Annotated in this window: 37 protein-coding genes; 19 read left to right on the forward strand and 18 right to left on the reverse strand. The window is 71.5% G+C overall.

Features of this window, described 5'->3' with window-relative positions; all coding sequences use genetic code 11:
- Positions 1-108: 108 nt before the first annotated feature.
- Positions 109-1,086, reverse strand: a complete 978-nt coding sequence (locus ACWGDE_RS08290) for a carbohydrate kinase family protein (RefSeq protein ID WP_453388189.1) — start codon at positions 1,084-1,086, stop codon at positions 109-111.
- A gap of 132 nt (positions 1,087-1,218) precedes the next feature.
- On the opposite strand from ACWGDE_RS08290, the gene ACWGDE_RS08295 reads away from it, so the two are divergent.
- Both ACWGDE_RS08295 and ACWGDE_RS08300 read left to right on the forward strand, forming a co-directional pair.
- A complete protein-coding gene (locus ACWGDE_RS08295) occupies positions 1,219-1,431 on the forward strand; it encodes a hypothetical protein (protein ID WP_453388190.1) in 213 nt (70 codons plus the stop codon).
- An 87-nt stretch (positions 1,432-1,518) separates the two neighbouring features.
- On the forward strand, positions 1,519-2,979 hold the full coding sequence (locus ACWGDE_RS08300; protein ID WP_453388191.1) for a hypothetical protein: 1,461 nt from the start codon (positions 1,519-1,521) through the stop codon (positions 2,977-2,979).
- Between the two features lie 104 nt (positions 2,980-3,083).
- Here ACWGDE_RS08300 and erpA read toward each other — a convergent pair whose 3' ends face one another.
- Positions 3,084-3,440 carry an iron-sulfur cluster insertion protein ErpA gene (gene erpA, locus ACWGDE_RS08305; protein ID WP_214949940.1) on the reverse strand — a complete coding sequence of 119 codons (357 nt, stop codon included), beginning with the start codon at positions 3,438-3,440 and terminating at the stop codon, positions 3,084-3,086.
- Positions 3,441-3,766: 326 nt separating this feature from the next.
- Between erpA and nadA the strand changes: the two genes are divergently transcribed.
- The gene (nadA, locus tag ACWGDE_RS08310; RefSeq protein WP_453388192.1) at positions 3,767-4,954 is read left to right on the forward strand and encodes a quinolinate synthase NadA; all 1,188 of its coding nucleotides are present in this window, start codon (positions 3,767-3,769) and stop codon (positions 4,952-4,954) included.
- Positions 4,955-5,057: 103 nt separating this feature from the next.
- Here the strand turns inward: nadA and ACWGDE_RS08315 are convergent, their stop codons facing one another.
- From ACWGDE_RS08315 to ACWGDE_RS08325, 3 genes are all read right to left on the reverse strand, one after another.
- The gene (locus ACWGDE_RS08315) at positions 5,058-8,189 is read right to left on the reverse strand and encodes an efflux RND transporter permease subunit (protein ID WP_453388193.1); all 3,132 of its coding nucleotides are present in this window, start codon (positions 8,187-8,189) and stop codon (positions 5,058-5,060) included.
- 180 nt (positions 8,190-8,369) lie between these two features.
- Positions 8,370-9,080, reverse strand: a complete 711-nt coding sequence (locus tag ACWGDE_RS08320) for a response regulator (protein WP_453388194.1) — start codon at positions 9,078-9,080, stop codon at positions 8,370-8,372.
- 48 nt (positions 9,081-9,128) lie between these two features.
- On the reverse strand, positions 9,129-9,962 hold the full coding sequence (locus tag ACWGDE_RS08325; RefSeq protein WP_453388195.1) for an adenosylcobinamide-GDP ribazoletransferase: 834 nt from the start codon (positions 9,960-9,962) through the stop codon (positions 9,129-9,131).
- Between the two features lie 85 nt (positions 9,963-10,047).
- Between ACWGDE_RS08325 and ACWGDE_RS08330 the strand changes: the two genes are divergently transcribed.
- Positions 10,048-10,815 (forward strand): hypothetical protein, encoded by a 768-nt coding sequence (locus tag ACWGDE_RS08330; protein ID WP_453388196.1) that lies wholly within the window; start codon positions 10,048-10,050, stop codon positions 10,813-10,815.
- A 95-nt stretch (positions 10,816-10,910) separates the two neighbouring features.
- On the opposite strand, the gene pspAA is transcribed toward ACWGDE_RS08330, so the two are convergent.
- Both pspAA and ACWGDE_RS08340 read right to left on the reverse strand, forming a co-directional pair.
- Complete coding sequence (pspAA, locus tag ACWGDE_RS08335; protein WP_453388197.1) at positions 10,911-11,189, reverse strand: PspA-associated protein PspAA; 279 nt, start codon at positions 11,187-11,189, stop codon at positions 10,911-10,913.
- 13 nt (positions 11,190-11,202) lie between these two features.
- Positions 11,203-11,997, reverse strand: coding sequence for a PspA/IM30 family protein (locus tag ACWGDE_RS08340; RefSeq protein WP_328298268.1), 795 nt, complete (start codon positions 11,995-11,997; stop codon positions 11,203-11,205).
- A gap of 245 nt (positions 11,998-12,242) precedes the next feature.
- Between ACWGDE_RS08340 and ACWGDE_RS08345 the strand changes: the two genes are divergently transcribed.
- Positions 12,243-12,851 carry a DUF3043 domain-containing protein gene (locus ACWGDE_RS08345; protein WP_453388198.1) on the forward strand — a complete coding sequence of 203 codons (609 nt, stop codon included), beginning with the start codon at positions 12,243-12,245 and terminating at the stop codon, positions 12,849-12,851.
- A 53-nt stretch (positions 12,852-12,904) separates the two neighbouring features.
- Positions 12,905-13,663 carry a class I SAM-dependent methyltransferase gene (locus tag ACWGDE_RS08350; protein WP_453388199.1) on the forward strand — a complete coding sequence of 253 codons (759 nt, stop codon included), beginning with the start codon at positions 12,905-12,907 and terminating at the stop codon, positions 13,661-13,663.
- 75 nt (positions 13,664-13,738) lie between these two features.
- Here ACWGDE_RS08350 and ACWGDE_RS08355 read toward each other — a convergent pair whose 3' ends face one another.
- Entirely contained in the window at positions 13,739-13,951 is a 213-nt protein-coding gene (locus tag ACWGDE_RS08355; protein WP_453388200.1) for a hypothetical protein, read from the reverse strand.
- Positions 13,952-14,055: 104 nt separating this feature from the next.
- On the opposite strand from ACWGDE_RS08355, the gene ACWGDE_RS08360 reads away from it, so the two are divergent.
- The 5 genes from ACWGDE_RS08360 (at position 14,056) to ACWGDE_RS08380 (ending at position 20,395) form a co-directional block, all read left to right on the forward strand.
- Positions 14,056-15,261: a bifunctional adenosylcobinamide kinase/adenosylcobinamide-phosphate guanylyltransferase gene (locus ACWGDE_RS08360; protein ID WP_453388201.1), complete on the forward strand. Its 1,206-nt coding sequence runs from the start codon at positions 14,056-14,058 to the stop codon at positions 15,259-15,261.
- Between the two features lie 74 nt (positions 15,262-15,335).
- Complete coding sequence (cobT, locus tag ACWGDE_RS08365; protein WP_453388202.1) at positions 15,336-16,397, forward strand: nicotinate-nucleotide--dimethylbenzimidazole phosphoribosyltransferase; 1,062 nt, start codon at positions 15,336-15,338, stop codon at positions 16,395-16,397.
- 99 nt (positions 16,398-16,496) lie between these two features.
- Entirely contained in the window at positions 16,497-18,413 is a 1,917-nt protein-coding gene (locus ACWGDE_RS08370) for a phosphatidylglycerol lysyltransferase domain-containing protein (protein ID WP_453388203.1), read from the forward strand.
- Entirely contained in the window at positions 18,410-19,129 is a 720-nt protein-coding gene (locus tag ACWGDE_RS08375) for a hypothetical protein (RefSeq protein WP_453388204.1), read from the forward strand. Before ACWGDE_RS08370 ends, ACWGDE_RS08375 begins: the two co-directional genes overlap by 4 nt.
- A gap of 33 nt (positions 19,130-19,162) precedes the next feature.
- Positions 19,163-20,395: a sensor histidine kinase gene (locus tag ACWGDE_RS08380; protein ID WP_453388205.1), complete on the forward strand. Its 1,233-nt coding sequence runs from the start codon at positions 19,163-19,165 to the stop codon at positions 20,393-20,395.
- Between the two features lie 67 nt (positions 20,396-20,462).
- Here the strand turns inward: ACWGDE_RS08380 and ACWGDE_RS08385 are convergent, their stop codons facing one another.
- The 6 genes from ACWGDE_RS08385 to ACWGDE_RS08410 all read right to left on the reverse strand — a co-directional run bounded on the left by ACWGDE_RS08385 (position 20,463) and on the right by ACWGDE_RS08410 (position 27,650).
- Entirely contained in the window at positions 20,463-21,293 is an 831-nt protein-coding gene (locus ACWGDE_RS08385; protein ID WP_453388206.1) for an endo alpha-1,4 polygalactosaminidase, read from the reverse strand.
- The gene (locus tag ACWGDE_RS08390) at positions 21,290-21,982 is read right to left on the reverse strand and encodes a spherulation-specific family 4 protein (RefSeq protein WP_453388207.1); all 693 of its coding nucleotides are present in this window, start codon (positions 21,980-21,982) and stop codon (positions 21,290-21,292) included. Before ACWGDE_RS08390 ends, ACWGDE_RS08385 begins: the two co-directional genes overlap by 4 nt.
- A 43-nt stretch (positions 21,983-22,025) precedes the next feature.
- A complete protein-coding gene (locus ACWGDE_RS08395; protein WP_453388208.1) occupies positions 22,026-23,555 on the reverse strand; it encodes a hypothetical protein in 1,530 nt (509 codons plus the stop codon).
- Positions 23,552-25,078 carry a GT4 family glycosyltransferase PelF gene (gene pelF / locus ACWGDE_RS08400; RefSeq protein WP_453388209.1) on the reverse strand — a complete coding sequence of 509 codons (1,527 nt, stop codon included), beginning with the start codon at positions 25,076-25,078 and terminating at the stop codon, positions 23,552-23,554. Before pelF ends, ACWGDE_RS08395 begins: the two co-directional genes overlap by 4 nt.
- 158 nt (positions 25,079-25,236) lie before the next feature.
- Positions 25,237-27,261: a hypothetical protein gene (locus ACWGDE_RS08405; RefSeq protein ID WP_453388210.1), complete on the reverse strand. Its 2,025-nt coding sequence runs from the start codon at positions 27,259-27,261 to the stop codon at positions 25,237-25,239.
- 182 nt (positions 27,262-27,443) lie between these two features.
- Positions 27,444-27,650 (reverse strand): hypothetical protein, encoded by a 207-nt coding sequence (locus tag ACWGDE_RS08410; RefSeq protein ID WP_453388211.1) that lies wholly within the window; start codon positions 27,648-27,650, stop codon positions 27,444-27,446.
- Between the two features lie 433 nt (positions 27,651-28,083).
- Between ACWGDE_RS08410 and ACWGDE_RS08415 the strand changes: the two genes are divergently transcribed.
- From ACWGDE_RS08415 to ACWGDE_RS08440, 6 genes are all read left to right on the forward strand, one after another.
- Positions 28,084-29,613: a leucyl aminopeptidase gene (locus tag ACWGDE_RS08415; protein ID WP_453388212.1), complete on the forward strand. Its 1,530-nt coding sequence runs from the start codon at positions 28,084-28,086 to the stop codon at positions 29,611-29,613.
- 305 nt (positions 29,614-29,918) lie between these two features.
- On the forward strand, positions 29,919-31,307 hold the full coding sequence (gene lpdA / locus ACWGDE_RS08420; RefSeq protein ID WP_453388213.1) for a dihydrolipoyl dehydrogenase: 1,389 nt from the start codon (positions 29,919-29,921) through the stop codon (positions 31,305-31,307).
- A gap of 6 nt (positions 31,308-31,313) precedes the next feature.
- Positions 31,314-32,726, forward strand: coding sequence for a 2-oxoglutarate dehydrogenase, E2 component, dihydrolipoamide succinyltransferase (sucB, locus tag ACWGDE_RS08425; protein WP_453388222.1), 1,413 nt, complete (start codon positions 31,314-31,316; stop codon positions 32,724-32,726).
- A 235-nt stretch (positions 32,727-32,961) separates the two neighbouring features.
- Positions 32,962-33,585 (forward strand): GntR family transcriptional regulator, encoded by a 624-nt coding sequence (locus tag ACWGDE_RS08430; protein WP_453388223.1) that lies wholly within the window; start codon positions 32,962-32,964, stop codon positions 33,583-33,585.
- A gap of 255 nt (positions 33,586-33,840) precedes the next feature.
- Entirely contained in the window at positions 33,841-36,525 is a 2,685-nt protein-coding gene (gene aceE, locus ACWGDE_RS08435; RefSeq protein ID WP_453388214.1) for a pyruvate dehydrogenase (acetyl-transferring), homodimeric type, read from the forward strand.
- A gap of 120 nt (positions 36,526-36,645) precedes the next feature.
- Positions 36,646-37,164 carry a DUF4240 domain-containing protein gene (locus tag ACWGDE_RS08440; RefSeq protein ID WP_453388215.1) on the forward strand — a complete coding sequence of 173 codons (519 nt, stop codon included), beginning with the start codon at positions 36,646-36,648 and terminating at the stop codon, positions 37,162-37,164.
- 35 nt (positions 37,165-37,199) lie between these two features.
- On the opposite strand, the gene ACWGDE_RS08445 is transcribed toward ACWGDE_RS08440, so the two are convergent.
- Positions 37,200-37,970 (reverse strand): SDR family NAD(P)-dependent oxidoreductase, encoded by a 771-nt coding sequence (locus ACWGDE_RS08445; protein ID WP_453388216.1) that lies wholly within the window; start codon positions 37,968-37,970, stop codon positions 37,200-37,202.
- Positions 37,971-38,058: 88 nt separating this feature from the next.
- Here ACWGDE_RS08445 and ACWGDE_RS08450 point away from each other — a divergent pair, with 88 nt between their 5' ends.
- A complete protein-coding gene (locus ACWGDE_RS08450) occupies positions 38,059-38,712 on the forward strand; it encodes a TetR/AcrR family transcriptional regulator (protein ID WP_453388217.1) in 654 nt (217 codons plus the stop codon).
- Positions 38,713-38,727: 15 nt separating this feature from the next.
- Here ACWGDE_RS08450 and ACWGDE_RS08455 read toward each other — a convergent pair whose 3' ends face one another.
- From ACWGDE_RS08455 to glnA, 3 genes are all read right to left on the reverse strand, one after another.
- Positions 38,728-39,045 carry a MazG-like family protein gene (locus ACWGDE_RS08455; protein WP_453388218.1) on the reverse strand — a complete coding sequence of 106 codons (318 nt, stop codon included), beginning with the start codon at positions 39,043-39,045 and terminating at the stop codon, positions 38,728-38,730.
- A 9-nt stretch (positions 39,046-39,054) separates the two neighbouring features.
- Entirely contained in the window at positions 39,055-39,516 is a 462-nt protein-coding gene (locus tag ACWGDE_RS08460) for a hypothetical protein (protein WP_453388219.1), read from the reverse strand.
- A 138-nt stretch (positions 39,517-39,654) separates the two neighbouring features.
- The gene (glnA, locus tag ACWGDE_RS08465) at positions 39,655-41,064 is read right to left on the reverse strand and encodes a type I glutamate--ammonia ligase (RefSeq protein ID WP_453388220.1); all 1,410 of its coding nucleotides are present in this window, start codon (positions 41,062-41,064) and stop codon (positions 39,655-39,657) included.
- Between the two features lie 185 nt (positions 41,065-41,249).
- Between glnA and ACWGDE_RS08470 the strand changes: the two genes are divergently transcribed.
- Complete coding sequence (locus tag ACWGDE_RS08470) at positions 41,250-41,717, forward strand: RDD family protein (protein WP_453388221.1); 468 nt, start codon at positions 41,250-41,252, stop codon at positions 41,715-41,717.
- Positions 41,718-41,770 lie beyond the last annotated feature (53 nt).

Below are 41,770 nucleotides of genomic sequence, written 5' to 3' on the forward strand. Positions count from 1 at the left end.
CCCCTACCCGCCCTTCCGCCGTTCCCCGGGCTCCGCCCAGACCCGCGCCTCAAACGCCGGCGGGGCTGGAATTGCCGCTGCGCGGCAACCCAGCCCCGCCGGTGCCCGCTACGCGGCCAGGTGGGCCTGGACCTCCGCCGCGGCGGTGTCGCCGTAGGCCTTCGTGAAGCGCTCCATGAAGTGGGCGCGGGCCAGGGTGTACTCCTGCGTGCCCAGGGTCTCGATGACGAGCGTCGCCAGCATGCAGCCGACCTGCGCGGCACGCTCCAGGCCGACGCCCCAGCCCAGACCCGTCAGGAAGCCCGCGCGGAACGCGTCGCCGACGCCCGTGGGGTCGACCTTCGCGGTCTCCTCCGGGCAGCCCACGACGATCGGCTCGTGGCCGACCCGCTCGATCCGGACGCCGTTCGAACCGAGCGTGGTGACGCGCGTGCCGACCTTGGCCAGGATCTCCGCGTCGGTCCAGCCGGACTTCGACTCGATGAGGCCCTTCTCGTACTCGTTCGAGAAGAGGTACGTCGCGCCCTCCATCAGGGTGCGGATGTTCTCGCCGTCCATGCGGGCGATCTGCTGCGAGAAGTCCGCGGCGAACGGGATGCCCCGCGTGCGGCACTCCTCGGTGTGGCGCAGCATCGCCTCGGGGTCGTCGGCGCCGATCAGGACGAGGTCCAGGCCGCCGACCCGGTCCGCGACCGCCTTCAGCTCGATCAGACGGGCCTCGCTCATCGCGCCCGTGTAGAAGGAGCCGATCTGGTTGTGGTCGGCGTCCGTGGTGCAGACGAAGCGCGCGGTGTGCAGCACCTCGGAGATGCGCACGGACTGGGTGTCGACGCCGTGCCGGTCCAGCCAGGCGCGGTACTCGTCGAAGTCGTAGCCGGCCGCGCCGACGAGGATCGGGCGGGTGCCGAGCTGCCCCATGCCGAAGCAGATGTTCGGGCCGACGCCGCCCCGCCGTACGTCGAGGTTGTCGACGAGGAAGGAGAGGGAGACCGTGTGCAGCTGGTCCGCGACCAGCTGGTCGGCGAAGCGGCCGGGGAAGGTCATGAGGTGGTCGGTGGCGATGGAGCCGGTGACTGCGATGCGCACGGCGTGGATGCTCCTGCGGAGGGCGGCGAGGGGACATTCAAAACTACCCGGTCGTCGGGCCTGCGGCCGACCGGCAGAAACTACCCCGTAGTAGGTCTTTCTTCGCCCGCCGTGCCGTGCTTACCGTGCCCCATGACCTACACCGATGGCTTCGGGTACGCCGATCCCGCCGACGCGCGCCCCGGTTTCTCCCGGCTGCTGGGCGACTGCGCCCGGATGGCCCCGCACTGGCAGGTCCCCGCGGAACCCCGTCAGGACCGCGTGGCTCCCTCGCAGATCCACGGAATCCGCGTCCCGGCGGCCTCGGCCCGCCTGATCGCCTCCACGGCCGCCTACGGCGACTAGGCCGTCTCCGGTTCCCGCGGAACCGGATCCGCGTCTGTTCCGTCACACCCGCATCACCCACTGCGGGACGGGCAAAGGAGCGATGCGGTGACCAGCGAACAACCCGGCACATCCGGCACACCCGACACATCACGGGCCACACCACGACGGCCGTCCTGGGTCGTCGGCTCGATCGCCGCGGCGGTCCTGCTCGCCGGCGGCGGCACGGCGTACCTGGCTTCGACCGCGCACGGTGAGAACCGTACGGGTGACAGCGCGGCCTCCGCGCCCCGCGTCGCGCCGACCCCGCCCGGGCCCGGCATCGCGCCCGGTGAGCCCGACCCCTCCGGCGGCGGGGTCACGTACACGGCCGACGTCAAACTGCCCGACGGTCCGGGGACCGCGCCCGCCTTCGCCGCGCGCGGTGAGGTGACCTCCGCCGACGTGGCCCGGCTCGCCGCCGCCCTCGGCCTCTCCGGCGCGCCCCGGCTCTCCGGCGAGCTCTGGCAGGTCGGGGAGAGCGCGGACGGCTCCGGGCCCCTGCTCACGGTCAACCGCAAGGCTCCGGGGACCTGGAACTTCTCCCGGTTCCAGGTGGGCGGCACCGGGGACGACTGTCAGCGGGGGAAGGACACCTGCGGGCCGGCCACGCTCCCCCAGGACGGCGCCGCGAACGCCTCCGGCGGGGGCGACGCCGCGGGCAAGCCGGTCTCCGAGGAGGCCGCCAAGGCCGCCGCCGCGCCCGTACTGGCCGCCGTCGGCCAGAGCACGGCCAAGCTCGACGCCCGGCTCCTCCAGGGCTCCGTACGCGTGGTGAGCGCCGACCCGGTGATCGGCGGACTGCCCACGCAGGGCTGGTCCACGCGGATCGGCGTCGGCGCGGACTCCAAGGTGGTCTCGGGCAGCGGGGAGCTGACGGCTCCGGTACGGGCCGCCGACCAGCCGGTGATCGGCGCCGTCGACGCGCTGGCCCGGCTGAACGACAAGGCCAAGGGGGCCTCCGACGACCGCCCCGACCCCAGCGGCTGCGCCACGAGCGTTCCGCTGACCCCGGACCCCCCGGTCGGCGCCACGGACACGCTGCCGTGCAACCCGGAGCCCCGGCCGATGAAGCCGCCGCGGACGGAGTCGGTACGCGGAGCCGAGCTCGGGCTGGTTCCGGGCACGGTCGAGGGGGCCAGGGGCCTGGTCCCGGCCTGGCTGTTCACGGTGGCGGGCAAGGACGGTTCCGCGGGCCGCACGGTGGCCCAGCCCGCGGCCCTGTCCGAGGAGCCCCCGGCGTCGGCGGCGCCGCCCGCGAAGGGACGGACCGTGCCGGGATTCTCGTACGCGGAGGCCGACCGGACGCTGACGGTGAACTTCTGGGGCGGGGTGTGCAGCACGTACGCCCTGGAGGTCCGGGAGCAGCCGGAGTCGGTGACGACGAAGATCACGGACACCCCGAACAAGCCGGGGCAGGCCTGCATCATGATCGCGCAGGAGATGACGGTGACGGCCAAGCTCCAGCAGCCGCTCGGCGACCGGAAGGTGATCGACGCCACGACGGGCAAGCCGCTCGCCCGGCAGTAGCAGGCGGCCCGCACGGGGCCGCGTACGCGAAGAGGGGCCCGCCACCGGACGTCCGGTGGCGGGCCCCTCTCGTGGCCCTGCAGGCTCAGCTGGAGGTGCCGGGCTTAGCTGAAGGAGTCACCGCAGGCGCAGGAGCCCGTGGCGTTCGGGTTGTCGATCGTGAAGCCCTGCTTCTCGATGGTGTCGACGAAGTCGATCGACGCACCGTGCAGGTACGGGGAGCTCATCCGGTCGGTGACGACCTTGACGCCGTCGAAGTCCTTCACGACGTCGCCGTCGAGGGAGCGCTCGTCGAAGAAGAGCTGGTAGCGCAGGCCGGAGCAACCGCCGGGCTGGACGGCCACGCGCAGGGCCAGGTCTTCACGGCCTTCCTGCTCCAGCAGGGTCCTGACCTTCTCGGCGGCGGCGTCGGACAGGAGGATGCCGTCGCTCACAGTGGTCTTTTCGTCCTGTACGGACATCTGCATTCACTCCCGAAGTGGGCGGCTCCCCGCGAGGCGCGGGGAAACGTCGGACTCTTGCCGTCGGTGGCAACGAGCGGGACCGCGGATTCATTCCGGGACCCGACGCTTGTTTCAGAAATTCCATGCTCGCACACCGCCGCGCGGAGGTGACCCCTATCGCGGGCGGGCGGCCCCTGTCCCCGGCGGGCGAATTCGTCACATCGACACTATCGGCATCGTCAAAGTGACGTGAAGCGGTTATGATAGATAACGTCAAATAGACGAGAAGTCGAAGCGCAGTCGAAGCGATGGCTTCAGAAGTCCCTTGTCGCAGAACAGAAAGGGTGCGTGTCGTGACCACCGCCCAGCCTTTGGACGTCCAGCCGACGCCCCTTGCCTTGCTGCTGCTCGGCCGCGAAGCCGACCCCAAGAGCGAGCGCGGGGTGGAGTGCCCCGGCGACCTGCCTTCGCCGTCCGACCCGAACCTGGTGGAGCGCGCCCGCGCCGCCAAGGAGAAGCTCGGGGACAAGGTCTTCATCCTCGGCCACCACTACCAGCGTGACGAGGTCATCGAGTTCGCCGACGTCACCGGCGACTCCTTCAAGCTCGCCAAGGACGCGGCCGCCAAGCCGGAGGCCGAGTACATCGTCTTCTGCGGCGTCCACTTCATGGCCGAGTCCGCGGACATCCTCACCTCGGACGACCAGAAGGTCGTCCTGCCCGACCTCGCGGCCGGCTGCTCGATGGCCGACATGGCCACCGCCGAGCAGGTCGCGGAGTGCTGGGACGTGCTGACCGAGGCCGGCATCGCCGGTACGACGGTCCCCGTCTCGTACATGAACTCCTCGGCCGACATCAAGGCCTTCACCGGCAAGCACGGCGGCACGATCTGCACGTCGTCCAACGCCAAGAAGGCCCTGGAGTGGGCCTTCGAGCAGGGCGAGAAGGTGCTCTTCCTCCCGGACCAGCACCTGGGCCGCAACACCGCGGTGCGCGACATGGGCATGTCCCTGGACGACTGCGTGCTCTACAACCCGCACAAGCCGAACGGCGGCCTGACCGTCGAGGAGCTGCGGGGCGCCAAGATGATCCTGTGGCGCGGGCACTGCTCGGTGCACGGCCGTTTCTCGGTCGACTCGGTCAACGACGTGCGCGCCCGCATCCCCGGCGTGAACGTGCTGGTCCACCCCGAGTGCAAGCACGAGGTCGTCGCGGCCGCGGACTACGTCGGATCGACGGAGTACATCATCAAGGCGCTGGAGGCGGCCCCGGCCGGCTCCAAGTGGGCCATCGGCACCGAGCTGAACCTCGTACGCCGCCTGGCGAACCGTTTCGCCGCGGAGGACAAGGAAGTCGTCTTCCTCGACAAGACGGTCTGCTTCTGCTCGACCATGAACCGCATCGACCTCCCCCACCTGGTGTGGACCCTGGAGTCCCTGGCCGAGGGCAACCTCGTCAACCAGATCCAGGTCGACAAGGAGACCGAGAGCTTCGCGAAGCTCGCCCTGGAGCGGATGCTCGCGCTTCCGTAGCCTCCCCGGCCTCACCGGCCTCCCCCGTGACGACCGAAGGGCCGCCCCTCCTGCGAGGGGCGGCCCTTCGGCTTGTGCGGGTACGTCGTGACCCGGTGCGGCGTCAGACCGTGACCGGGCTCTCGTCCTCCGAGGAGGCCGAGGGAGACGGGACCACGGTCAGGCGGGCCCTCTTCTTCGCGCGCCGGCGCTCCTTGCGGAGCTCCAGCATCGTGTAGAGCGTCGGCACCAGGAGGAGCGTCAGCAGGGTCGAGCTGATCAGGCCGCCGATGACGACCACCGCGAGCGGCTGCGAGATGAAGCCGCCCTCGCCCGTGACGCCGAGCGCCATCGGGAGCAGCGCGAAGATCGTCGCCAGTGCCGTCATCAGGATCGGCCGCAGGCGGTGGCGGCCGCCCTCGACGACCGCCTCGACCACGCCGTAGCCCTGGGCCCGGTACTGGTTGACCAGGTCGATCAGGACGATCGCGTTGGTCACCACGATGCCGATGAGCATCAGCATGCCGATCAGCGCCGGGACGCCCAGCGGGGTGCCGGTGACCAGGAGCAGGCCGAGCGCGCCGGTCGCCGCGAACGGGATGGAGACCAGCAGGATCAGCGGCTGGACCAGCGAGCGGAACGTCGCGACCAGCAGCATGAAGACGATCGCGATGGCCGCGAGCATGGCCAGGCCCAGCGAGGAGAAGGCCTCGCTCTGGTCCTGCCCGACGCCGCCGATGGTGGCCGTGGCGCCCGCGGGCAGGTCCAGGGCCTTGATCTTCGACTGGAGGGCGGAGCTGACGGCGCCGGTGTTGTCGCCGACCGGCTTCGCGGAGATGGTGGCGGCGCGGGCGCCGTCGATCCGGGTCATCGCGACCGGGCCCGGGACCTCCTTGACCTCGGCGATGTCACCGAGCCTGACCGGGCCGACGGGCAGCGCCTGCAGCTGGGCCAGGGTGGCGGTCGGCTGCGCCGACCTGATGACGATGTTCCGCTCGGTGTTGTCCAGTACGGCCTTGCCCACCGGGTTGCCGCGGACGGCCTGGCCGACGACGGCGCCGAGCGCGGCCTGGTTCAGGCCGAACTCCGCCGCCTTCGGGGTCGCGGTGACCGAGATCCGGGGCACGGACTGGGACAGGTCGCTCTGGACGTCGGTGACGTCGTCGAGCTCGGCCACCTCGGCACGGACCTGCTCCGCGGCCTGGGCCAGGACGGCTCCGTCACCGGCCTTGACGACGACGCTGAGGTTCTGGCTGCCGAAGCCGTCGCCCGCCGCGATGGTGGTGTCGCCGATGCCGTCGAGGCCCTTCAGGGCGGTCTCGATGCGCTTCTTGGTGGCGTCGGCCTCGTCGGCGCTCTTGAGCGTGACGGTGTACGAGGCCTGGTTGGAGCCGGTACCGCCGCCGAAGGCCGCCATGAAGCCGGAGGAGCCGACGGTGACCTGGTAGTCCTTGACGCCCTCGGTGTCCGCCAGGACCTTCTCCACCTTGCGGCTCGCCTCGTCGGAGGCGGCCAGCGAAGTGCCGGGCGGCAGCTGCTGCTTGATGTTCAGGACGGTCTGCTCGCCCTGGTCGAAGAAGTTGGTCTTGAGCAGCGGGGTCATGCCCAGCGTCGCGACGAAGACCACGACCGCGATCACGAGGGTGGTGACCCGGCGGCGGGTGACCAGGCCCAGCGCGCGTACGTAGAACTGCTGGAGCCTGCTGCGCGACTCCTTCTCCTCGGCCTCGCGGCGCGCCCGCTCGATGCTCTCGGCGTCTCCCGCGCTCACGCCCTTGGGCGCCCGCAGGAACCAGTACGACAGGACCGGCACGACCGTCAGGGAGACGATCAGCGAGGCCAGCAGGGCTGCGGTGACGGTGATGGAGAACGGGCCGAAGAACTCGCCGACCATGCCGCCGACGAAGGCGATCGGCAGGAAGACGGCGACGGTGGTGAGCGTGGAGGAGGTGACCGCGCCGGCCACCTCCTTGACCGCGGTGATGATCGCGCTCTCGCGCTCCTCGCCGTAGCCGAGGTGGCGTTTGATGTTCTCCAGGACCACGATCGAGTCGTCGACGACCCGGCCGATGGCGATGGTGAGCGCGCCCAGCGTCAGCATGTTGAGGGACAGGTCGCGGGTCCACAGCACGATCAGCGCGAGGACGACGGACAGCGGGATGGAGACCGCGGTGACCAGCGTCGAGCGCAGCGAGCCGAGGAAGACCAGGATCACGATCACGGCGAAGAGCAGGCCGAGCATGCCCTCGGTGGTCAGGCCCGAGATGGACTTGGCGACGGGCGGGCCCTGGTCGCTGACCACGGTCAGGTCGGCGCCGGAGCCGAGGGTGGAGCGGAGCTCGGGCAGCTTGTCCTTGACCGCGTCCGAGATGGCGACGGCGCTGCCGTCCTTGTCCATGGTCAGGACCAGGGCGAGGCTGGGCTTGCCGTTGGTGCGGGTGATGGAGTCGGCCCTGGCCGGCTCCTGCTTCACGCTCGCCACGTCGCCGAGGCGGACGGCCGGCTTGCCCGGTCCGGCGGTGAGGCGCAGGTCCTCCAGCTGGGCGAGCGAGGTGTAGCCGGAACCGACGCGCACGGTGCGGTTCTTGCCCGCCTCGTCGAAGGAGCCGGCGGGCACGGTGGCGCCGCCCGCCTGGAGGCCCTGGGCCAGGGACGCGCCGTCGAGGCCGACGGCGGCGAGCTTGGCGTTGTCCGGGGTGACGGTGACCTGGAGGTCCTGGACACCGTTGACGGTGACCTGGCCGACGCCCGCGATGTCCTCGAGGACGGGGACCACGGACTTGTTCAGCTGGTCGGCGAGCGCCTGCTGGTCCTTGTCGGAGGTGACGGCGAGGACCACGGTCGGCATGTCGTCGGTGGAACCGGCGATCACCTGCGGGTCCACCTCGGAGGGCAGCCGTACGCGGGCCCGGTTGACGGCCTGCTGCACGTCGGCGACGAGCTGCTTGGTGCCGGTGTCCCCGTAGTCGAAGGTCGCCATGATGACGGCGTTGCCCTCGCTGGCGGTGGAGGTGATGCCGGTGATGCCGTCGACGCCCTTGAGCATGGCTTCGATCGGTTCGACGACCTGCTTCTCCACCACGTCGGGCGAGGCGCCCTGGTAGGGCGCGAGCACGGACACCATCGGCAGGTCGATGGAGGGCAGCAGCTGCTGCTTGAGCTGCGGGATGGCTATGGCGCCGAAGAGGAGCGCGACGATCGACACGAGGCCGATCAGCGCCCTTTGGGCCAGGCTGAAGCGGGACAGCCGGAACATGGGTATGGGGATCTCTCTGCAGTGACGTGGGTGACGTCTACGAAGTCATGCCGTCGGGCACACGCGAGGGCACCTCAGCCTGGCGTGCGCGCGGGCACCGCTGCGTCGGCCCCAGGTCCCGTCCTTGTCCGGCGCATACCGCGTCCGCAGTAGGCGGACGTACTCCGTAACTGGGCCGCGCTACTCCGCCCGGGGCCGGACCAGTCCCGATTCGTACGCGATGACCACCAATTGGGCACGGTCGCGGGCGCCCAGCTTGGCCATGGCCCGGTTCACGTGCGTCTTGACGGTGAGCGGGCTGACCTCCAGCCGGCCGGCGATCTCGTCGTTGGACAGGCCCGCCGCGACGAGGACGAGGACCTCGCGCTCGCGGCCGGTCAGCGCGGCCAGCCGCTGCGCGTGCGCGGCTCCGGTGGCGAGCGTGCCGTCGGCGCCGCCGCCCTGGGCGAGGAAGGTGGCGATGAGCCCCTTGGTGGCGGCCGGGGAGAGCAGCGCGTCGCCGGCGGCCGCGACGCGGATGGCGTTGAGCAGCTCCTCGGGCTCGGCACCCTTGCCGAGGAAGCCGGAGGCGCCCGCCCGCAGGGCCGCCACGACGTACTCGTCGACCTCGAAGGTCGTCAGCATCACCACGCGCACGTCGGCCAGTTCGGGATCGGCGCTGATCAGGCGGGTGGCGGCGAGCCCGTCGGTGCCGGGCATCCGGATGTCCATGAGCACGACGTCGGGCCGGACCCCGCGCGCCAGCTCGAAGGCCTGCGCCCCGTCGGAGGCCTCCCCCACGACCAGCATGTCGGGCTCGGAGTCGACGAGCACCTTGAACGCGCTGCGCAGCAGCGCCTGGTCGTCGGCGAGGAGGACTCTGATGGGCGCCGGGTCCGGGGTCTGTTTCACGCCCCGACCCTACGTCGTCCCCGCTGCGGGGCCGAGGGCCGTCCCGGGTCAGCCCAGTGCGAGCACCAGCAGGGCCGTGGTCGCCGAGATCTCGGCCAGCGCGCCGAACACGTCGCCGGTGACCCCGTCGAAGCGGCGCACGCAGCGGCGCAGCAGCAGTTCGGCCGCCAGCAGGCCCGCGAGGACCGCCGCCGCGTACTGGCCGGCGTACGGCAGGCCCAGCGGGAGCCCGGCGGCGGCGGCCAGCACCACGGTGACCGCGGCGATCGCGGCGGCCGCGGGGCGCGGAACCGTGCCGGCGACGGCCGCGCCGAGCCCGCCGGGCCGGGCCGGCGGAACTCCGTCGCGGGAGGCGAGGGTCATGGCGAGCCGGGCCGTGACGGCGGCGACCACGGTGGCCAGGGCGCCGCGGATCCAGCTGTCGGCGTAGGCGTTCGACACGGCCGCGACCTGGACCAGCAGGACGATCACCAGCGCCACGACCCCGAAGGGGCCGATGTCGGACTGCTTCATGATGCGCAGGGCGGCCTCGGCCGGTTTGGCGCTGCCCAGTCCGTCGACGGTGTCGGCGAGGCCGTCCAGGTGCAGGGCGCGGGTCAGGGCCGCCGGCACGGCGACGCTGACGGCCGCGGCCAGCAGCGGGCCGCCGCCGCACAGCAGCAGGAGCACCCCGGGCACGGCCGCGAGGAGGCCCACGACGAGCCCGGCGAGCGGGGCGCAGGCCATGCCGGTCCGGGCGGCGGGGCGGTCCCACCGGGTGATGCGCGCGGGGAGCACGGTGAGGGTGCCGAAGACGAAGCGCACCCCGTCGAGCAGGGAGGCCCGGTCCGCGGGCGGTGCGGGAGGGGGCGTGGGGGACGGGCCATCGTACGAATCTGTCATCGACGCGAACGCTACCTGCTCGCCCCGGACGGTAAGTTACCCATTACGGGACAGATCGGGAGCTGCCAAACAGAGAGTCTGCGGCATGGGTCACTGGTGGTATCGGAACATCGTCGAGCCAGGGAAGCTGCCCCTGCTCCTCGCCCTGGTCTCCTTCGTCATGTCCTTCCTGATCACCCGCGTGATCACGCGGATGATCCGGGCGGGGCGCGGACCGTTCAAGAACGTCACCCCGGGCGGGCTGCACATCCACCACGTCGTACCGGGCGTGATCCTCGTGATCATCGGTGGGTTCGGGGCGATCGGCAGCAGCCGGCACAGTTTCGGGGCCGGCCTGTCGGCCGTGATCTTCGGACTGGGCGCCGGGCTGGTCCTGGACGAGTTCGCACTGATCCTGCACCTGGACGACGTGTACTGGAGCGAGCAGGGCCGCAAGAGCGTGGAGATCGTGGTCCTGACCGCGGCGATCGTCGCGCTGGTCCTGGGCGGGTTCCTGCCGTTCGGGGTCAACGACCTCACCGAGGAGGAGCGGCACAACCGCGGGCTCGTGGTCATGAACACGGCGACCAATTTCTTCCTGGCCCTGATCGCCCTGTGGAAGGGCAAGGCCCGCACCGCGTTCTTCGGGACGGTCATCCCCTTCGTCGCGCTGATCGGCGCGATCCGGCTGGCCCGGCCCGGCTCCCCGTACGCGAAGAAGTTCTACGCGAACCGCCCCAGGGCCCGGGCCAAGGCGGGGCTGCGGGCCTTCCACCACGACCGCCGGTGGGCGGCTCCGCGGCGCAAGTTCGAGAACTTCATCGGCGGCACCCCGGACCCGGAGCAGCGGGCCTCCCGGAACGAGATCCACTGATCGTCCGCCGCCCGCGGACACCGCGAGACGTACGCGAAGGGCCCGCCCCCGAACCGGGGCGGGCCCTTCATCACGTGTACGTCTCGCGGTGTCCGTCAGCCCGGGATCAGGCCGTCGTCGCTGAGCATCGACCTGACCTCGTCCAGGGTCGCGTCCGGCGCGGGCAGGATCAGCTCGGACGGCTCCAGCGCCTCGTCCGGCAGCGGCTCGCCGAGCCGGCGCACGGCGTCGAGCAGCTCGCCCAGCGTGCGCCGGAAGCCCTGCTCGTCACCGCTCTCCATCTCCGCGAGCAGTTCGTCGTCCAGCTTGTTGAGCTCGGTGAAGTGGCTGTCGGCCAGCTTCACCTGACCTTCCCCCATGATGCGGACAATCATGACGGGCCCCGTTCTACTGCTTGTCGAACCGGTGCTGGGTCTGCGACTGCTGGCCGGCGCCCGGGGCGCCGCCCTCGATGGCCTGCTGCTGGGCGGACGGGCCGCCCGCCAGCTCGGCCTTCATGCGCTGGAGCTCCAGCTCCACGTCGGTGCCGCCCGAGAGGCGGTCCAGCTCGGCCTGGATGTCGTCCTTGGAGCCGAGGCCGCTCTGGTCGTCGAGCGCGCCGGAGGCGAGCAGCTCGTCGATCGCGCCGGCGCGGGCCTGCAGCTGGGCCGTCTTGTCCTCGGCCCGCTGGATGGCGAGGCCGACGTCGCTCATCTCCTCGGAGATGCCGGAGAAGGACTCGGCGATCCGGGTCTGCGCCTGGGCCGCCGTGTACGTGGCCTTGATGGTCTCCTTCTTGGTGCGGAAGGCGTCCACCTTGGCCTGGAGCCGCTGGGCGGCCAGCGTCAGCTTCTCCTCCTCGCCCTGCAGGGTCTGGTGCTGCACCTCCAGGTCGCTGACCTGCTGCTGCAGCGAGGCCCGGCGGGACAGGGCCTCGCGGGCCAGGTCCTCGCGGCCGAGGGCCAGCGCCTTGCGGCCCTGGTCCTCCAGCTTGCTGGACTGGCCCTGGAGCTGGTTGAGCTGCAGCTCGAGGCGCTTGCGGGAGGTCGCCACGTCGGCGACGCCACGGCGCACCTTCTGGAGCAGCTCCAGCTGCTTCTGGTACGAGTAGTCGAGGGTCTCGCGCGGGTCCTCGGCCCGGTCAAGGGCCTTGTTCGCCTTCGCGCGGAAGATCATCCCCATACGCTTCATGACACCGCTCATGGGCTTCGCGCGCCCCCTTCTAGACGGACTGTGCTCCAGGTCACCAACAGGACCCACAGTACGGGCCCTGTCTCCATTACCGCACTGTTCGAGTACGGATGCGCTCCTCCTCCAGGACGACTGCTCCGGCGCCGTGTCAGGCGTAAGGAGTAGGTGATCCCGGAGAAGGCCCACACACAGAGGACGCCCGCCGTTGCCGGATCGTTCCCCGCCGGGGTGGGGCACGTGCCCTTGACCACGTACCCTTGGGTTTTGTGTTTGGTAGCCGCTCCTCCAAGGAAGAGAAGGCCGCCGCCACCGACAAGGTGAGCGCCGACCTCTCGCAGCCCCGTGACCCGCAGGCCCCGAAGGGCCGCCCTACGCCGAAGCGTGCTGTGGCCCAGTCGCAGCGCAAGGCCGTGGTGGCCTCGACCGGCAATCGCAAGGAGGATGCCAAGCGAGCCCGTGAGCGCCGTCGCGTGGAGATGGCCAAGCAGCGCGAGGCTCTCGCCAGTGGCGACGAGCGTTACCTGCCCGCCCGCGACAAGGGCCCCGTCCGCCGCTACGTGCGCGACTTCGTGGACTCCCGCTTCTCCGTCGCCGAGATGTTCCTGCCCCTGGCCGTGATCATCCTGGTGCTCAGCATGGTCCGCGTCCCGTCCATCCAGAACATCGCGCTGCTGCTGTGGCTCGGCGTGATCGCGCTGATCATCGTCGACTCCGTCGGCCTGTTCTTCCGCCTGCGCAAGGCCCTGAACCAGCGCTTCCCGGACGAGCCCAAGCGCGGCGCCGTCGCGTACGGCCTCATGCGCACCCTCCAGATGCGCCGGCTCCGTCTGCCGAAGCCGCAGGTCAAGCGCGGGGAACGGCCCTGAGCCGAGGGACGCCCGGAGCGTTCGGCGGGGGCGGATTCGCGGACGGTGCCCGTTTGTGGCTCGAGGGCCTCGGCGGACTGCGCAATGCCGTCCGCCAGGAGCTCGTAGGCCGCCAGGTCGACGAGCAGATCGCGCACCGCTTCCCCGTCGGGCAGCGGCTGCGCGTCCTCGACGTCGGCATGGGCCAGGGCACCCAGGCGCTGCGCCTGGCCCGCGCCGGGCACATCGTGACCGGTCTGGAGCAGGACCCCGGCATGCTGGCCGTCGCCCGTGAGGCGCTGTCCGCCGAGCCCGCCGGGATCCGGGACCGCGTCCGCCTCATGGAGGGCGACGGCCGGGAGACCGGCGCGCACTTCCTGCCGGGCAGCTTCGACGTCGTGCTCTGCCACGGCGTGCTCATGTACCTGCCCGAGCCGGACGCCATGCTCGCCGGGCTCGCCCGGATGCTGGCCCCCGGCGGGCTGCTGTCCCTGCTGGTGCGCAACGGCGACGCGCTCGCCATGCGGCCCGGCCTGGACGGCGACTGGCCGGCCGCGCTGGAGGCCTTCGACACCGTCGGCTACACCAACCGGCTCGGCCTGGACGTGCGCGCCGACCGGCTGTCCGCGCTGACCGCGACCCTGTCGGGCATCGGCGCCCCGCTGCAGACCTGGTACGGCGTACGCGTCTTCACCGACGGCACGGAGGCCGGGGAGGAGCTCCCGCCCGACGCCGAGCTGGAGCGGCTGCTGGCCGCCGAGGACCGCGCCGGGCGGACCGACCCGTACCGCGGGATCGCCGCACTGCTGCACCTGTGCGGCGTGCGGGGCTGAGAACGCCCCCCGAACGCCCCCGAACGCGCAGGAGCCCGGGCCCCGGAAACGGGCCCGGGCTCCTCGCTGCCCGGCTCAGGCGTTCAGCGCCTCGCTCAGGCTCATCGTGTAGAGCTCGGTGCCGTTGTCGTCGGACAGCTTCACCCTCTCGGTACCGCCCTCCAGCAGGTCCTTCCAGTACTCGCCGATCCACGACTCGGCGTCCCCCTGCGTGGTGAACTCCTCCGGCACCACCGACGGGCTCGTCTCACTGCCGTCCGCCGACTCGAACCGCCACGTCCACGCCATGTCCGCCTCCGTTGCTCGTCCGCCACTCGCACGCTTCTCGCCTTGAGTGTGCCCGCAGACTAACCGGGCGCGCAGCAGTCTCGGCGACGCGGGAGGATCATCCTGTGGAACTCACTCTGCTCGGCACCGGCACACCCGAAGGACTGCCCCGCCCCGGCTGTCCCTGCGCCGCCTGCGCGGTCAGCGTCGGCCCCCGGGCGCGCGCCGCGACGTCCGTACTCGTCGACGGGGCGCTGCTGCTCGACCTGACCCCCGGAGCCGTGCTCGCGGGCGCCCGCGCGGGGCACTCGCTGGCCGCCGTACGGCAGGTCCTGCTGACCCATCCGCACGACGGCCCGGCCGTCGAGCTTCCGCCGGGGCTGCCGGCCGCGGGGCGGGTGCCGGACGGGCGGGAGCTCGCGGTGATCTCCGGGCACCGGGTGCGGGCGGTGCCGATGGACGCGCCGGGCACCGGGTACGAGGTGACCGGGCCGGACGGCGGCCGGGTGCTGTACTTGCCGCCGGGCGGCGCTCCCGCCGGTACCAACGGCACGAGCGCGCGGCGCCCGTACGACGTGGTCCTCGCGGACGTGCTCGGCCGGCCGGAGGCCATGGCCCGGCTGCGGGCGAGCGGTGCGGTGGGCCCGTCCACGGACGTGATCGCCGTCCACCTGGACCACGACGCCCCGCCGGGCCCGGAGCTGGAGCGCCGCTGCGCCGCCGCGGGAGCGCGGGCGGTGCCGGACGGGACGACGGTGACGGCCGGGGAGTACCGCCCGGCGCCGGCCGTGCCGCGCCGGACGCTGGTCCTGGGCGGGGCCCGGTCCGGGAAGTCGTACGAGGCGGAGCGGCGGCTGACCGGCTTCCCCGAGGTCGTCTACGTGGCCACGGGCGGTACCCGGGACGGCGACGCGGAGTGGGCCGCGCGGGTCGGACTGCACCGGGAGCGTCGGCCGTCCTCCTGGCGGACGGTGGAGACCTGCGAGCTGGTGCCGCTGCTGGAGGAAGAAGGGCCGCCGCTGCTGATCGACTGCCTGTCGCTGTGGCTGACGGACGCGATGGACCGGGCGGGCGCCTGGGACGACGCGGTCTGGGCGGAGCACGGCGCCAAGGAGCTCCGGGAACGGACCTCCGCGCTGGTGGCCGCCGTCCGCGCGACCCGCCGTCCCGTGGTGCTCGTCAGCAACGAGGTCGGCTCGGGGGTGGTCCCCGCGACCGCCTCGGGGCGGCGGTTCCGAGACGAGCTGGGCCGGCTGAACGCCGAGGTCGCGGGCGAGTGCGAGCACGTACTGCTGGCGGTGGCGGGCCAGGTGACGGTCCTGAAGGAATAGCCCCCGCGGCACGGGCCGTTCCGGAGCCCCCAGGCCGTTCGGGCCCGCTGGGGCTCGGCTGTACTCTCTGGCAGATGACCACGCTGAATCTCGACGACTTCTCCGATCTGATCGAGCGCCCCGACGGGGGCGTGCGGCGTGATGCCGAGGAACGCCGTGAGCGGCTGGCCGTGCCGGTCGGTGCGCTGGGGCGGCTTGACGAGCTCGCCGAGTGGCTGGCCGCCGCGCAGGGGCGGGTGCCGGTCGCGCCGATCGAGCGGCCGCGCGTCGTCCTGTTCGCCGCCGACCACGGGATCGCCGCCGAGGGGGTGTCCGTACGGCCCGCCGGCAGCACCCACGAGCTGGTGCGGGCCGTGCTCGACGGGACGAGCCCCGTCGCCGTCCTCGCCGCGCGGTTCGGCGCCTCCGTACGGATCGTCGACGCGGGCCTGGAGTGCGACCCCGCGCTGCTGCCCGAGGAGATCACCCGGCACCGCGTGCGCAGCGGCAGCGGACGCATCGACGTGGAGGACGCGCTGACGGCCGAGGAGGCCGCGGCGGCCCTGCGGCTCGGCATGCGGATCGCGGACGAGGAAGCCGACTCCGGGACCGACCTGGTCGTTCTCGGTGACCTGAGCGTCGGCGGAACCACCGTCGCCGCGACGCTCGTCGCCGCCCTGTGCGGTACGGACGCCTCCGTCGTCACCGGCCGCGGCGGTGTGCCCATCGACGACCTGACCTGGATGCGCAAGTGCGCGGCCATTCGCGACGCGCTGCGACGCGCCCGGCCCGTACTCGGGGATCAGGTGGCCCTGCTCGCGGCCGTCGGCGGCGCGGACGTCGCCGCGATCACCGGATTCCTGCTCCAGTGCGCGGTGCGCCGGACCCCCGTCATCCTCGACGGGGTCGTCTCGGCGGCCTGCGGACTGGTGGCCCAGCGGGCCGCGTTCCGGGCCCCGGACTGGTGGCTGGCCGGACAGGCCAGCGGGGAGCCGGGCCAGGCCAAGGCCCTGGACCGGATGGCGCTCAACCCCGTGCTCGACCACGGCGTCACTGTGGGAGAAGGAACCGGGGCATTGCTGGCTCTTCCCCTCGTCCAGGCGGCCGCCGCACTCGCGGCGGAACTCCCGGAGCGGGCGGACGAGCCGAAGGACTGAGTCACCGGGGCCCGCGGTCCTGACCAGGCCGTGGTCCTCCGGACCGCCGAGCACGGACCGCAACGCCCCATATCATCGCTTTTTATGGGAGAGGTCCGTTTGAGCAGCGCAGAGACCGAGCGGAAGACCGACCGGGGAACCGGTGGGGATCCGAACGGCAACGGCACATCAGGGGGCGGCCGCCAGGAGAAGGTCCAGGGGCCCGGCCAGGGGAACGGCACCGGCAACGACCGGGAACGCGGCCGGGGAAGCGCGCGATCGCGCCGCAGCGCCGCGTTCGTGGTGTGGTACCTGCGCGCCGTCACCTTCGTCAACTTCCTCAGCGCGGTGTGGTTCTCGCTCGGCCAGGACCTGCGCCGGCACAGCACCGCCGATTTCTACACCCCGTACCTGCTCACGGCGGGCTTCGCCTCCGCGGCCTTCTCGCTGCTGCTCACCGTCACCATGGGCCGCCGCAAGCGGGCCGCCTGGATCCTCAACCTGGTCCTGAGCGGGCTGCTGCTGCTGGCGTTCGTGACGGCGGCCGTCGCCTCCTTCGCCCCGTGCTCGGGAGACACGTACGACTTCTGCTACCCGGAGTTCCGCACCCACGCCCAGAACTGGGTGGCCTTCGCGCTGACCGCGCTCTTCGTCGGCGGCCTGCTGCTGGGCCGCCGGGAGTTCTACGCCAAGGGCGACCGCTCCAACCCGCTGCTGGCCAGCCTCGTCGCCTCCCTCGGCCTGCTGGTGACCTCGCTGGTCGCCGCCCTGCTGGTCGGCGCGACCAACACCGACCCGGACGCCGCCGACGCCACGTTCCTGGCCCGCTGGCGGTACGGGGTGATGCGGCTGATCACCCTGGCGCCCGACGGCAGGGCGTACAACGCGATCACCACCCCCAGCTGGGTGGACGTCACGATCAACGTCATGTCGACGATGCTGCTGCTCGCCGTGCTGTTCGCCGCCTTCCGCTCGCGCCGCGCCGTCGACCCGATCGACGAGGAGGACGAGGAGAAGCTGCGCGCGCTGCTCGCCAAGCACGGCGACCGCGACTCCCTGGGCTACTTCTCGCTGCGCCGCGAGAAGTCCGTCATCTGGTCCCCCACCGGCAAGGCCGCCGTCACCTACCGCGTCGTCGGCGGGGTGTCGCTGGCCTCCGGCGACCCGATCGGCGACCCCGAGGCCTGGCCCGGCGCCATCGACCCCTGGCTGGCCGAGGCCCGCGAACACGGCTGGGTCCCCGCGGTGATGGGCGCGAGCGAGGAAGCCGGGCAGATCTACGCCCGGCACGGACTGGACGCCCTGGAGCTGGGCGACGAGGCGATCGTGGAGACCGCCGAGTTCACCCTGGAGGGCCGCGCCATGCGGACCGTCCGCCAGGCCTACAACCGCGTCAAGCGGGCCGGGTACACCGTCCGCATCCGCCGACACGCCGACATCCCGTTCGACGAGATGGACGTGCTCCTGCTGCGCGCCGACGACTGGCGCGACGGCGCGACCGAGCGCGGCTTCTCCATGGCGCTGGGCCGACTGGGCGATCCCGGCGACGGCCAGTGCGTGATGCTGGAGTGCTTCGACGGGGACGGCGGCCTGCGGGCCGTGCTGTCCTTCGTGCCGTGGGGACCCAAGGGCCTGTCGCTGGATCTGATGCGCCGTGACCGCGATTCCGAGAACGGTCTGATGGAGTTCATGGTCATCGAACTCCTGGAGCGCTCAAAGGAGATCGGCGTCACACAGGTCTCGCTCAACTTCGCGATGTTCCGATCCGTCTTCGAACGTGGGTCGAAGCTCGGCGCCGGTCCGGTGCTGCGCATGTGGCGCTCGCTGCTGAGCTTCTTCTCGCGCTGGTGGCAGATCGAGTCCCTCTACCGGGCCAACGCCAAATACCGGCCGATCTGGGAACCGCGGTTCATGCTCTTCGAGAAGAGTTCGGACCTGCTGCGGATCGGCATCGCGGCGGGCCGGGCCGAGGGGTTCCTGGAAGCCCCCGGCCTGCCGAAGTGGATGCACCGCAGACATCTGGAGAGCAAGCGTTGACGACTGCCTCACTGCGGCGGTTCGCCCGCCGCGAGTGGGGGCCCCTGTACTGGACGATCCGGGACGCGCTCGTCCACGACAAGTGGCGGGCGATCCCGATGACGATCGGCGCGGTCTGTCTGACCTCGGTCTTCCAGATCGTGCAGAACACGTCATGGGGCTTCCAGCCGGTCCAGAACATCGGGTCGGTCAAAGCCGTCGACCCGCTCTGGCTGGCCCTGCTGCGGACCCCCCTGTCCCTGTTCGTGCCCGCCCTGGACCTGCCGGTGTGGGGTGCGCTCGCCCAGATCCTGCTGGTCTTCGGGATCTCGGAGATCTGCATCGGCTGGTGGCGCACCCTGGCCATCGGCTACCTCGCCACCCTGGCCGGGACCACGTACGCGCGGATCGGGCTCTCGCTCGGCGCGGACCACCCCTTCGGGCTGCCGGTCTCGGACCGGATCGTCAACGACACCGGGCCCTCGGCGGCGGTGGTCGGGCTCGCCATCTACGTCTGCTGGCGCTACCGGGCGTACCTGACCGGCACCGTGGTCATCGTGGTGATGATCGGCGAGCTGCTGTTCAAGGACAACCTGGCGGGCAAGGAGCACCTGGCGGCCATCGCCTCGGTGATGGTGCTGTGCTTCGTGCGCGCCAAGTGGGGCCCGGAGCGCTCCCGCACCCCCCTCGGCCTGCGTCCGCCCGCGTCCCCGCCGCGGAGCTCGCACCGGGCATAGGGGTGGGGTGCGGGCAGGCCGTACCGTATCGGGGTGACGACTCACCCCGGACGCTTCGGCTCCGCCCGGCAGTGGACGCGGGACCATCCGCTCGCCAGCGACGCCGTGCTCGCGCTCGGGGCACTCCTGGCCATGGTCGTCGGCTCCTTCGCCAACCCGCACGGGGTGCACGGACCGACCTTCGGGACCCGTACCCCCGAGCCGTTCTCGCTCGTCCTGATGGTGCTCGGCGCGGCCGTACTGGTGCTGCGGCGCCGGCGGCCGCGCACCGTTCTGGCCGCGACGATCGGGCTCTCGCTGCTGGAGCTGACCACCGGGGAGCCGCGGGCGCCCGTCGCCATGTGCACGGTGATCGCCCTCTACACGCTGGCCTCCCGCAGCGACCGGCCCACCACCTGGAAGGTCGGCCTGATCACCATGGCCGGACTGACCGGCGTGGCCATGCTGGCCGGACCGCTGCCCTGGTACGCGCAGGAGAACATCGGGATCTTCGCCTGGACCGGCATGGCCGCGGCCGCCGGGGACGCGGTGCGCAGCCGCCGGGCCTTCATCGACGCCATCCAGGAGCGGGCCGAGCGCGCCGAGCGGACCCGCGAGGAGGAGGCCCGGCGACGGGTCGCGGAGGAGCGGCTGCGGATCGCCCGGGACCTCCACGACGTGGTGGCCCACCACATCGCCCTGGTCAACGTGCAGGCCGGGGTGGCCGCGCACGTCATGGACAAGCGCCCGGACCAGGCGAAGGAGGCCCTCGCCCACGTCCGCGACGCCAGCCGCTCCGCGCTGAACGAGCTGCGGGCCACCGTCGGGCTGCTGCGCCAGTCCGGCGATCCGGAGGCGCCGACCGAGCCCGCGCCGGGGCTGGCCGTACTGGACGACCTCGTGGACACCTTCCGGCACGCCGGGCTCCCGGTGAAGGTGATGGTCCAGCTGGGCCGGCCCGACGGCCCCGCCGCGGCTCCCCTGCCGGCCGCCGTGGACCTGGCCGCGTACCGGGTGATCCAGGAGGCCCTGACCAACGTGCGCAAGCACGCCGGGCCGGGGGCGGACGCCGAGGTCAGCGTGGTCCGGGTGGGTGGCTCGGTGGAGGTGACCGTGCTGGACGACGGCGGCACCCCGGCCGACTCCCCACCGCAGCCCGTGGACGCGGGCGGCGGGCACGGGCTGCTCGGGATGCGCGAGCGGGCCGTCGCCCTGGGCGGCTCCTGCTTCGCCGGCCCCCGGTTCGGGGGCGGCTACCGGGTGCACGCGATCCTCCCGGTGGGCTAGGCAGGGCCTCCCGGAGCCTGCCCTCCCGGAGCCTGCCGGGCCGGGCCCCGTACCGCGTGCGCCCCCGCTAGTGGCAGACCTGGCGCCAGACGCCCAGTTCGTACTTCTTCTGGAGCGAGCTGAACTTCGCCTCCAGCGCGCGCGGGCACCACTGCGCGAGCGGCTTCTCGTACTCCACGTGGAAGACCGCCTTGCCCGCCTTCACGAAGGGGGCGAGCTTGTCGCACTCGTCGTACTGCATGCACTGCTCGTTGACCGCGAAGTCGAACTCCCCCACCAGCTGCGGGATCTGGTCCAGGTCGTTCTTCAGCCCGACCGACAGCCCCCGGTCGTGCGCGAGCTTCGCGATCAGCCGGTTGTACTTCAGCTGGTCGTCGGCGGTGAGCGGGAACCCGGACTTGTTGCGGTAGCCGTCCATGTTGTCCGGCTCCACCGCGTCGAAGCCCTTGTCCCGGCACATGTCCAACCGCGCGGCCATCAGCGGCTCCAGCTCCGCGAGCCGCCGGATGTCGAGCCAGCGCTCGCCCTCCCAGCCGTTGCCCTCGCCCCGCAGGGCCGGCGGGAAGGCCGCGGCGTCCGGCCGGAAGTCCTCCCAGGCGCCCGTGGAGAGGTAGCAGACGGTCCGCCGGCCGGCCGCCTCCAACTCGGCGACCTGCTCCTTGGTGGTGGTGAACCCGTCGACGTCGTAGACGGCCGCCTTCACCGAGGTGTCCAGCTTCCCGGTGAGCTGCCACTGCCAGCCGACGCCGGGCGGGGGCCGCCAGATCTCCCCCGGCGCCGGGGCGGGCGAGAGGTCGTCCGGCAGGTCCGCGTCGTCCTCGTCCGGCGCGGAGGTGCAGGCCGCGAGGAGCAGCAGCGGTACGAGCAGCAGCAGGCGGCCCGCGTACGGGAGCCTCATCCGGCGGCCTCCAGGGCGTACGGGAGGGTCCCCCAGGGGTGCGCGCCGGTCCCGGGGACCGCACAGTGCACGGCCGCCCCCCGCTGGGCGGCGAGTTGCCCGGCGAGCTCGGCGGGGGCGCCCGGCGGGACGGCGTACACGAGGTGGCAGAACCGCTGGGCGGGGTGGTCGGCCGTCCACGGCGGTACGGCGGCGGCGTCCCGGTAGGCGTCCCAGGGGCCCTCGAAGGTGACGAGCAGGTCGGCGAGTGCGGCGTAGCCGGGGTGCGGGTGCACTCCGTGGTTGAGGACGAGGGTGCGGGCCCCGGCGGCCCGCGCGGCGACGCCGAGCCGCCCGTAGTGCGCCAGGAACTCCGGGCCGGCGGCGGCCTGGTCGAGGAAGGCCCCGTCGGCGCCGTACCAGTCGCGGTGGCGCAGCAGGTCCTGGACGACGGCGGCGTGCGGGCGGCGCCCGTAGTCGGTGTCGGCGTACCCCAGGACGGGCACCCCGGCCTCGCGCAGCCGCTCGGCGACGACGGCGAACCGCTCGTCGGGGGCGTCGCCCGGCCCGCTGTCGGGGTTGAGCACCACCGAGTGGAGCCGGGGCGCGGAGCGGATGAGCAGCTCCCAGTCCTCGGGCCGGTCGGCGGGGTGCTCGTAGAGGGGCACCAGCAGCATGGGGTCCTTCTTCTCGTACGGGTTCACGTGCATCTTCGGTGGGCCGTCGGCGGTGGCTCCGCCGGCTGTGGCCCCATCAGCGGTGGGCCGTCGCCCGGCCCAGCAGCAGGCAGACCAGCGTGCCCAGCGCGAGGGCCGCGACCGCGGCGACGGCGAGTTGTACGGTGCGCGGCTGGCCCACCCCGAGGAGCAGGGCCAGGCTCTGCGCGACGGCGGCCGAGGCCACGACCACCGCGGCGGGCCGCACGGCCCCGAAGGACTGCAGGAGCAGCCCGGTCCACATCACGGCGCCGAGCAGCAGCAGGGTGGCGGTGCGCATCCAGGTCAGGCCGGGCGCGCCGGGCCAGAGCAGGGTTCCGGTGAGGCCGAGGGCCAGCAGCACCGCGAGGTAGGCGGCGAGGCACTGGGCCAGGGTGGCGAGCATCCGCAGCCAGAACTGGCGGGGCGAGCGGGCCGCCCTCAGTCCGGCGAGGCTGCCGCTGCGGAACCGGTGGAGCAGCCATTCGGCGGGGCCCATGCTGAGCGTGAGGGCCACCGCCGAGGGGGCCGCGACCGCCTCGGCGGGGCCGCCCGCGAGCACCTCCCCGAGGGCGGCGTACAGCACGAGCAGGCCGGTGCCCAGGCCGAAGACCCCGTACGGGACGGAGTCCCCGATCCGGGGGCCGCGCGGCGCGTACTCCTCCTCGGCGCCGCGCAGCATCTGCCAGCGGACCGGGCCCCGTTCGCCCGGCCGGCGCTCGCTCCAGCCCCGTACCCGGAGCACGAGGGCCCGTACGCCGTCGGCCACGGGGAGTTCCCGCAGGGCCAGCGCGCAGGCGGCCACGAGGGAGAGCGCCAGCAGGCAGACCCGTACCGGAATGGGCAGTTCCACCATGAGCGTGAGCACCGCTCCGCAGGCCATCGGCGCGAGCGCGGCGAGCAGCACCCGCTCCTGCCCGAGGACGAGCAGCACGGTGGCGGCCCCGACGTACAGGGCCTGGCCGGCGGCGAAGGCGTACGAGAACGGGGGCCCGCCGGGCACCGACAACGCGGCCGCGGTGCCGAGCAGGGCCCCGGCGGGGGCGCCGAGCAGCAGGGTCCGCCCGGCGGCGGCCCGGTCGCCGAGGCCGAGCCAGGAGTAGGCCCGGTGGGACAGGCTCTGGTCCCAGACCCAGCCGATGAGCGCCCCGGCGAGGAGGGTCAGCGTTCCGGCGGGCAGCCCCAGCCGGTCCTTGGGGCCCTCCAGGAGGGGTGCGCCCAGCAGGTAGGCGAGGCCGGGCAGGGCGAAGATCACCCCGCGCAGCAGGCAGGCGGTGAGGGAGACCTTCCAGGGGTCGGGGACGCGCTCGGGCTCCGGGAAGGAGCGCGGCACCCGGGCGTAGAGCTCCTCGGCGAGGCCGAAGGAGTCCTGGCGCCCGTAGGTGAGCCGGATGTGCTCGTCGGTCATCCCGTCGGACTCGAGGATGGCGGCGATCTCGTCCGGGTGGACGGCGGCCGCGATGAGGACGTCCAGGCGCCCGGCGAGCTCGTCCATCGGATCCGCGGCGGGCACGGCGTCCTTCCGGGGCCGCGGGACGGCCGGCAGCGTGTCGCCACCGGGTACTTTCAGCCAAAGTGATCCGCTCACCACAGGCTCCCGTCGGCGGCCAGTTCCTTGTACCAGGGGTCGGCGAGCCGCTGGGTCCACTCGTCGCCCACGTGGACGGGCAGGACGGGCTGGCCCGCGAGTTCGCGGTAGATGTGCCGGAAGCCGTCCACGGACTGGTGGAGCGTGAACTTCTCGACCACCCGCTTGCGGGACAACCGGCCCAGCTCGGCGCGGCGTTCGTCGTCGCGGAGCAGGGCGAGGGTGGCGCGGGCCATCGTCTCCGGCTCGCGCGGCGGCACGACGAGGCCGGTGTCCCCGACGGCCTCGCGGACCCCGCCGACATCGGTGGAGACGGTGGTGCGGCCGCAGGACATGGCTTCGATGATGGAGAAGGGGAAGCCCTCGCTGATGGAGGAGAGCATCACGACGGAGCCGGCCGCGTAGGCCTTGGCGACCTCGCTGATGCGGCCTTCCCAACTGATCCCGTCGCTCACCCCGAGTTCGGCGGCCAGCTTCTCCAGCTCGGTCTTGTACTCCTCGCAGCCGGCCGGGACCGGGCCGAAGAGGCGCAGCCGCAGGGCGGGCAGCTCCTCGCGCATGAACGCGTAGGCCCGGATCAGGGTTTCGAGGTCCTTGATCGGGTCGATCCGGCCGCACCAGCTGAGGGTGGGGACCTCCGGTTCGGGTCCCGCCTCGGGGAAGGCGTGCGGGTCGACGCCGTTGTAGACGGTGCGGATCCGGTCGGAGGCGGCGCCCCCGCGCTCCTCCCACCGGCGGTTGTACTGGTTGCACGGGGTGATCAGGTCGGCCTGCCGGTAGCCCTCGGTGTTGAGCTCCCGGTAGAAGCCGAGCATCAACGCCTTGACGGGCCAGCGCTGTTCGGCGCTGCGGTAGCCGAGGTAGCGCTCGCGCAGGTAGATCCCGTGCTCGGTGAGGAGGAACGGGACGTCGTCGAGGTACTTGGCGGCGAGCGCCGGGAGGGTGGCCAGTCCGCTGCTGACCGCGTGCGCGACGCTGTCGGGCGGAATGCGCACGGACAGCGGGCGCAGCGCGTGTTCCAGCAGGTCGGTGGCGGTGAGCGCGTCGTGGATGGTGGGCCGGGCGTCGGCGGTCACGAGGCCGGGGCGGGTCCAGACGGTCATGAGCAGGCGCAGGACCGATTCGGAGCGCAGGGCCGGGGCGAGCCGGCCGGAGCGGGCCAGTACGGCCAGTTCGCGCAGGGCCTCGGAGAAGCCGCGCGCGGAGCCGGCGGGGTCGGGGTCGAGCAGCGAGAGCAGGAAGGTCTCGTAGGTCTCGGTGAAGCGGCGCCGGGCCTTCCCCCGCAGGCCGGAACCCAGTTTCCTGGCCGGCGCGGGCCCCCAGAGCGGAACGGCGGTGTGGCGGTAGACGTTGCGCGGCAGCTCCCAGGTGACCGGCTCGCGTCCGGAGCCGGTCAGGGCTATGACGTTGAAGTCGACCTCCGGCATGCCGCGTACCAGTTGGTCGCACCAGGTGCTGACGCCCCCGTGGACGTGCGGGTAGGTGCCTTCGGTGAGCATGGTGACATGGCGCCCATGGCTCATGCGGTGTGTCCCCCCAAGGACGGAAAAGGGGCCGGCGCCCGTGGTTCGAGGAGCGCCGGCGCTAGGTGGTGCGTGTGCTGCCTGGCCTGGTCGTACGACCCGGTGGTCACGGGCGCGCACGCGGTTCAGGCGGGTACGCGGTCAGGGCACGTACGCCGTCAGGGCATGTGCAGCGTGACGGCGCTCTGGAGCAGCTCGGGCGCCGTCCAGGTGGACCGGGACCCCGCGTAGGCGGTGCCGAAGTCGGCGGTGCCGAGCAGGAGCTGCTTCTTCGTGCCCGTCGGCGCGGTGACCGGCGCGACGACACCGGAGGGCGCCTTGACGGTGACGTCCTTGCCGATGCGGTAGGCGGTGACCTGGTTGGCGGCGACGGCGGCGTCCCAGGCCGCGCGGCGCTGCAGTTCGACGCCGGTGTCCTTCATGCTCTGGTTCACGATCGGCGCGCTGGGCGCGTAGAGCACGCGGTAGGTGTCGAGGACCTGGTTGAGCACCGGGTAGAGGGTGCGGTCCTCGGCGAGGTTGCTCTGGTGCACGTAGTGCGGGCGCGGGTCGTTGTTCAGGACGTGGCGCAGGGCCGTCCTGGACTCGGCCGGCACGATGTAGTTCAGGTAGCCGGTGCCGGCGTCGAGCGGGGCCGGCAGGCAGGTGGAGGTGCCCGGGTTGTCCTCGCAGATGCCGCTGCCGCCGTCGGCCCGACTGGTGTAGATCCAGTTGTACTCGTCGGCCATCTCGGCGTTGGTGCCCGTGTTGTAGTACACGTTCATCGGGTACCGGGGCACGGTCAGCGCGGCGCCCACCGGCCGCTGCACGGGCTCGCGGGAGTTGTCGCTGCCCGCCCACTTCACGCCGTTGTCGGCGAGCGCGCCGGCCAGGTTGGGGTTGTCCTGGCCCTGCTGCGGAAGGGTCTTGAGGCCGGAGTGCTCACCGGTGACCAGCTCGGAGCGGTCGGTGGTGATGCCCTTGGACGCGGCCCAGTTGTTGTTGTCCCGGATCTGCGCCGAGATCTCCGCGCGGCTCATCCAGTTGACGGCGCCCTGGGCGTTCTTCGTGCAGGTCCAGGGGATCGTGGTGGTGTCCTGGACACAGCCGAGGAACGGGTGGGTGTAGGTGTGGTTCATCCACCGGTACTTCGCCCGGTCGGCGACCAGCTGGGCGGTCAGGGCGTCGGTGTTGCCGTTCTCCGCCTTCCACTCCTCCCCCGCGCCCGCGTTGAAGAGCAGGTCGAGCTTGAAGTTCTTGGACGTCTGCCACTGCGCCAGGTACTGGGCGTCGGCGGCCGTCATCCGGATCGTGGACTCCTTGCCCTCGCCGCCCGCGCAGGCGTAGTCGCCGGGCGTGCAGTTGAGGTCCTTGTTCCAGCGCGCGTCCGGGGCGAAGACGTCGTCCACGTGGACCGCGAAGTAGTTGCGCTCCTGGCCGAGGTGGACGCCCTGGGTGACCCACTCGACGATGCCGCGCGCCAGCAGCCGGAACTGCTGCTGGTACTGGTTGTAGCCGAAGGTGACGACCAGTTCGCTGCGCCCGTCGTGGGTGTACTCGCCGACGAGCGAGGCCCGCCCGGAGCCGACGGGGGCGTCGAGGTAACTGGTGTAGCCGGTCCGCGGTTTGGCCATGAACCCGTAGCTCTCCGGGATCAGCGGCGAGTTGTCCTCGAAGGCGACCTGGCCCCCGAGGTAGGCGAAGGGGCCCGCCTTGCCCGCCGCGGTGACGGCGGCCTGGGTGCCGTCGAGCGTGCCGCTGTAACCGCCGTTGTCGGTGTACTCCAGACCGACCCCCGGGTGCGCCCAGGTGTAGGCGTCCACCTGGCGGATCCCGTACGTGGTCTCGTACGCGGTGAGCGCGGCCATCTCGGCCGAGCCGGCGCCGAACGGGTTCTCGTTCGGCAGCACCACGCCCTGGAACTTGGCGCGCGGCCGCCCGTCGACCGTGTCGGCGAGGAACGCCGCGTTGACCACCGGGCGGCTGCCGCTGGACAGGTCGACGCGGGTGTACGGGACTCCGGTGTCGCGGAGTTCCGCCGTGATCGCCTCGACCGAGCTGCCGCCGTCGTCGACGACGAGGACCCTCAGGTCGATGCGCGGAGTGACCGCCGCCTGGGCGGCCGCTCCGGGTACTGCCACGGACGCTATGGCGGCCGCGAAGCAAACGGCGGCGAGCCTGTTCATCCGGTTCTTCTTGACCATTTCGGCCTTTCCCCCCGCAGGCGTCCTCGACTCGGGCCCTGGCGTCGGGCCGGGCCGGGGAGGCTCTGTGGAATGTGACGGACTTCTCTCGTGGAAACCCCCTGCGTACGCCGGGGGAGCAAACGGATCCCTGGGACCGGAGGCACGGGGCGCCGGAGATCCCCTCGGATCGCCGGGGACGGTCAGATGCCTTCGACGCCGTCGAGGCCGTCGGCGCCGTCGGTGCTGCCGGTGGGGTCGGTGCGGCCACCCGGCGCGGTGCGCACCGCGGGGAAAGCCGCGCCGAGGGAGTGCCCCGGGGCCCGGCGGGTGGCATTGACGACTGCCGCGTCGCGGAGCGGGGTTCCAGTGACTCCACAATAGGCGCAGGCCCGGGCCGACTTGGCCATCGGACGATCATGTACCGCGCCGGATTCCCGGCTCGTCTCGCGTCCTACGTGGTACGTGGCCAACTTCTTTCACCTCCACATGCATGCCGTTGGCCGGCGCCGCAACGGCGGCCCTCGGCCAATGCGGCCGACGGGCCCCCTCCCCAGGGGAGGAGGATCCAGTTACGCAAAGGAACCCCGTGCCTTTCGGCGGGACTGGAGCGAGTCTCTCGGACCTCGTCAGGTCTATGAGGCAAACCTGGAACAGAGGCCACAGATGGGTGAACCCGGCAGCCCCTTGATCGAACAACTTGCCAAACCTTCGAGTGGCGTGCGGACGACTACGTACGCGTAGGCTCATTTCCGGCGGCCATCGGGCCCGAATACGATCGCTACGGACGGCCGGCCACCCACTCGGCCCACACCACCAAAACGGAAGCGAGACTTCACCACCGTGACTGCTCTGACTCTCAGCACTGCCGGACCGGCGACGCTGCGCGCCGACGCCCTCGTCGTCGGTGTCGCGAAGGGCCCGAAGGGCCCCGTCGTGGCCGCGGGCGCCGAGGCCGTGGACAAGGCGTACGACGGAAAGCTCGCCGCCGTGCTCGACGCGCTCGGTGCCACGGGCGCCGAAGGCGAGATCACCAAGCTGCCGGCCCCGGACGGCCTCAAGGTCCCGGTCGTGCTGGCGGTCGGGCTGGGCCCCGTCCCCGAGACGGACGAGTCGTACGACGAGGAGACGCTGCGCCGCGCCGCCGGTGCCGCCGCCCGCGCCCTGCACGGCTCCAAGAAGGCCGCCTTCGCGCTCCCCCTCGACGACGCCTCCGCCGTCACGGCCGTGGCCGAGGGCGCGCTGCTGGGCGCGTACGCCTTCACCGCGTACCAGGGCGGCGAGAAGAAGGCCTCCAAGAACGGCGGCCCGAAGCTGCCCCTGTCCGAGGTGGCCCTGCTCGGCGCCAAGCCGCGCGACAAGGACCACAAGGCCGCCGCCGAGCGCGCCGTCGTCGTGGCGACCGAGGTCAACATCGCCCGCGACCTGGTCAACACCCCGCCGAACGACCTCACCCCCGAGGCCTTCGCCGCCGTCGCGTCCGCGACCGCGAAGGAGAACGGCATCAAGGTCCAGGTCCTGGACGAGAAGGCCCTGATCAAGGGTGGCTACGGCGGCATCATGGGCGTCGGCAAGGGCTCCGAGAACCCGCCGCGCCTGGTGAAGCTCACCTACACCCACCCCAAGGCGGAGAAGACCCTCGCCTTCGTCGGCAAGGGCATCACCTACGACTCCGGCGGCATCTCCCTGAAGCCGGCCGGCCACAACGAGACGATGAAGTGCGACATGGCCGGCGCCGCCGCCGTCTTCGCCTCCGTCGTCGCGGCCTCCAAGCTCGGCCTCCAGGTCAACGTGACCGGCTGGCTCGCGCTCGCCGAGAACATGCCCTCCGGCTCCGCGACCAAGCCCGGCGACGTGCTGCGCATGTACAGCGGCAAGACCGTCGAGGTCCTCAACACCGACGCCGAGGGCCGTCTGGTCCTGGGCGACGCGCTGACCAAGGCCTCCGAGGACAACCCGGACGCGATCGTCGACGTCGCCACCCTGACGGGCGCCATGATGATGGCCCTGGGCGACCGCACCTTCGGCATCATGGCCAACGACGACGCCTTCCGCACCTCGGTCCACGAGATCGCCGAGGAGGTCGGCGAGGCCTCCTGGCCGATGCCGCTCCCCGCGGACCTGCGCAAGTCCATGGACTCCCCCACCGCCGACATCGCCAACATGGGTGTCCGCATGGGCGGCGGCCTGGTGGCCGGCCTCTTCCTCCAGGAGTTCGTCGGCGAGGGCATCACCTGGGCCCACCTCGACATCGCGGGCCCCGCCTTCCACGAGGGCGCCCCGTACGGCTACACCCCCAAGGGCGGCACCGGCTCCGCCGTCCGCACCCTGGTGCGCCTGGCCGAGCGCACGGCCACGGGCGACCTGGGCTGACGCCTCCGGCACAGCGGCAGGTGAACCAAGACGGCCCCGGCCTTGATCAGTTTTTCCGATCGAGGCCGGGGCCTGTTCACCGACAACGAAATCCGTAGGTTTCTACGCTGCGGTAACCCCCGGTTCGGGCAGATCGACCTGTCACAGGGCGGGCCCGCCGTCCCGCGTTCCGCCGACAAATGCGAAGATGGGTTCTCGGCAGGACAGGGCCCCCACCACAGGGCCGAAGAAACAAGCGGCCGTATACCAGCCGCCGCCCGGTCACAGAGGACCGGTGCTCGGCGCACATGCATGGAGGACGTGACGTGGCGAACGACGCCAGCACCGTTTTCGACCTAGTGATCCTCGGCGGCGGCAGTGGCGGTTACGCCGCGGCGCTGCGCGCATCCCAGCTGGGTCTGGACGTTGCCCTGATCGAGAAGAACAAGCTCGGCGGCACCTGCCTGCACAACGGCTGCATCCCCACGAAGGCTCTGCTGCACGCGGGCGAGATCGCGGACCAGGCTCGCGAGGCCGCCCAGTTCGGTGTCAAGGCCACCTTCGAGGGCATCGACATCGCGGGTGTGCACAAGTACAAGGACGACATCATCGCGGGCCTGTACAAGGGCCTGCAGGGTCTGGTCGCCTCCCGCAAGCTGACCTACATCGAGGGTGAGGGCCGCCTCTCCTCGCCGACGTCCGTCGACGTGAACGGCCAGCGCATCCAGGGCCGCCACGTGCTGCTCGCGACCGGCTCCGTGCCGCGCTCGCTGCCGGGCCTGAACATCGACGGCAACCGCATCATCTCCTCGGACCACGCGCTGGTCCTGGACCGCGTGCCCGAGTCCGCCATCGTCCTGGGCGGCGGCGTCATCGGCGTCGAGTTCGCCTCGGCGTGGAAGTCCTTCGGCACCGACGTCACCATCGTCGAGGGCCTCAAGCACCTCGTCCCGGTCGAGGACGAGAACAGCTCGAAGCTGCTGGAGCGGGCGTTCCGCAAGCGCGGGATCAAGTTCAACCTCGGCACCTTCTTCGACAAGGCCGAGTACACCGAGAACGGTGTGCGGGTCACCCTCGCCGACGGCAAGACCTTCGAGGCGGAGGTGCTGCTGGTCGCGATCGGCCGCGGCCCCGTCTCCCAGGGCCTGGGCTACGAGGAGCAGGGCGTCGCGATGGACCGCGGCTACGTCCTGGTCGACGAGTACATGCAGACCAACGTGCCGACCATCTCGGCCGTCGGTGACCTCGCCCCGACCCTCCAGCTCGCGCACGTCGGCTTCGCCGAGGGCATCCTGGTGGCGGAGCGTCTGGCCGGTCTCAAGACCGTCCCGATCGACTACGACGGTGTCCCGCGCGTCACGTACTGCCACCCCGAGGTCGCCTCCGTCGGCATCACCGAGGCCAAGGCCAAGGAGATCTACGGCGCGGACAAGGTCGTGGCCCTCAAGTACAACCTGGCGGGCAACGGCAAGAGCAAGATCCTGAAGACCGCGGGCGAGATCAAGCTCGTCCAGGTCAAGGACGGTGCCGTGGTCGGCGTCCACATGGTCGGTGACCGGATGGGCGAGCAGGTCGGCGAAGCCCAGCTGATCTACAACTGGGAAGCACTGCCGGCCGAGGTCGCGCAGCTCATCCACGCGCACCCGACGCAGAACGAGGCGATGGGCGAGGCGCACCTGGCGCTCGCCGGCAAGCCCCTGCACGCACACGACTAATCGTCACTGGGCGCGACGACCACATCCGCACATTCGTTAGGAGCAACTGAAACCATGTCGGTTTCCGTAACCCTTCCGGCGCTCGGTGAGAGCGTCACCGAGGGCACTGTCACCCGCTGGCTGAAGGCCGAGGGCGAGCGCGTCGAGGCCGACGAGCCGCTGCTCGAGGTCTCGACCGACAAGGTCGACACCGAGATCCCCGCCCCGGTCGCCGGCGTCCTGCTGGAGATCCTGGTCGCCGAGGACGAGAACGCCGAGGTCGGCGCCCGTCTGGCCGTCATCGGTGTCGCCGGCGCGGCCCCCGCGGCCGCCCCGGCCGCCGCGGCTCCGGCTCCGGTCGCCGCCGCTCCGGTCGCCGCCCCGGCTCCGGTCGTGGCCGCTCCCGCGGTCGCCGCTCCGGCTCCCGTCGCCGCCCCGGCCCCCGTGGCCGCTCCGGCGCCGGTAGCCCCCGTGGCCCCGGCCGCCCCCGCCGCCCCGGTTTCCGCCGGTGACGAGGGCGCGTACGTGACCCCGCTGGTGCGCAAGCTCGCCTCGGAGTCCGGCGTCAACCTGTCCACGGTCTCGGGCACCGGTGTCGGTGGCCGCATCCGCAAGCAGGACGTCCTGGCCGCCGCCGAGGCCGCCAAGGCCGCCGCTGCCGCCCCGGCTCCGGCCGCCGCCGCTCCCGCCGCCAAGGCTCCGGCCGCCGCGGTCTCCGAGCTGCGCGGTCAGACGGTCAAGATGACCCGCATGCGCAAGGTCATCGGCGACAACATGATGAAGGCCCTGCACTCGCAGGCGCAGCTCAGCTCCGTGGTCGAGGTGGACATCACCAAGATCATGAAGCTGCGCGAGAAGGCCAAGGCCGGCTTCCTCGCCCGCGAGGGCGTCAAGCTGTCCCCGATGCCGTTCTTCGTCAAGGCCGCTGCCCAGGCGCTGAAGGCCCACGCGGTCGTCAACGCCCGGATCAACGAGGACGAGGGCACCATCACCTACTTCGACTCGGAGAACATCGGCATCGCCGTGGACTCCGAGAAGGGCTTGATGACCCCGGTCATCAAGGGTGCGGGCGACCTCAACCTGGCGGGCATCTCCAAGGCCACCGCCGACCTGGCCTCCAAGGTCCGCGGCAACAAGATCACGCCGGACGAGCTGTCGGGCGCGACCTTCACCATCAGCAACACCGGCTCGCGCGGTGCGCTGTTCGACACGGTCATCGTGCCCCCGAACCAGGTCGCCATCCTGGGCATCGGCGCGACGGTCAAGCGCCCGGTGGTCATCGAGACCACCGAGGGCACGAACATCGGCATCCGCGACATGACGTACCTGACCCTGTCCTACGACCACCGCCTGGTGGACGGCGCGGACGCGGCCCGGTACCTCTCGGCCGTCAAGGCGATCCTCGAGGCCGGCGAGTTCGAGGTCGAGCTCGGCCTGTAAGGCTCTCCGCGACAGAAGCTGTCGCGTACGGCGCCCCCGCCCGGATACAACTCCCGGGCGGGGGCGCCGTCGTCGTACGCTGGGCCGTCTCCGGGCGCCCCCGCGGGCGTCCCTGTAACCAGCCTCACCCTGCGCCCCCGACCCGGAACGCATCGCGACGACCGGAGCGGCCGTATTGTCTACGCATCAGGCCCCGCATGACCCTGCACACCCACCAGGAGATGAAGCCCCGATGATCACCCCACCCGTCGTGCACTCGCTGCGCGAGCAGATCCGCGAGCACATCGTGGAGGGGATCGTCAGCGGGCGCTGGAAGCCCGGTGAGCGGATCGTGGAGCGCCGGATCGCCGTGGAGCTGGAGGTCAGCCAGACGCCCGTGCGCGAGGCCCTGCGCGAGCTGGAGACGCTGCGGCTGATCGAGTCGGCGCCGAACAAGGGCGTGCGCGTACGGAACCTGTCGGCGGCGGACCTGGAGGAGATCTACCCGGTCCGGGCGGGCCTGGAGCAGATCGCCGCCGAGCTGGCCGCTCCCCGTCTCGCCCTCGACTGCACGGCCCTGGAACCGCACGTGGCGGCCCTGTGGGACGCCGACCGCAGCGCGGACGGCACGGCGCAGGTGCGGCACACCGTGGGCTTCCACCGGGAGATGGTGCGGGCCGCGGGGAACAGCGTGCTGCTGCACACCTGGGAGTCCCTGGGCATCGAGGTCTTCACGGCCCTGTCCATCCGGTGGCTGGGAACCGTCCAGAAGTCCTACGCCGAGGAGCACGAAGCCCTCGTGGACGCCTTCCGCAACCAGGACCCGGACATCGGTCTGCTCGTGAAGAGGCACGTCCTGGGGTGTGCGCCGCGGGCGTGATCTTGTCCCCGCTTGGCCGCTTCATCCGTTGCCCGACACCCAGCTTGTGGTGATTTGCCCGGCACCGGGTGCCTGATTTCCTGGCACCCGGTGCCGACTTTTGTCATATGGACGTTTCTTTTTCACTTTCATTTGATCGATCATCGATCAGCGTCTTACAGTCATCCGCGGACCCCAACCGGGTCCAACGACCCTGTCCTGCCCGTCAGGGATTTCTTCACCACCTCTCCTTTGTCCGGAAGGCGGCGCACACCGATGTCCGACCCCGTAGGAAAGCTTCCGAGCGAGCTCGACCAGCTCCCGGACCGCGACACCGAGGAGACCGCCGAATGGGCGGCCTCCCTCGACGCAGTCGCCAAGGCCGCCGGTACGCGCCGCGCCGAATACCTGCTCCGTCGCACCCTCCAGCACGCCGAGGCCGCCGGCCTCGCGCTGCCGAAGCTGCTCGAGACGGACTACGTCAACACCATCCCCACCGCCGCGGAGCCCGAGTTCCCCGGTGACGAGGCGATGGAAGCCCGGATCACCGCGTGGAACCGCTGGAACGCGGCCGCCATGGTGACCCGCGGCTCCAAGTACGGCGTCGGCGGCCACATCGCCACCTTCGCCTCCGCCGCGTGGCTGTACGAGACCGGCTTCCAGCACTTCTTCCGCGGGAAGGAGGCCGACGGATCGGGCGACCAGCTCTACATCCAGGGCCACGCCTCCCCCGGCATCTACGCCCGCGCGTTCCTCGACGGACGCGTCTCCGAGCAGCAGCTCGACAACTTCCGCCAGGAGTCCGGCGGCAACGGCCTGCCGTCCTACCCGCACCCGCGGCGCCTGCCGTGGCTGTGGGAGTTCCCGACGGTGTCCATGGGCCTCGGCCCGCTCTCCGCGATCTACCAGGCGCGCTTCAACCGCTACCTGCAGAACCGGAACATCAAGGACACCGCCAACTCGCACGTCTGGGCCTTCCTGGGCGACGGCGAGATGGACGAGCCCGAGTCGACCGCCGCCCTGGCCCTCGCCTCCCGCGAGCAGCTCGACAACCTGACCTTCGTCATCAACTGCAACCTGCAGCGCCTCGACGGTCCGGTCCGCGCCAACTTCCGCGTCGTCCAGGAGCTGGAAGCCCAGTTCCGCGGCGCCGGCTGGAACGTCATCAAGTCGCTGTGGGGCTCCGCCTGGGACGAGCTGTTCCAGCTCGACACCACGGGCGCCCTGGTACGCCGCCTGCGCGAGGTACCCGACGCGCAGTTCCAGACGTACGCGACCCGCGACGTGGCCTACATCCGCCAGCACTTCTTCGGCGCCAACGCCGAGCTCGTGCAGCTGGCCGGTGTGCTCTCCGACGCGAAGATCGCCGAGTGCTTCCACACCTCGCGCGGCGGCCACGAGCCCCGCAAGGTCTACGCCGCGTACAAGGCCGCCCTGGAGCACAAGGGTGCTCCGACGGTCATCCTCGCGCAGACCGTCAAGGGCTACACGCTGGGCGCCGGGTTCGAGTCGAAGAACGCGAACCACCAGATGAAGAAGCTGACGATCGACGAGTTCAAGGACATGCGTGACCTCCTTGGCCTCCCGATCCCGGACAGCGCCTTCGCCGACGGCCAGGTCCCGTACGGCCACCCGGGCGCGAACAGCCCCGAGGTCCAGTACCTGAACGAGCGCCGCGCGGCGCTCGGCGGCCCGGCCCCGGCCCGCAAGGTCAAGCACGTGGCCCTGCCCGCCCCCGCGGACCGTTCCTTCGCCCCGCTGCTCAAGGGCTCCGGCAAGCAGGAGATGGCCACCACCATGGCCTTCGTCCGACTCGTCAAGGACCTGATGCGGGACAAGGAGACCGGCAAGCGCTGGGTGCCGATCGTCCCCGACGAGGCCCGCACCTTCGGTATGGAGTCCCTCTTCCCGTCGGCCGGCATCTACTCGCCGCTGGGCCAGACGTACGAGCCGGTCGACCGCGACCAGCTCATGTACTACAAGGAAGCCAAGGACGGCCAGATCCTCAACGAGGGGATCACCGAGGCCGGCGCCATGGCCGACTTCATCGCCGCCTGCACGTCGTACGCGACGCACGGCGAGCCGATGATCCCGTTCTACATCTTCTACTCGATGTTCGGCTGGCAGCGCACCGCCGACCAGATGTGGCAGCTCGCCGACCAGCTCGGCAAGGGCTTCATCGTCGGCGCCACCGCCGGCCGCACCACCCTGACGGGTGAGGGCCTGCAGCACGCGGACGGCCACTCGCACCTGATCGCGTCCACGAACCCGGCGTCGCTCAACTACGACCCGGCCTTCGCGTACGAGATCGCGGTGATCGTCAAGGACGGTCTGCGCCGGATGTACGGCGAGAAGCCGGAAGACGTCTTCTACTACCTGACGGTCTACAACGAGCCGAAGCCGCAGCCCGCGATGCCCGAGGGCGTCGAGGAAGGCATCCTCAAGGGTCTGTACCGCTTCAACACGGCGGCCGACCTGGGCGAGGCCGCCCCGGCCGCCGACGCCCCGAAGATCCAGCTGATGGCCTCCGGCACGGCGATCCACTGGGTGCTCGACGCGCAGAAGCTGCTCGCCGCCGACTGGAACGTGGCCGCCGACGTCTGGTCCGCCACCTCCTGGGGCGAGCTGCGCCGCGACGCGCTGGAGTGCGACGAGGCGCTGCTGCGCGGCGAGATGCGCACCCCGTTCGTCAGCCGCGCGCTGGAGGGCGTCACCAGCCCGGTGCTCGCCGTCTCCGACTGGATGCGTCAGGTCCCGGACCAGATCAGCCAGTGGGTCGAGCAGGACTACACCTCGCTGGGCACGGACGGCTTCGGTCTGTCCGACACCCGTGAGGGTGCCCGCCGCCACTTCGGTGTCGACGCGCAGTCCATCGTGGTGGCCGCGCTGGCCCAGCTCGCCCGCCGCGGCGAGGTACCGGCCTCCTCCATCAAGGAAGCCCGGGAGCGCTACGGCCTGTAAGGCTCCGTAGAACCAGTACTGCGAAAGGCCGGTGCCCACCCCGCCAAGGGGGTCGGACACCGGCCTTTCGCGGCATGCGCGGTGGCGGCGCGGGGGCCGACCCGTGATGCTGGAGCGGTGATGGACGAGACGGAATTCTGGGAGATGGTCGACCGTACCCGCGAGGCCGCCGACGGCGACCCCGAGGAACACGCCGAGCTGCTCGTGGAGCGGCTGGCACAGCTCGATCCGGATTCCGTCCTGGACTTCGCCCGGCACTTCGAGTCGCGGTACAACCGGGCCTACACCTGGGACCTGTGGGGCGCGGCGTGGGTGCTGCTCGACGGGGCCAGCGACGACGCGTTCGACTACTTCCGGTGCTGGCTGATCGGCCAGGGCCGGGAGGTCTTCGAGGGCGGGGTGCACGATCCCGACCACCTGGCGGAGCTCCTCGGCGAATTCGACGAGGAGATCGACGGGGACGGCGAGGAACTCGGGTACGCCGCCGACGAGGCGTACGAGCAGCTGACCGGGGCGGTCGCGCCGGATCTCGGCATCCCGCTGCAAGCGGCCGAGCCGGAGGGCACTCCGCTGGACTTCGAGAACGAAGCCGTGCTCGCGGAGCGCTTCCCCCGGCTGTGGGACCGCTTCAGGGGCTAGGGCTTGTCCGGAGGACACCCCTGAGCCCCGCCTGATCAGTAGTGCGTACCGCCGTCGATGCGGATCTCCGTGCCGGTGATGAAGGCACCGTCCTCGGAGCCCAGCATGGCGACGACGCCGGCGACCGTCTGCGGGCCGGCGAAGCCCTGGCCGAGGGCCGGGGCGAGCTTGGCGAACAGGCTCCAGTCGGTGTCCTCGGGCAGGCCGGGGCCGGTGCCGGTGGTCATGCCGGACTCGATGGAGCCGGGGGCGACGGCGACGAAGCGCAGGCCCTGCTTGCTGTACTCGGCGGCCAGCGCGTGGGTCATGGACTGGATGCCGCCCTTGCTGGCCGCGTAGGCGGACATGTAGGGGTGCGCGAAGGACGCCGAGGTGGAGCTGAAGTTCACGACCACCGGCTGGTCGCCCGCCAGCAGCGCCGGGAGCGACTCGCGGATGACCAGGAAGGTTCCGGTCAGGTTCACCGAGATGATCTTGTTCCAGAACTCGAGCGTGGTCTGGTGGGTGTGCGCCGAGCGCAGGATGCCCGCCGCGTTGACCAGTACGTCGATGCCCGTGAGCGCGTCGACGGCGGCGGCGATGCCGGCCTTGACGGCCGCCTCGTCGGATATGTCGAGGACCGCGGTGGTGAGGCGGTCGGCGTGACCGTCGGCGGCGGCCTGCTCGGCGGTGGCCTTCAGGCCGGCCTCGTTGACGTCCACGGTGTGGACCCGGCCGCCCTCGGAGAGGATGCGGTGGACGGTGGCCTGGCCGATGCCGGAGCCGCCGCCGGTGATGAGGACGCGACGTCCTTCGTAACGGTTCATGGGGACGAGCGTACTCCCGTGATGACACGTTTTGCCAGCCTGTCAAAACATGCATTCGCGATCTTTCCGGCGGGGTATCCTTCCCACCGTGAGATCCCCACGTCCGTACTCTCCCCAGGCCGGCCCCGGAGCCCAGTCGCTGAACGAGCGCCGCAAGGCCGCCACCCAGCTCGACATCGCCCGCGCGGCCTGCGAACTGTTCGCCGAGCACGGCCCCGACGGCACCACCGCCGAGGACATCGCCCACCGGGCGGGCGTGGCACTGCGCACCTTCTACCGCTACTTCCGCAACAAGCAGGAGGCCGTCGCACCCCTGCTCGCGGGCGGCGGCGACGCCTGGCGCGCACTGCTCGCCGAGGAGGACCCGGGAACCCCGCTCGCCGAGGCCCTGGAGCGCGCCGTCACCCGCTCGCTGACGGGCCCCCAGGCCCTGGAGGAGGGCCTGGAGGTCACCCGGGGCCTGCTGCGCGCCGCGGGGGGCGACGAGGCCCTGCGGGCGGTCTGGTACCGGGTCAACCAGGACTCCGAGGAGCGCCTGATCCCGGTCGTCGCCCGGCTCGCGGGCCCGGAGGCCGAACCCCTCGCCGTACGCCTCCTCGCGGCAGCGGCCACCGACGCGATCCGCATCGCCCTGGAACTCTGGTCGGCCACCGACGCCCCGTCCTCGGGCCCGGGCTCCCCCTCCGAACTGGCGATCCGCTGCCTGCGGGACCTGACGGGCGCCATGCCCCTGCTCCGCTGACGCGACCGGAATCCCTCAGAGGAACCGCTCGGACTTCGCCCTCAGGTGCTCCGCGAGGAAGGCGGGAGCATCGGGCCTCAACCGCGCCAGGGCCACCATCGCGGTGATGACGACGTCGGCGACCTCCGCCTCCACGTCGCTCCAGGTGTGCGAGTCGCCCTTGCGGGGATTGGTTCCCCTGGCCCCGATGACGGCCTGCGCCGCCTCGCCGAACTCCTCGCCGATCTTCAGGACCTGCAGGGTCGCGCTCTCCTCCGGCGCCACCCCGCGCTCCCGGTCGTGCTCGTCGAACCGCGCCGCGAGCGCCCCGATGGTCTTCCACACATCATCCATCCCCCGACCCTAGACCGAGGCCTCTCCGGTGAGGCATGCATGGCACAGGCAGTGGTCCGGATGCGGGCTGGACCGTGCCACCTCGGCCCGGTACCGGCGCGCGTACTCCTCCAGTGCCGCCGAGAAGGTCTCGGCGCGCTCCGCGCCCAACCCGTGCGGCGCGAACGGCGACTCGCTCAGCCGCTCCAGGACCCGCGGGGCGTAGACGGCCTTAGGCCGGAAGCTGTGCAGGTGCCGCGTCGCCGTGTCGATGGTGATCCACCGGCTGGTGTGCCGCTCACGCCCGATCACCGTGAGGCGGTCGCCTCCCGGCCCCCAGTACACGTGGGACACGTACACCTTGGCCCCGCCCTTGAAGGACTTCGTTCCCGGGCGCAGCTCCTGCCCGCCCGCCCCGCACCTGCGCCAGGCCACGACGTTCGCCGCCACCAGCCAGACCGGCTCCTGCGAGCCGTCCGATTCCTCGTTCACGCGCCCCTCCCCCTCCTCGCGACTCCCCCGCGCGAACCGCGGCGCTCACCCCCATCACAGCAAAGCCCCGCCCCCCTCTCAAGGAAGGGGACGGGGCTTCGGGCGATCGGATCGATCAGTGCGTCAGCACGGCACGGCTTAGAGGTCGAAGTAGAGCTCGAACTCGTGCGGGTGCGGGCGCAGGGCGATCGGGGCGATCTCGTGCGTGCGCTTGTAGTCGATCCAGGTCTCGATGAGGTCGGGGGTGAAGACACCGCCGGCCAGGAGGTACTCGTGGTCCTCCTCCAGGGCCTTGAGGACGTCCTCGAGGCTGGTCGGGACCTGCGGGACGCTCGCGTGCTCGTCGGGCGAGAGCTCGTAGAGGTCCTTGTCGATCGGCTCCATCGGCTCGATCTTGTTCTTGATGCCGTCGAGGCCCGCGAGCAGCAGCGCCGCGAAGGCGAGGTACGGGTTCGAGGACGGGTCCGGGGCGCGGAACTCGACGCGCTTGGCCTTCGGGTTCGAGCCCGTGATCGGGATGCGCATGGCGGCCGAGCGGTTGCGCTGCGAGTACACCATGTTGACCGGCGCCTCGAAGCCCGGGACCAGGCGGTGGTAGGAGTTCACCGTCGGGTTGGTGAACGCCAGCAGCGACGGGGCGTGCTTGAGGATGCCGCCGATGTAGTAGCGCGCCATGTCCGACAGGCCCGCGTAGCCGGACTCGTCGTAGAACAGCGGGTCGCCGTTGGCCCACAGCGACTGGTGCACGTGCATGCCCGAGCCGTTGTCACCGAAGATCGGCTTCGGCATGAAGGTCGCGGTCTTGCCGTTCTTCCACGCGACGTTCTTCACGATGTACTTGAAGAGCATCAGGTCGTCGGCCGCGGCGAGCAGCGTGTTGAACTTGTAGTTGATCTCGGCCTGGCCACCGGTGCCGACCTCGTGGTGCTGACGCTCGACCTGGAGGCCCTGGGCGTCCAGCTCGAGGGAGATCTCGGCGCGCAGGTCGGCGAAGTGGTCGACCGGGGCTACGGGGAAGTAACCACCCTTGTAGCGGACCTTGTAACCACGGTTGTTCTCCTCGGAGCCCGTGTTCCAGGCGCCGGCCTCGGAGTCGATGTGGTAGAAGCCCTCGTTCGCCGAGGTCGCGAAGCGCACGCTGTCGAACACGTAGAACTCGGCCTCGGGGCCGAAGAACGCGGTGTCGGCGATGCCGGTGGAGGCGAGGTACGCCTCGGCCTTCTTCGCGACGTTGCGCGGGTCACGGCTGTAGGCCTCGCCCGTGATCGGGTCGTGGATGAAGAAGTTGATGTTGAGCGTCTTGTCCTTGCGGAACGGGTCCAGGCGCGCGGTGGTGATGTCGGCGCGCAGCGCCATGTCGGACTCGTGGATCGCCTGGAAGCCGCGGATCGAGGAGCCGTCGAAGGCCAGCTCCTCGTTCGGGTCGAACGCCCGCCCCGGGATGGTGAAGTGCTGCATGACACCAGGCAGGTCGCAGAAGCGGACGTCGACGAACTTGACGTCGTTCTCCTCGATGTACTGCTTCACTTCGTCGGCGTTCTTGAACATCCAACTCCTCCTACTCCCGACCCCGGGGCAGGGGCGGGCTTTATAGCTAGTGGTGCGTCAGTGCGGTGCCGCACGCTGACCCGACCATAAGCAGACGGGGTTTCTCAAGCATGACCCATTTGTTTCGCACAAGTTAACCAGGGTCCCGCCGGAACGACGGGAGGCCGCACAGGTACCGTGTTCGGGTGGACAAGAGGCAAGCAATCGGATCCTGGCTCTCCGGCCCCCGCGAGGCCGCCGAGCAGATGGGCGTCGACTTCGGGTATCCCGGCAAGCAGCTCGGCCTGCCGCAGCAGGGGCCCGGCTCCGTCGCCCGTTTCGGCCGGCGTTTCGGCGCCGTGCTCATCGACTGGCTGGCCTGTCAGCTGATCGCATACGGGCTGATCACGGGCCGCGACTGGACCGCGGCGGGCAACTGGACGCTGGGGCTCTTCGTGGTCCTGAGCATCCTGACCGTCGGCACCGTGGGCTTCACCCCCGGGAAGCGGATCCTGGGCATCCGGGTCATCCGCCAGGACGGGAACCGGCTCGGCATCGGGCGCGTGATCCTGCGCACCGTACTGCTGGCCCTGGTCATCCCGGCGCTGGTCTGGGACCGCGACGGCCGCGGACTGCACGACCGTGCGAGCCACGCGGTCCAGGTCAGGATCTGATTTCCGGCACCGAATGCCGGCACGACGCAAGGGCGCCCCGAGCCATCCGGCTC

The sequence above is a fragment of the Streptomyces sp. NPDC054956 genome (assembly GCF_053609185.1).

Bases quoted from the DNA above. Each gene is read 5' to 3' on its own strand.
- ACWGDE_RS08440 (WP_453388215.1), top strand. From the start codon at position 36,646: ATGGACGAGACGGAATTCTGGGAGATGGTCGACCGTACCCGCGAGGCC.
- pelF (WP_453388209.1), bottom strand. From the start codon at position 25,078: ATGAGCCATGGGCGCCATGTCACCATGCTCACCGAAGGCACCTACCCG.
- ACWGDE_RS08445 (WP_453388216.1), bottom strand. From the start codon at position 37,970: ATGAACCGTTACGAAGGACGTCGCGTCCTCATCACCGGCGGCGGCTCC.
- aceE (WP_453388214.1), top strand. From the start codon at position 33,841: ATGTCCGACCCCGTAGGAAAGCTTCCGAGCGAGCTCGACCAGCTCCCG.
- glnA (WP_453388220.1), bottom strand. From the start codon at position 41,064: ATGTTCAAGAACGCCGACGAAGTGAAGCAGTACATCGAGGAGAACGAC.
- ACWGDE_RS08315 (WP_453388193.1), bottom strand. From the start codon at position 8,189: ATGTTCCGGCTGTCCCGCTTCAGCCTGGCCCAAAGGGCGCTGATCGGC.
- ACWGDE_RS08325 (WP_453388195.1), bottom strand. From the start codon at position 9,962: ATGACAGATTCGTACGATGGCCCGTCCCCCACGCCCCCTCCCGCACCG.
- pspAA (WP_453388197.1), bottom strand. From the start codon at position 11,189: ATGATTGTCCGCATCATGGGGGAAGGTCAGGTGAAGCTGGCCGACAGC.
- ACWGDE_RS08410 (WP_453388211.1), bottom strand. From the start codon at position 27,650: ATGGCCAAGTCGGCCCGGGCCTGCGCCTATTGTGGAGTCACTGGAACC.
- ACWGDE_RS08330 (WP_453388196.1), top strand. From the start codon at position 10,048: ATGGGTCACTGGTGGTATCGGAACATCGTCGAGCCAGGGAAGCTGCCC.
- ACWGDE_RS08295 (WP_453388190.1), top strand. From the start codon at position 1,219: ATGACCTACACCGATGGCTTCGGGTACGCCGATCCCGCCGACGCGCGC.
- ACWGDE_RS08455 (WP_453388218.1), bottom strand. From the start codon at position 39,045: ATGGATGATGTGTGGAAGACCATCGGGGCGCTCGCGGCGCGGTTCGAC.
- ACWGDE_RS08385 (WP_453388206.1), bottom strand. From the start codon at position 21,293: ATGAGGCTCCCGTACGCGGGCCGCCTGCTGCTGCTCGTACCGCTGCTG.
- ACWGDE_RS08355 (WP_453388200.1), bottom strand. From the start codon at position 13,951: ATGGCGTGGACGTGGCGGTTCGAGTCGGCGGACGGCAGTGAGACGAGC.
- ACWGDE_RS08405 (WP_453388210.1), bottom strand. From the start codon at position 27,261: ATGGTCAAGAAGAACCGGATGAACAGGCTCGCCGCCGTTTGCTTCGCG.
- ACWGDE_RS08390 (WP_453388207.1), bottom strand. From the start codon at position 21,982: ATGCACGTGAACCCGTACGAGAAGAAGGACCCCATGCTGCTGGTGCCC.
- cobT (WP_453388202.1), top strand. From the start codon at position 15,336: ATGACCACGCTGAATCTCGACGACTTCTCCGATCTGATCGAGCGCCCC.
- ACWGDE_RS08340 (WP_328298268.1), bottom strand. From the start codon at position 11,997: ATGAGCGGTGTCATGAAGCGTATGGGGATGATCTTCCGCGCGAAGGCG.
- erpA (WP_214949940.1), bottom strand. From the start codon at position 3,440: ATGTCCGTACAGGACGAAAAGACCACTGTGAGCGACGGCATCCTCCTG.